The sequence below is a fragment of the Allobosea sp. BK604 genome, assembly GCF_004341515.1.
Classification (GTDB): domain Bacteria; phylum Pseudomonadota; class Alphaproteobacteria; order Rhizobiales; family Beijerinckiaceae; genus Allobosea.
Map to the genome: position 1 here is coordinate 1 of NZ_SLZF01000014.1, position 55,297 is coordinate 55,297.

Below are 55,297 nucleotides of genomic sequence, written 5' to 3' on the forward strand. Positions count from 1 at the left end.
TGCGATGCTGGCCTCCGCCCAGCCAGCATCTTGAATCACAATCCAAAACCCAGGGGAATCCCTCTCGATTCAATCAAACCGGGAAACGCTCTAGACCGCCGCGGCAAGCGCGACGAAGCACCAATTGCTCCTGACAAGCCAATCCCGGCAGGTCCTGACGATGGTCTTGCCCTGATAGCGGCACCAGAACACGGCCGACACGAGGGCGAAAGCCCAGGCGCTGCGGGGCGTGCCGATCACTAGATCCTCGACCTCGCGCCGTTCGGCCCAGAACTCGCTCATGACGCCCCTGTCGCGGCGATTGCACGAGTCGACCCGCTTGACCGACCGGCAATCCAGCAGATGCCGCGTATAGGCGTCGAGCAGCAGGAGCCCGGGTGCGTAACGGCGCAGCGATTCATCATAAGCCGTCTTCCACGAATAGGCCTCGCCTCCAGAGCTGATCAGCACATCGATGACGATGGGCCTGCCGTTCAGGGACAGGCAATGAAGTGTCACGAGCCCTTCCTTGGCGAGCCCCGAGATCATCCGTCGCGCGAAAGCCGCGCATGAGTTGCGCAGCAGAAGGGCGTGCCCGCGCGCAATCCAGTTTGCCTTCCATCCGGCGGCTTCAAGCGCCAGAAAGGTTTCGAATCCCGCGCGAATTGCCGCCGGTTCGCTCAGGATGCTGTGGCTGAGTTCGCCCAGGGCTTCGAGTTGACGCCTTGCCCTGCCCAGCCGCTTGCGCCGTGCGCGCGAGAGGGTCCTGGACAGGTAAGTGCCGCCGTCCATCTCGGATTCGAGCTTTGGCCTCCGACGCCGCTCCATCATGCGCCACCGGCTCCCTTCCGCGGAGAGCACTTCGAGCAGGAGATCGCGAACGAGGCCGACCTCGAAATCGCTGGCGTGCAACAGCCCCGGCAATGAGCGATCGGTGCGCAAGGCCTCGATCATCGCGCCGAGCGCAGCCTTGGCCACGAGCCTGTCGAGAACCGGCGTGCCGAGATGCGTGTGACGATTCAGCGGCGATCGCAGGATCGCGATCGGCAGCCAGGACGCCGCGCGGCAGACAGACAAGGCCCAGGCGCCAACCAGGATCCGGCTTTGTTTCGCCCCGTAATGTTGCCAGACGAGGAGCGTCCTCGTGACCGTCCCGGCACTTTCGGCGGCCGCCACGACGGCCGGCTCCATGAAGGCGTTCGGCACCAGGGCACGGTTCACGAGATCACGCCACTCGTTCTCGATGCTCAGGAACTGCGCCGCGCTGGCGACTTCGACGTCGAGGCGCGGGAGGGGGCCCGCGCCGCAAACGCCGTCCTCGACCTGGTCCAGTCTCAGCATGCGCCCCTCGCTCGTGCACATGAAGAGACTACCCGATGCGGCGTGCTCCTGGCGTACGATTTGGGGTTAGCGCCGTGTGCATTATGGGAAGCGAAGCATTCGCACCTGGTTCTGCGAGACGGCGATGCGCGGCAGCCGGCGAAGAACTCGGCTCATCCAGAAGAAGAGCTCGTCAGGTCGAGCAGTCACGCAACCGTGCAGCTAGCAAAGCAGCAACTTCGGCAGGAGATATACTCGTAGGGCGTCATGACATCCGGCTGGAACGTTGCTCTCCGCCAGCCGCTACCGCTGCGGCTGCGCCAGGGCGACGGAGTCGCGCAGCACGAGCTCGAAGGGCAGGATCTCGTGAACGGGCTCGGGAGCATTCTGCTCGATGAGATCGATCAGGATCAGGGCGAGCTGCTCGCCGGCGCTTCGGATCGAGGTTGCGGTCGCCGTCAGCGGCGGCACGAAATCGGCCGCGCTGCAGCCGCGCACGCCGTCATCGTGGCAGACAACCGACATATCGACACCGACTTTGAGCCCGCGCTCGCCCAGCGCGCGATAAACGCCGCGGGCCTGGAAGACCGAGCCGCAGATGAAGGCGGTCGGGCGCTGCGGATCGTCGAGGCGGCGCAGGGCGGTCTCGTAGCCGGTGGCCTCGGTCATCGAGACGAATTCGATCGCGTCGGGCAGCGGGGTCAGCCCGCGCGCGGCGAAGGCGCGTCGGAAGCTTGCGGCGCGAGCCGCAACGTAGCGGAATTGCGCGAGCCCGTTGATGGCGACGATATGGCGATGCCCATAGTCGAGGAGCAGGCCCGTCAGGCGCTCGAACGCGTTGTCGTTGTCGGTGTCGACGAAGGAATAGGCCTCCTTCACCTCGCTGCGCCCATGCACCACGAAGGGCAGGCGAAGCTGGTTCAGCAAGCCGATGCGCGGATCCTCGACGAGAGGCCGGGTGATGATGACGCCGTCGACGGATTTCGACGAGGCGAGCTTGCGCAAGACCGCGGCCTCGTCCCCCTGGAACGGCGATAGCAGCAGGCTGTAGTTGCGCCGGGTCACGGCGGTCGAGATGCCGGCGAGCACGTCCACGAAATTGGTCTCGGGCAGTTGCAGCCGCTCGAGCGGGAAGGAGAGGGCGATCGTCTCGGCCCTGCCGATCGCGAGGCTGCGCGCCCGCGCGTTCGGCCGATAGCCCGCCGCCTCGGCCGCTGCGACGACGCGCTGGCGCGTCGTCGCGGGAATGCCGGGATGAGCCCGCAGCGCACGGCTCACCGTCGACTGCGACAGGCCGAGCTCGAGGGCGAGCGTCTTCAGGTCCGCGGCGTTCTTGTGCAAGCGCTTGCTTTCTTCGCGCGCCGGAACCTCGATCACCCGCGGCGCATCCTCGGCTTAGCGCATATTTGGCCCGGTTGACAAACCGTAACGCCACCGTACCATGCAAGCGCTTGCATAATACACTGGCAAACAGTGATGTCCCGGGAGGATGCCCTGATGAGTTTCGCGAGAATCGCCCGCCGGTCGTTCCTGGCCACCGCCATGGCCATTGGCGCCTTCGCCGCTGGCGCAGGCCGCGCGCAGGCGGTCGAGATCCAGTACTGGCAATATGTCTTCGACACGCGCGTCCAGGCGATGACCGAGCTGATCAAGCAGTTCGAGGCCGCGAATCCCGGCATCACCGTCAAGCAGGTCACCTTCCCCTATGCCGACTACCAGACGCGGCTGATCGCGGCCAAGGCGGCCGGGCGCGGCCCGGAGGTGATGCAGCTCTTCTATGGCTGGCTCGACACGTTCATTGCGGGAAAGCTGGTTCAGCCGCTGCCGAAGGCGACGTTCAAGGATGCCGAGATCGAGAAGGACTTCTTCCCCATCGTCTCGGCGATGAAGCGTGACGGGCAATATTACGGCCTGCCGACCGCCGTGCGCGCCATGGCGCTGTTCTACAACAAGGATCTGTTCCAGAAGGCCGGGCTCGATCCGGAGAAGCCGCCGCAGACCCTGGACGAGCTCGTGGCGGCCGCCAAGGCGATCGTCAGGCGCGACGGCGCCGGCAACTTCCAGCAGGTCGGGATGGCGCTCGACATCGCCAGGCAGGACCATAACTGGTGGCGCGAGATCCTCGTGCGCAATTATGGCGGCGAATCCTATTCTCCCGATGGCCGCAACGTCGCCTACAACACCGAGGCCGGAGCCAAGGCGCTCGAATTCTATACGGGCCTGCAGAAGGTCCATCGCGTCGGCCAGGAAGGTTTCATGGACGAGGGCCAGGCGGCCTTCCGCGCCGGCCTCGCCGGCATGGTCGTCGACGGCACCTTCCGCGTCGCCTCCTACAAGACGATCCAGAGTTTCAAATGGGGCGTCGCCGAGCTGCCGACCTTTGACGGCAAGAAGGCCAATTTCGGCAGCTATTTTGCCAATGCCATCGGCGCCTCCGCGACGGGCGAGAAGCTGGCCGCGGCCGAGAAGTTCCTGGCCTTCATCTCCTCGGAGAAGGCGATGAATGTCTGGCTGGAGAAGGTCGGCGAGTTGCCGGCCCGTCGCGCCGTGGCGCTGACCGAGGCCAATATCAAGGATCCGATCTACGGGCCCTTCATCCGCGCGCTCGACTATTCCTCGACGCCCCCGATGGTCGACGAATCCGCCCAGCGCCAGGTCTCGATCGACATGATCAACGGCGTGCTGCTGAAGGACCTGCCGATCAAGGATGCGCTGAGCACCGCGGCCACGCGCGAGCAGGCGATCCTCGACAAGTTCAAGCCGAAGTAAGAGGCCGGCATGACCGCGACGACGCTATCGCCGCGGAGCGCAGGCTCCGGCGGCGTCTGGGGACGGCTGTCGATCTCGACGAAGCAGATCGTCTGGGCCTGGGCGTTCCTCGCCCTGCCGGTGCTCTTCTTCGCGATCGTGCGCTTCTATCCGACGCTGGAGGCCTTCTACCTGTCGGTGACCGACTGGGACCTGCTCAATGAGGCGCGCTTCATCGGCCTCGACAATTACCGCAAGCTCTTCGCCGACCCGGTGTTCTGGCAGGTCTTCCGCAACACCTTCGCCTATCTGGTCTTCGGCACGCCGATCGCGATCATGCTGTCCTTCGCGATCGCCTATTATCTCGACCGCGTGACCTTCCTGCACGGCTTGATCCGCGCGCTCTACTTCCTGCCCTATCTCACCACCGCCGCCGCGATGGCCTGGGTCTGGCGCTGGTTCTACCAGCCGCCGCCGATCGGCGTGATCAACAGCATCCTCGGCTTCGCCGGCGTGCCGGCGCAGCCCTTCCTGCGCTCGATCGACCAGGCGCTGCCGGCGATCATGCTGACCGCGATCTGGGCGCATCTCGGCTTCCAGATCATTATCTTCATGGCGGGCCTGCGGGCCATCCCCACGAGCTATTACGAGGCGGCGCGGATCGACGGGCTCGGCGAAGGCGCGATCCTGACCCGCATCACCATTCCGCTGCTGAAGCCGACCACGGTCTTCCTCGTCGTGTTCTCGTCGATCGGCTTCCTCAGGATCTTCGACCAGGTCTACAACATGACCAGCAACGATCCCGGCGGTCCGCTGAATTCGACCAAGCCGCTGGTCCTGATGATCTACCAGACGGCCTTCTCCTCCTACCAGATGGGCTATGCCGCGGCTCAGACCGTCGTGCTCTTCACCATCCTGTTCTCGATCTCGATGGCCCAGCTCTGGATCCTGAGGAGCCGCTGAGATGAGCGACGCAGCCAAGCTCCCGCCAGCCTATGGCGCCGTCCGGCCCGGCCGGATCATCGCCTGGACGATCCTCTTCCTCGGCGGCATCGTCATGATGACGCCGCTGCTCTTCATGTTCTCGACCTCGCTGAAATCGGCAGGCCATGTCTACGATCTGCGCCTGATCCCCGAGCAGCCGACGCTTGCCAACTACGTCAAGGTCCTGTCCGACGGGCGCTTCGCCCGCTGGTTCCTCAATTCGACGCTGATCGCGACGATCGTCACCCTGTCCTGCCTGTTCTTCGACAGCCTCGTCGCCTACACGCTCGCGAAGTTCAACTTCCCCGGCCGTCGCCTGGTCTTCCTGGCGATCCTGTCGACGCTGATGATCCCAACCGAGATGCTGGTCATCCCCTGGTACCTGATGGCGAGCAAGCTCGGCTGGATCGATACCTACTGGGGCATCATGTTCCCCGGCATGATCACCGCCTTCGGCGTCTTCCTGATGAAGCAGTTCTTCGAGACCGTGCCGAACGACTTCCTCGAGGCGGCCCGGGTCGATGGCCTCAACGAATTCGCGATCTGGTGGAAGGTGGCGCTGCCGCTGGTCACGCCGGCGCTTTCGGCGCTCGCGATCTTCACCTTTCTCGGCAACTGGACGGCCTTCTTCTGGCCGCTGATCGTCACCACCGACCAGTCGCTCTACACGCTGCCCGTCGGCCTCTCCAGCTTCGCGGTCGAGCAATCGATCCAGTGGGAGCTGATCATGACGGGGGCGGCGCTCGCCACCATCCCGACGCTGGCGATCTTCCTGTTCTTCCAGCGCTACATCGTACGCGGCGTCATGCTCGCGGGAGTCAAAGGCTAGATCATGGGTTTTCTGCAGGCCAACGACCGATCGCATTTCCCCGATCCGGTCTATCGCGAAACCGTCCTGCGGCCGCTCTTCGACGGCGCCCGCCATCACCATGCCGATGCGCTGCGCCGGATCGACCGCGCCCATCTCGTCATGCTGGTCGAGACCGGCATCCTCGACGCGGCCCAGGGAGCGGCCATCGCCGGCGCGCTCCTGGCGATGGAGCGCGAGATCGATCCCGCCGGGCTCGCCTATGGCGGGGATGTCGAGGATTATTTCTTCCACATGGAGGGCGAGCTCAAGGCCCGCACCGGCGCCGATACCGGCGGGCGGCTCCACACTGCCCGCTCGCGCAACGACATCGACCATACCTTCCTCAAGCTCGGCCTGATGCCGCGCATCGACGGCCTGCTGGCCGCCTGCCGGCAGCTGCTGGCGGCGCTGATCGAGGTCGCCACGCGTGACCGCGACGTGCTGATCGTCGCCTATACCCATGGCCAGCCGGCCCAACCGACGACCCATGGGCACTATCTCGCGGCGATGATCGAGGTCTTGATCCGCGATATGGAACGGATCGAGGCCGCGCGCGGGATCGTCGACCTCTGCCCGATGGGCGCGGCGGCGATCACCACCTCGGGCTTCCCGATCAGCCGGGAACGCGTCGCCGAGCTCCTCGGCTTCGCGGCGCCGCTGCAGAATTCCTATTCCTGCATTGCGGCGACGGATTATCTGAGCTCGGTCTACAGCGCGCTCTCGCTGCTCTTCCTGCATCTCGGCCGGCCGGTTCAGGATTTCCAGTTCTGGTCGAGCTTCGAGGTCGGCCAGCTCTACCTGCCGAACGGCTTCGTGCAGATCTCCTCGATCATGCCGCAGAAGCGCAATCCGGTGCCGTTCGAGCATCTGCGCCATCTGTCGGGCCAGGTCGTAGGACGCTCCCGCGCCGTGGTCGACGTGATGCACAACACGCCCTTCACCGACATGACCGACAGCGAGGCCGAGACCCACGAGATGGGCTATCAGGCCTTCGACGTCGCCCATCGTGTCCTCGACCTGCTGACCGCCACGATCCGCGCCGGCCGCATCGATCCGGAGAAGGTCGCGGTCAATCTCAGCCGCTCCTGCGCCACCATCACCGAGCTTGCCGATTGGCTGGTGCGCAGCGAGCAGCTCTCGTTCCGGCTGGGCCACGAGATCGCCGCCGATGTCGCCCGCGCGGTCGTCGCCATGGCGGGCGACCTGCCGACGGATGGCTACGCGGCCTTCACCGCGGCCTTCGAGCGCCATGTCGGGCGCGCGCCAAAGGCCGGCGCCGCCGAATTCGCCCGGATGGTCTCGCCGGAGCATTTCGTCGCGATCCGCGACCGCCTCGGCGGCCCGGCGCCGGCCGCGCTCGACGCTGCGCTCGCCAGCTATCGCACGGCCTTGGCCGGATTCGAGGCGCGCGCCGCCGGGATCGCCGACCGGCAGGCCGTGGCGGCTGACGAACTGGAGCGCCGCATCCAGGACATCGCGAAGGGTGGATGATGGCCAGGATCGAGCTCGAACAGATCGTCAAGCGCTACGGCAACATCACCACCGTCCATGGCATCGACCTGACGATCGGGGATGGCGAGTTCGTCGTCCTCGTCGGTCCCTCCGGCTGCGGGAAATCGACGACGCTACGCATGATCGCGGGGCTGGAGGCGATTTCGGGCGGGACGCTGCGCATCGGCGGGCAGGTGGTCAACGACCACGAGCCCAAGCATCGCAATATCGCGATGGTCTTCCAGAACTACGCGATCTACCCGCATCTCACTGTGGCGCAGAATATCGGCTTCGGGCTCTACACCTCCAAGCTGTCCAAGGCGGAGAAGCAGGCGCGCATTCTCGAGACCGCGCGCACCTTGAGCCTGGAGCCCTATCTCGAGCGCCGCCCGGCCGCGCTCTCGGGCGGCCAGAGGCAACGGGTAGCGATCGGCCGGGCCATGGTGCGCGACCCCGTCGCCTTCCTGTTCGACGAGCCCCTCTCCAATCTCGATGCGCAGTTGCGGGGGCAGATGCGGCTCGAGATCAAGCAGCTGCATCAGCGGCTCGGCAGCACGATCGTCTTCGTCACGCATGATCAGGTCGAGGCGATGTCGCTCGCCGACCGGATCGTGGTCATGCGCGAAGGCCGCATCCTCCAGGTCGGCGCGCCGATGGATCTCTACAACCGGCCCGCGGACATCTTCACGGCGCGCTTCATCGGCACGCCAGAGATGAACATGCTGGACGCGACGAGCGAAAGCGGGCGGCTGAACATGGGAGCCAATGCCGGCGCGGTCGACCTGTCCGGCATCGCCGGCCTGCCGCAGGGGATCGGCGCAGGCCGGCCGATCGTGCTGGGGCTGAGGCCGCAGGAACTGACCTTGCTTGCGGATGGGCGCAACGATTTCCCGATCCGGATCGAAGGCAAGGTCCGGGTCGCCGAGCCGCATGGATCGGAGACATTCGTGATGCTGGACCTGCCTCTCGGCCACATCGTCGCCCGTGCCCCCTCGACCGCCGCCTTCAAGCCCGGCGACGCCGTTGCGTTCGGAGCAGAGACCGGCAGCTTGCGCGTATTCGATAGGCAGACCGAGAAATTGATCGAGTGAGCTTCGTCGGGTTCAGGACCGGCCGCCGCCTCAGAAGTCGCGCAGGCATTCCCTGAGGGTCGCATACGGAGCGACGTCGTCGCGCCCGTTCGGAGGAGTGAGCTGCTGCCCGGTGACCCAGGCCGCGCGCACATCGCGCGGCGTCATGCCGAACTCATGCTTGAAGGCGCGGCTGAAGCTGGACGCATCCGGGAAGCACAGCGCGTCGGCGATCTCGGTGATGGAGCGAGAATTCGCCGGGTTGGAGAGATCCGCATAGGCCTGGAGCAGCCGCCGGCGCTGGATATAGCGCGCGACGCCGCCGTCGTCGTTCAATAGACGATAGAGCTGGGTGCGCGACATGCCGACCTCGCGGCAGAGCGTGTCCGGGCCGAGCGACGTCGCATGGAGGTGCCGCTCCACGGCCCGCCGCACCTTCTCGCGACGGCTCAGGTCGATCAGGCTGGCGGCGCGTGCGGCATGGTCCGCCGATGGCGCGACGCAGGCGAACACCATCGAGCGCATCGCATTGGTCAGGCGCGGCAAATCTTCCGGCGCGAGCTCGGTCAGATTGCGCTGGAGCAGGGCGATATACTCGCCGAGCAATTTGCCGAGCGCGGTATCGAGCGCCTGCCCCTGCATCGCGTCGAGCGCCGGTGCGAGTTCGCTGAACGTGTCACGCGGCAGATAGAGCTGCAGCCTGGTATCGCGGGCCCGGTCGCTGATCATCTCGCGGCCCAGCGACACGACGAAAGGCACGCGGGCCGGAATATCGAGGGTGACGTCGCCGCCTTGCCCGGTCGTCCGGTGCTGGCCCAGCGTGATTACCCAATGGTCGACCGGGTTGCGGCGCACCAGCGTCTTGCTGCGCAGGGCCCGCAGGGACGGAGCATCGACGATGCTGAGGCCGAAACCGTCCAGGGACCAGGTCGTGCTTTCCGCTTCGAAACCGCCGGCGGGTTCGTCGATTGCGACGTCGAATACGCTGTCGAACCAACCGATCCAGGCATCGAATTGATGGCGAGGCGCATGGTCACGCGTGGAAAAGCGGACTGGTGTCATTGGCAACAATATCCAGCGTGGCCAGTCGTGATCGCATACGACGGTTCGGCAGCGCGGGTCAACCAAAGTACGGTATCGGGAAGCAGCGCCTCGGAAAAAGAGGCGTTCCGGAACGTTCTTTGAAAGATTTCGGGCTTTGTCTAGAACTTATCCGTATTCTGAATACAACTCTCAGCTGGCGAGTGCCTAGCGCGCGCCGCGTGTCATCATGATGACACCCCCACGGCGCTGCAGGCATCGAGGCGCAGCCGCCGCGAGAAAAGGTGGGCGCAGTGCCTTTCGCGGCCGCTATTGCGGCAGCGCCTGTCGGTAGACGATGAAGCCGGACTTTTCCGCCACCTTGTCGTAGAGTTCCTGGGCCTGCAGGTTGGTCTCGTGCGTCTGCCAGTAGACGCGATAATAGCCTTTCTCCTGCGCCATTTGCCGGACGGCCTCGATCAGCTTGCGGCCGGCCCCGCCGCCGCGGATATCGGGCGAGACGAAGAGATCCTGCAAATAGCAGATATCCTTGGCGCTCCAGCAGGTGCGATGCGCGACCCAATGGACGATGCCGACCGCCTTTCCGTCCTGCTCGGCGATGAAGCCGCCCATCGGCTCCGTCCCGCCGGTCAGGCGCGCGAAGGTGAGGTCGTAGATCTCTTGCGGCAGGGTCGATTTGTAGAAGGTCAGGTAGCCCTGCCAGAGCGGCGCCCAGGCGGCACGGTCGCTCGCGACGAGCGGACGGATGGTGATCTCGGACATGGCAGCCTCCCCAAAGCGTTGCGAGGCTAGCCGGCTCCGGGCGGGCTGTCTCATGACAAGGGACGATCGGATCGATCAGGAAAGTTGTGCAGGGGAGTGTCGATGCAGCGGGAGGCTCGGCCGCGGCGAGATGGGGGGCGTGCAGCGGGCTTGACGCGAGGAGGCCCGTGCCTGGCCGGGCGCCACGCATCGCACAGCGGGTCGACTGCGGTCCGGTCTCACCAGCATCCACGGGGTGCCAAAGACCAGCATCCCGATGAGTGCGGCGTGATCGCCACTGGCGCATGGCAAGTGCCGCGCAGCGAAGGTCAGAGCTTGCCAGCCGGGCCGCGTGACGGCAATCTAAGCTCAGGAAGACGCTCAGCGCGAGAATGCCGGAGTATTCTCTCGTTGGGCAGTAGGACACAGGAAGTCTAGAACCATGATCATGAACGGTGGCATTGCCGGTGCTGGCGCGGCGGACGAGGTCGCTTCGCCTGGATTTCGGTCGGGGCGTTTCAATCGCCGGTCGTTTCTGGTCGGCTCGGCCGCCAGTCTCGGCGTGCTCGGACTGGGCGGATGCGTGACGCCCGACGGCATGAGCCTTGCCGAGGCGGAGAAAGTCTACGGGCCGGTGCCCGAGGAGAAATTCCCGATTCCGGGGGTCGATGTCACCAAGGTCGATCCGAAATATTTCCGTCGTACGGTGCGCTACGAGACCAAGGAAGCGCCGGGCACGATCATCGTCGATCCCGGCAATTACTACGTCTATCGCATCGAGGAAGACGGAAACGCCACCCGCTACGGCGCCAATGTCGGCCGCGACGGCTTCCGCTGGAACGGTGACGCCTATGTCGGGCGCAAGTCCGAATGGGCGACCTGGACACCGCCCAAGGAGATGATCAAGCGCCAGCCCGAGGCGGCCAAATACGCTCGCGGCATGCCGGGCGGCCTCGACAACCCGCTCGGCGCGCGCACGCTCCATCTCTACCAGAATGGCGCCTACACGCTCTATACGATCTATGCGTCGAGCGACCCTGAGTCGATCGGCTCCGGCATCACCAGCGGCTGCGTCGGCCTGCTCAGCCAGGACATGATCCACCTGTATAACCGCACGCCGGTCAAGACGAAGGTGGTCGTGCTGCCGGCTTGAGGCAGCGGGAAACTCCTGACCGCTTTCGACTTCCAGACTTGCGGTTGTCCATAAAAAAGAGCCCGCCGGCCCCTGGGGCCGGCGGGCTTTCCAATTTCGGTGCAGCCTGCTCAGAGCTGCTTCAGCATCGCCTCGGCGCCGGAGACGTCGGCCTTGCCCGGAGCGTCCTCGACATTGAGTGCGCTGACGGTGCCGTCCTCGACGAGCATCGAATAGCGCTGCGAGCGCGTGCCGAGGCCGAAGCCCGAACCGTCGAGCGAAAGCCCGATCTCCTTGGCGAAATCGGCATTGCCGTCCGAGAGGAACTCGATCACGCCGGCCCCGCCCGTCGCCTTCGACCAGGCGTCCATGACGAAGACGTCGTTGACGCCTGTGACCATGATCGCATCGACGCCCTTGGCCTTGATCTCGGCCGCATTGTTCAGATAGCCGGGCAAATGGTTCTTGTGGCAGGTCGGCGTGAACGCGCCGGGCACTGCGAACAGCACGACCTTCTTGCCCGCGAACAGGTCTTCGGTCGTCCTCGCGGCCGGCCCGTCGGGGGTCATCACCCGGAAGGTCGCCTGGGGAAGCTTGTCACCCACCTTGATCGTCATTGCCTGTTCTCCGTGAGGCTTGCGGCGTTCCGGCCGCCCGCCCCATCGATTACGGCTTGCTGACGGGGATGTCGAGTTCCAGCCGCGTCTCGACGGCAGCCGGCTTGCCGCGCACGGTCACGATGAAGGGAGTGGGGCCGGAGGCACCTTTCGGCCGGTCGTTGATCTTGACGAAGGCCGAGATGCTGCCATCGGGCTGCGGGGTCATGCCGGGCTTGCCGAAGGACCACATGCCCGGCCCCTCGACGAAGACGTCCTCGATCGTGCCTTCCGGCGGGGTCCGAAGCAGAATGCGCAAGCCCGCCTCGCCCTTCTCCTCCTCCGGCTTCACCTCGAGGATGGCGAGTTTGTCGCGTTTCTGGCCCAGCTTCACCGAGGCCGGCACGCGCGCCTCGTAGCTCTCGAGCAGCGGCGAGGAGACGGAGGTGACGCCGGGTTCGAGCCAAAGCCTGGCCTCGCCCTTGGCGGGGATGCAGATCTTCTCGCAGACGGCATATTCGAGCGCGAGGACGAGAGTCACAGGCTTCTGCGGATCGACCGGCTGCACCGAGACCGGCACGACGACCTCGCCGACATAGCCGATCGAATAGCCGTTGCCGTCCTCGAAGCGTTCCGGCGCCGGCCAGCGCACGTCGAGCCCGCCGACATTCTCAGAGCCGCTCCAGTCGAAGACGGGCGGCACGCCGGCATCGCCGGGGCTGCGCCAATAGGTCTTGTAGCCCGGCGACATCGTGATCTGGACGCCGACGCGCTGCTTGCCGGACGGCGCCGTCGCCCCGGCGATCAGCCGCAGCGAGGAATGCGAGCTCTTCGACCAGGGCGAGACCGCCGCATCCTGCGCCAAGACAGGAGCGCTCAGCGCCGGAGCGGCGAGGGCGAGCAGGAGCAAGAGCGGTTTCACAGGATAGTTCTACGCGGTCGGCGTTCCAAAGGCGAAGCACACTCTCACAAATCGGCGAACGATTATGTGAAGCATGGCGGTGGAAAGCCGATATGCCGCATGAATGGGGCGCAATCGCGATCTCGGCTCATCACCCATTTTCCCTGGTTTCCAGCCGGGGCGTTTATGAATTAGCATGCGTGCATGAGGATCGGTTCGAGCCAACGTGTCAGCGGTCGCAGCTATCTCGACGGGCAATGCCTGATCGCGATGCCGGGCATGGCTGACTCGCGCTTCAACCGCAGCGTCGTCTATGTCTGCGCCCATTCCGAGGATGGCGCGATGGGCATCATCGTCAACAAGCCGGCGCCCGACACCAAGTTCCCGGACCTGCTCGTCCAGCTCGACGTGATCCCATCCGAAGGGCTGATTCGCCTGCCGAGCCAGGCCGAGAAGATGCGGGTGCTGCGCGGCGGGCCGGTCGAGACCAAGCGCGGCTTCGTGCTGCACTCCGCCGATTTCTTCCTGGAATCGGCGACGCTGCCGATCGACAACGGTATTTGCCTGACCGCGACGCTCGACATTCTCCGCGCCATCGCGATCGGCTCCGGGCCGGAGAATGCAGTGCTGGCGCTCGGCTATGCCGGCTGGGCGGCAGGACAGCTCGAATCCGAAATCCAGTCAAATGGCTGGCTGCATTGCGCGGCCGATCACGACCTGCTCTTCGACGACGGCATCGACACGAAATACAGCCGCGCCCTGCACAAGATCGGCATCGATCCGGCGTTCCTGTCGAGCGAGGCGGGGCACGCCTGAGCGCTTCTCCCCGAGGGGAGAAGGAGCTACGCCGCTTCCGACGATGAGCTGCTCGCGCCGACGAGCCGACGCGCTTCCGCTGCTGTCATCGGCTGGCCGAAAATGTAGCCCTGCGCGTATTGGCAGCCGAGCTGGTAGAGCTCGATCGCATCCGACTCGCTCTCTGCGCCCTCGGCGACGACATCCATGCGCAGGTCCGCCGCGAGCTGGACGATCGAGCGCAGGATCACCGGCGGCTTGCCGTTGCCCATCTGCCTGACGAAGCTCTGGTCGACCTTGATCGTGTCGAACGGGAAGCGCTGCAGGTAGGACAGCGAGGAATAGCCCGTGCCGAAATCGTCGAGCGAGAGCCCGGCGCCGAGCTCGCGGATGCGGCTGAGCATCTGCGCCGCATATTCCGGGTTCTCCATCACCAGGCTTTCGGTGATCTCGAGCTTGAGCGTGCCGGGCAGGACGCGCCGGCGCGCCAGCACAGTCTTCACGTCGTGCAGCAGGTCGTGCCGCAGGAGCTGGCGGCTGGAGACGTTGACGCTGGCGAAAATCGGCGGGTCGACCTCGAGCGCGGCCTGCCAGGCGGCGAGCTCGCGTGCCGTGCGGTCCATCACGTAGACGCCGAGATCGACGATCAGCCCGGTTTCCTCGGCAATGGCGAGGAAATCCTGCGGCAGCAGCCGGCCCTCGCGCGGGTGGTCCCAGCGCACCAGCGCCTCGAACCCGGCGATGGTGCGGTCCTCCAGCCGGACGATCGGCTGGTACATCACCTGGATCTCGCCGCGCTCGATCGCCCGGCGCAGGTCGCTTTCCAGCGCGAGCCGGTCATTGCGGTCGGTCCGCATCGCCGGCACGAAGACCTCGATCTTGTTGCCACCCTGGCGCTTGGCATGGGCCATGGCGAGCTCGGCATTCTTCAGCGCGTCGTCCTTGCGCGCCGCCGGCGTGGCGTCGAACAGGGCAAGGCCGATCGAGGGCGTGAGGAAAATCTCGCGCTCGGCAAAGGTCACCGGCGTCGAGACGGCGCGGCGCACAAGCTCGGCCAGCGCCAGGATGCGCTCGGGGTCACGCTCGGAGACCAGGATCATCGCAAACGTGTCGCCGCCGATGCGGGCGAGCGTGTCCTGCGCCCGCAGCAGCCGGCCGAGCCGGCGCGCCAGCGTCAGCAGGATCGAATCGCCGGCCGAGAAGCCGACGGATTCGTTGACCTGCTTGAAGCGGTCGATATCGATCACGATCACGGTCGGGCGGATGCTGTCATCGGCGCGCACGAAGCCGAAGACGGCGCCGAGACGATCCTGGAACAGCTTGCGGTTGGGCAGGCCGGTCAGGTTGTCATGCACCGCATCGTGCAGCAGCCGCTCCTGCGCCGTGCGCTGCTCGGTGACGTCGGCGAGCGTGCCGATCACGCGGATGACCTCGCCGTTTGAGCCGATCACCGGCCGGGCCTTGAGGTTGAACCAGTGATAGGTGCCGTTCGAGGCGCGCAGGCGGAAATCGAGCTGCAGCTTGCCGCGGCGCTGCTCCAGCACGGCGTCGAGCGTGACCTTGTAGCGGTCGCGATCGCCGACATGCATGTATTCGAGCCAGCGTGCGGCCGAGCCTTCGAGCGCACCGCGCGGCAGGCCGAGCAGCACTTCGGTCTGCGGCGAGACGAAGATCTTGTCGGCCGAGACATCCCAGTCGAAGACGAGATCGCCGGAACCGGAAAGGGCCAGCGCCCGCCGCTCGGTGTCGGAGACCAGTCCCTGCGCCAGGGCGCCGCCGGCAAAGGCGTGCTGGATCACGGTGAAGCCGATCAGCAGCACGATCAGCACGAGCCCGCCGACCAGCGCCGGCGCGACGAGGTCCCGCGAGAACTGGCCGGTCACGGTGAAGCCGGCCGCGGTCACCCAGATCGCCAGCAGGAACCAGGTCGGGATCAGCATCACCGCCCGCTCATAGCCATGGGTGGCGAGATGCAGGATCAGCACGAAGCCGACGGCGGCGACCGCCGCGATCGAGATGCGCGCGATGCCGGACGCCATCGGCGCGTCGAACACGGCAAGGCCGACAAGCCCGATCAGCCCGAGGATCCAGACGATGGTGACGTGGCTGTAGCGCACATGCCAGCGCGACAGGTTGAGATAGGCGAAGAGGAAGACGAGCAGCGTCGCCGCCAGCACCACCTCGGCGCCGGCGCGATAGATGCGCTCGATGGCCGGCGTCAGCGGGAAGATGCGCTGGAAGAAGCCGAAATCGAGCCCGGCATAGGCGAGCACGGCCCAGGCCAGGGCGGCCGCGGCCGGGAAGATCACCGCGCCCTTGACCACGAAGATGATAGTCAGGAACAGCGCCAGCAGGCCGGCAATGCCGATGATGATGCCCTTGTAGAGCGTCAGCCCGTTGGTCTTCTGGCGATAGGCCTCCTGCTCGAACAGGTAGAGCTGCGGCAGGTTCGGCGATTTCAGCTCGGCGACGAAGGTGACGGTCGTGCCGGGATCGAGCGTGATCAGGAAGACATCGGCATCGGGGGATTCCTCGCGCTCGGGCCTGAGGCCCTGGCTGGCCGTGATCGCCTCGATGCGGGTGTCGCCGAGATCCGGCCAGACCACGCCGGAGCCGATCAGCCTGTGAAAGGGCGCAACCAGCAGCCGGTCGATCTGCTCGTCCGAATCATTGGTCAGCGCGAACACGATCCAGTCCGGCCGTGCACCCGATTCGCGTGCCCTGACCGCGATGCGGCGCACGATTCCGTCCGCGCCGGGCGCGGTCGAGATCTGGATGACGTCGCCATCCGATTTGTTGCGCTCGACCACATGGGTCAGGTCGATGACCGGCGCATCGACCGGCACGCGCACGGCCTCGACCGCGCCCGCCGGGGAGGCGAAGCTCAGCGGGAGCAGAAGCGCAAGGCAGATGACGGCGAGGCCAGCCCGGAGAAGTCGGTCGAAGAGGGACAAGCGCAGCTCGAAGATAGGATGGAACGCAACAATACAGCTGTGAACCATCAGTCGTACCGACCGCTCATGGCGAGGGCAAGGCAGGGGTGGGGCGCTGTGGATCATCGCGCGCCAGCATCGCCTTCACTGGACAGCCGGTCGCTCGAGAGGATGCCGTAGAGCAGGTGGTCGGCCCAATGGCCGTTGATGCGCAAATAGGCCCGCGCCTCGCCCTCGCGCCGGAAGCCGACCCGTTCGAGCAATCGCCGCGACGGATCGTTGTTCGGCAGGCAGGCGGCCTCGACCCGGTGAAGGGCGAGATCGGAAAAGGCGAAGCGCAGGGCGCCGCGCACGGCTTCCGTCATATGGCCCTTGCCGGCATGGCGCTGGCCCATCCAATAACCGAGCGTGCAGGCCTGGGCGACGCCGCGCCTGACCAGCCCGAGCGTCAGCCCGCCGAGCAGCGCGTCCGACTGCGCATCGAGAATGAAGAGCGAATAGGCTTCGTCGGTGGCGATCTCGCGGGCGGCGCGCTTGACCCTGAGGCGGAACGAGGCGCGCGTCAGGTCGTCCTCGTTCCAGACCGGCTCCCACGGGGTGAGGAACTCGCGGCTCTCCATCCGCAGCACGGCCCAGGCAGCATAGTCGGTTGCCTGCGGCGCACGCAGGATCAGGTTCGGCGTGCGGATCAGCGGGCGTGTTGGAGGATCGGTCGAGAAGCGGAACAGCGCCATTCCGGTCAAGCCTCCAGCCGCACCGTCTGCCGCAGCCATTCGGCCGGCGGCAGGCCGTCGAGCGGCCCGACCGCGGCGATGGTCGGTTCCTGGCCGAGCAGCGAGCGCCCGGCGGCGCGGACGTCTTCGAGCGTCACCGCATCGAGCCGTTGCGCCAGTTCCTCGCGTGGGATGGCACGGCCGAAGACCAGCACCTGCCGCGCCATTTGCTCCAGCTTGCCGCCGGGGCTTTCGAGCGAGGCCAGGAGCCCGACCTTCATCTGGGCGCGCGCACGGGCCACTTCCGCCTCGGTCACGTCGGCGGCGGCCTGGCGCAGGCAATCGAGCGCGACCTCGACCAGTTCGCCGACATCCTCCGGCGCGGTGCCGGCGCTGATGCCGAAGACGCCGCAATCGGAGAAAGGCCAGTGGAAGGCGTCGATCGAATAGGCGAGGCCACGTTGCTCGCGCACCTCCTGGAACAGCCGCGACGACAGGCCGCCGCCGAGCACCGAGGAGAAGATCTGCAGCGGGTAATGCGCGCCGTCGCGGAAGGGCAGGCCGGGGAAGCCGAGCACGAGATGCACCTGCTCCTCGTCGCCCTCGATCCGTGCCTCGCCGCCGCGATAATGCCCGCTCTCGCGCTCGGGCACCGATTGCGGGATGGCGGGCAGGCTGGCGAGCCGCTCCTGCGCCAGAGCGACGAGCTGGTCGTGATCGACCGCGCCCGAGGCCGCCAGCACCATGTTCCCCGCATGGTAGTTGCGGGCGAGATAGGCGCGGATCGCCGCCGGCGTGAAGCTCTTCACCGTCTTCGCCGTGCCCAGGATCGGCCGGCCGAGCGGCTGGTCGGGGAAGGCGGCCTGCAGGAAGCGGTCATAGACCAGGTCGTCCGGCGTATCCTGCACGGCGCCGATCTCCTGCAGGATCACGCCCTTCTCGCGGGCGAGTTCCTCGTCGGTCAGCGACGGAGCGGTGAGGATATCGGAGAGAATGTCGACCGCCAGCGGCAGGTCCTGGCCGAGCACACGCGCGGTGTAGCAGGTATATTCGACGCTGGTCGCGGCATTGAGATCGCCACCGGCGCTCTCGATCTCCTCGGCGATCTGGCGGGCGCTGCGCCGCGCCGTGCCCTTGAAGGCCATATGCTCGAGCAGATGGGCGAGCCCGTGCTCATGCGGCAGCTCGTCGCGCGCGCCGGCGCCGATCCAGATGCCGAGCGAGACCGTCGCCGCATGGTCCATGTGCTGCGAGACGATGCGCAGGCCGGATGGCAGCACCGTCAGGCCGACATCGGGATCATGCGCGCCCAAGGGCCGCGAGGCCTGGGCAGCGACATCCGCCGCCTCGGCTGGCCCCTTGGCGGTCATGCCGCTGCCCCCCGGACGGCGCGGGCATTCTGGCGGATGAAGGCTTCGATCTGGCCCTGGTCGTTCGGCAGCACGGTCACGCGCTCCTCGCGCTCCATCAGGTCGGCCAAATGGGCCGGCAGTGTCGGCACGACGCCGCTCGCCGCCTCGACGGCCGCCGGGAACTTGGCGGGATGCGCGGTGCCGAGCACCACGACCGGCGTCGCCGGATCGAGCTTCAATCCCCGCCGCGCCGCGACGACGCCGATCGCGCTGTGCGGATCGAGCAGATAGCCGGCCTCGCGCCAGCTCTGGCCGATCTCGGCGGCGGTCTCGGCCTCGGATACCGCGGTCGCGTCGAATTCGGCGCGGATGCGCGCCAGCGGCTCGGGCGCGATCTCGAAATGCCCGGATTGCTGCAGCGATTGCATCAGCCGGCGGACGGCGGCGCCGTCGCGCTCATGCACCTCGAACAGCAGCCGTTCGAAATTCGAGGAGATCTGGATATCCATCGAGGGGGAGGTGGTCGCCTCGACGCCGCGCATCTCATAGGCGCCGCTCTGCAGCGTGCGGGTCAGGATATCGTTGCTGTTGGTGCCGATCATCAGCCGCTCGATCGGCAGCCCCATCCGCTTGGCGACCCAGCCGGCGAGCACATCGCCGAAATTGCCGGTCGGCACCGCGAAGGAGATCTTGCGCGCCGGCGCGCCGAGCGAGACCGCAGCGGTGAAGTAGTAGACCACCTGCGCCGCGATGCGGGCCCAGTTGATCGAGTTCACGCCTGAGAGGCCGAGCTCGTCGCGGAAGGCATGATGGTTGAACATCGCCTTCACCAGGTTCTGGCAATCGTCGAACGTGCCCTCGATCGCGATCGCGTGGACATTCGGCGCATCGACCGTCGTCATCTGCCGGCGCTGCACGTCGGAGACGCGGCCTTGCGGGTAGAGGATGAACATGTCGACGCGCTCGAGCCCCTTGAAGGCGTCGATCGCGGCGCCGCCGGTATCACCGGAGGTCGCGCCGACAATCGTGGCGCGCTCGCCGCGCAGCGCCAGCACATGGTCCATCAGCCGCCCGAGCAGCTGCATCGCCACGTCCTTGAAGGCGAGCGTCGGGCCGTGGAAGAGCTCGAGCACGAAGAGATTGTCACCGATCTGCGTCAGCGGGCACACGGCCGGGTGCCGGAAACCGGCATAGGCCTCGCGGATCATCTCTCCGAGCGCCTTGCCTTCGACATCGTCATCGGCCAGCGCGCCGATGATGCGCTCGGCGACCTCGGCATAGCTGCGCCCGGCGAAGCCCGCGATCTCCTGCTCGTCGATCCGCGGCCAGGCTTTCGGCACATAGAGCCCGCCATCGCGGGCAAGCCCGGCCAGAAGCGCATCGGAGAAGGCGAGGGGAGACGCTTCTCCCCGGGTGGACACATGCAGCACGGCGTCGCTCTCGGTGATGATGTCTGTTGCTATAGGCCCGGCGGCGGCTTTCGGCAAAATTTTACGGCGCGTCAGCCGCCGTCACCTTGCGCCGCCCCTGCCAGGCGAAGGCGGTGAACACGCCGATCAGGGTCAGCGCCAGCCCGAACCAGGTCAATGCATATTGCAGGTGATTATCCGGAATACGCTCGATCAGCTCCTTCACGTCGACGCCGGCCGGCGGCGTCATGCCGTCGCCCTGGCGCTCGGCCTCCAGGTAGAAGGGCGCCGGCGGCAGGTTGAGCGCGGCGGCTATTGCGGCGGGATCGCGCGTGTAGAACTCGCGATTTGCCGGAATGTCGTCCGGCGTGAAGCTGCCGCGCGATTCGGGCGCGCGCAGGAAGCCGGTGATCCTGGCCGGGCCGGATGCGGGCTTGATCTCGCCGAGCCGGGCCTCGGGCACGAAGCCACGATTGACCAGGATCGTGCCGCCATCTTCCAATTTGAAGCCCTGGAAGATCCAGCGGCCGAAGCCGGAAAGCTGGCGCGAGCCGGGCGGGCCGGCCGCGATCGTCGTGCGCACTCCGGCGAAGGGGCCGTCCACGAAGCTGCCATTGGCGCTGACGCGGGTGAGGTCGAGCCTGGCGGGGTCCAGCGTGGCCCAGCTCGACGAGGCCGGCATCGGCGCCGGCTCGCCCGTCGCCTGCGAGGTCAGCCGCCCGATGAAGGCGTGTTTCTCGCCCATGCGCTCGAGCTGCCAGATGCCGAGCGTGCACAGCACCAATGTTCCCGCAATGGTCAGGATGGCCGGCAGCAGCAGGTGCGGCCGCGCCGGGCTCGTTGTCGTCGCGCTCACTTCTTCAGCCTGCCTTCTTCGGCCTTGTTGGCATATTGCAGCGCAACCGCGAGCCCTTTCATGGGGCGCAGCAGCGCGAGGCAGACGATCACCGCCAGCGGCAGCCACATCACCAGATGCAGCCAGATCGGGGGCTCGTAGGCGATCTCGACATAGAGCGCGAGGCCAAGGACGACGAAGCCTGCGATCAGCATGATGAACACTGCCGGCCCATCGGCCGAATCGGCGAATTTGAAGTCGAGCCCGCAGGCCGAGCAGCGCGGGCGGACTTTCAGGAAGCCGTCGAAGAGCTGGCCCTCGCCGCAGCGCGGGCAGCGGCCGGCGAGCCCGGTCGAATAGGGGGAGGGCGAAATCCCGTGCCAATCGGACATGCTGGGTCTCCTCAAACGTGAAAGGCGGCCTTTCGGCCGCCTTTCGAAGGCAATGCTGCGGCGGCCGGCTTAGTGACCGGCGGCGACGCCGCTGCCGGCGCCCCAGACGTAGATCGCAGCGAACAGGAACAGCCAGACCACGTCGACGAAGTGCCAGTACCAGGCGGCGAACTCGAAGCCGAGATGCTGGTCCGGCTTGAAGTGGCCGAGATAGACCCGGTACAGGCAGACCGCCAGGAAGATCGTGCCGATGATGACATGCGCGCCGTGGAAGCCGGTCGCCATGAAGAAGGTCGCGCCATAGATATGGCCGCTGAAGGCGAAGGCCGCGTGCGAGTACTCGTAGGCCTGGCACAGTGTGAACAGGATGCCGAGGATCACGGTCAGCCACAGCGCCTGCTTGAGGCCGGCGCGGTCGCCCTGGATCAGCGCGTAATGCGCCCAGGTCACTGTCGTGCCGGAGGTCAGCAGGATCAGCGTGTTGAGCAGCGGCAGGTGCCAGGGATCGAAGGTCTGGATGCCCTTCGGCGGCCAGACACCGCCGGTGAAGTCATGGCGCAGGAAGTTGATCGGCTCGTAGCTGAACAGGCTGGCGTCGAAATAAGCCCAGAACCAGGCGACGAAGAACATCACCTCGGAGGCGATGAACATCAGCATGCCGTAGCGGTGATGCAGCTGGACGACGCGGGTATGGTGGCCCTCGCTCTGGGCTTCGCGCACCACGTCCATCCACCAGGACAGCATGGTGTAGAGCACGCCGAGCAGGCCGGCGAAGAACACCAGGGGGCCGAGCTTCATGCCGCCGATCAGCAGCGCCTTCATCCACATCACCGCGCCGATCGCCATGATCGTCGCGCTGGTCGCGCCGATGATCGGCCACGGGCTCGGATCGACGAGGTGGTAGTCGTGGTGCTTCGTATGGGCCCCGGCCATCTTGCTCTGTCTCCGCGTCCGACTCTGCTGCTCAGCGCTTGGTGCTGGTGCAGCTCTTATAAGTTCGAATTGCCCGCGTCACCCTTGCTCTCCGCGACCGGCTGGCCGTTCTTGGAGGGAAAGTACGTGTAGGACAATGTCAGTGAATTGACGCCGTTGAGATCGCGGTTCTGGGCGATCTCGGGATCGACATAGAACACCACCGGCGCCTCCATGCTCTCGCCCGGCTGCAACGTGTGCTCGGTGAAGCAGAAGCACTGGATCTTGACGAAATAGGCCGCGGCCTGCGTCGGCGTGACGTTGAAGGTCGCGATGCCGGTCGAGGCCCGGTTGCTCGTGTTGGTGATCTTGTAGAAGACGGTCTGCGTCTGGCCGATGCGGAAGGTGATGTCCCGCGCCTCCGGCTCGAAGCGCCAGCCCAGGCTCGGCGCGACATTGGCGTCGAAGCTCACCGTCATCTTGCGGTCGAGGACCGTGCCGGTCGCGGCCGTGCCGACCAGCGGCGTGCCGCCGAAGCCGGTCGCCTTGCAGAACAGGTCGTAGAGTGGCACCGCGGCGAAGGCGAGCCCGGTCATGCCCATGGCGACGCCAGCGCAGATCAGCGCCGTGCGCTTGGCCCTGACGGCCTGGTCCTTGCTGGAAATCGCGCTCATCACAGCGGCCTGTTGAGGATGGCGGGGCCGGTCTTCACCAGCGTCACCACGAAGAAGAACACCACGAGCGCGCCGAGCACGAGCGCGAGCGCGACCGAGCGGCGGCGCCGCCGCGCCATGTCCTCCGGCGAGAAGGCCGGGGGTGTCGGGCGCTGGTCCTTGCCGCTCATCCGATCACCTTCGGCAGCGCCCACATCAGGCCGAACGCATTCTCCGCCAGCAGCACGGCAAAGAGCAGGAAGAGATAGAGGATCGAGAAGCCGAACAGGGCATAGCAGGCCTTGGTCGCGGCCTCGCCTTCGGTGACGCGCAGGACGCGCAGCGAAAGCCCGATCATCGCCAGCCCGGTCACTACCGAGACGACAAGATAGATCAGGCCGCCGAAGCCCATCAGCGCGGGCAGCACGGCGACCGGGGCCATGATCAGCGAATAGAGGACGATCTGGCGGCGCGTCGCGGCGGGGCCGGCGACATTCGGCATCATCGGAATGCCGGCGCGGGCATAGTCGGCCGACTTGACCAGGGCCAGCGCCCAGAAATGCGGCGGCGTCCACAGGAAGATGATGGCGCAGAGCACGAGCGAGCGCAGGCCGAACTCGCCGGTGACGACCGCCTCGCCGATGATCGGCGGGAAGGCGCCGGCCGCGCCGCCGATGACGATGTTCTGCGGGGTCCAGCGCTTCAGCCACATCGAGTAGACGACGGCATAGAAGAAGATGGTGAAGGCCAGCATCGCCGCTGCGGGCAGGTTGGCGACGAGGCCGAGTACGAGCACGGAGCCGATCGACAGCGTCAGGCCGAAGGCGAGCGCCTCGGAGGGCAGGATCCGCCCGGACGGGATCGGCCGCTTCGCGGTCCGCGTCATCACCGCGTCGATATCGGCGTCGTACCACATGTTGAGGCAGCCCGACGCACCGGCGCCGACCGCGATCGCCAGCAGCGAGGCGAGCCCGATCACCGGATGCACCGAGCCCGGCGCCGTCGCCATGCCGGTCAGCGCGGTGACGACGACGAGGAACATCACCCGCGGCTTGAGCAGCTCGAAGAAATCGCCCGCCTCGCCGGTGGAGGTCAGCGCGACGCCGTCTGAGCGGGGATCGAACCTGTCTAGGGCAGCGGACATTGGTCTCGTCGTTTCACTTCCGTCGGCGGCCCGATCCGGGCCGGTTGAACGATGCGGGCTGGCCGCCTGTCACCGGAAGGCCTCGTGCGAGGCCCTCGGGAGAGAGGCGGCGGCGGGCGAGGAGCCCGCCGCCGGGAGATCTGTCTCAGTGGTCCGAGCCGGTGATGCGCGGCAGGGTCTCGAACTGGTGGAAGGGCGGCGGCGAGGACAGGGTCCATTCCAGCGTCGTCGCGCCTTCGCCCCACGGATTGTCGCCGGCGAGCTCCTTCTTCGTGAAGGCGACGAAGACGCCGTAGAAGAAGATCAGCAGGCCGAAGGCGAAGATGTAGGAGCCGATCGACGAGACCATGTGCCAGTGATGGAAGGCATCCGGGTAGTCGACATAGTGCCGCGGCATGCCGGCCAGGCCGAGGAAGTGCTGCGGGAAGAACAGCAGGTTGGCGCCGATGAACGCGACCCAGAAATGCAGGCGGCCGATCCAGTCCGGGATCATGTAGCCCGACATTTTCGGGAACCAGTAGTAGAAGCCGGCGAAGATGCCGAACACGGCGCCGAGCGACAGCACGTAGTGGAAATGGGCCACGACGTAATAGGTCGCGTGCAGCGAGCGATCGACGCCCGCGTTGGCGAGGACGACGCCGGTGACGCCACCGACCGTGAACAGGAAGATAAAGCCGACGGCCCAGAGCATCGGCGCGGTGAAGCGGATCGAGCCGCCCCACATCGTCGCGATCCAGGAGAAGATCTTGATGCCGGTCGGCACCGCGATGACCATCGTCGCGAACACGAAATAGCGCTGCGTGTTGAGCGAGAGACCGGCGGTGTACATGTGGTGCGCCCACACGATGAAGCCGACGACGCCGATCGCGACCATGGCGTAGGCCATGCCGAGATAGCCGAAGATCGGCTTCTTCGAGAAGGTCGAGATGATGTGGCTGACGATGCCGAAGGCCGGCAGGATCATGATGTACACTTCGGGGTGGCCGAAGAACCAGAACAGGTGCTGGTACAGGATCGGGTCGCCGCCGCCGGCCGGATCATAGAAGGTCGTGCCGAAATTGCGGTCGGTCAGCAGCATGGTGATCGCGCCGGCGAGGACCGGCAGCGCCAGCAGCAGCAGGAAGGCGGTGACGAGCACGCCCCAGGCGAACAGCGGCATCTTGTGCATGGTCATGCCAGGCGCGCGCATGTTCAGGATCGTGGTGATGAAGTTGATCGCGCCCAGGATCGAGGCCGCGCCCGCGAGGTGAAGCGACAGGATACCGAAATCGACCGAGGGGCCCGGGTGGCCCGCTGACGAGAATGGCGGATAGATCGTCCAGCCCGTGCCGACGCCATGTGCGCCCGGTGCACCCTCGACGAACATCGAGATGACCAGCAGCACGAAGCCGGCCACCGTCAGCCAGAACGAGATGTTGTTCATGCGCGGGAAGGCCATGTCCGGCGCGCCGATCATCAGCGGCACGAACCAGTTGCCGAAGCCGCCGATGACGGCGGGCATGACCATGAAGAAGATCATGATCAGGCCGTGGCCGGTGACGAAGACGTTGTAGCTCTGGCCGTTGGCGAAGATCTGGAGGCCGGGCTGCTGCAGCTCGATGCGCATCATGATCGAGAGGAAGCCGCCGACCAGGCCGGCCATGATCGAGAACACCAGGTAGAGCGTCCCGATATCCTTGTGGTTGGTCGACAGCAGCCAGCGACGCCACCCGGTCGGATGGTCGTGGGCGTGGGCGTCGTCGTGCCCGTGAGCGTCAGCGTGAGCCGCGGTTGCCATAGCTTTCGTCTCCTCGTGCGAAATCAATCGCTAGAGTTCGTTCTGTCGGGTTCTGTTCACTGCGCCGAGGCGGCGACCTTGTTGGTCGCATCGCCCGCATTGGCGAATTTCTGCTTCGATTCGGCGAGCCAGGCGGCGTAGCGCTCGGCGCTCACGACACGGAACGCGATCGGCATGAAAGCGTGGTTCTGGCCGCAGATGAACGAGCACTGGCCATAGTAGATGCCCTCGCGCTCGGCCTTGAACCAGGTCTCGTTCAGGCGGCCCGGGATCGCGTCGATCTTGATGCCGAAGGACGGGACGGTGAACTTGTGGATCACGTCGGCGCCGGTGACCTGGATGCGCACGATCTTGCCGACCGGGACCACGGCCTCGTTGTCGACGGCGAGCAGGCGCGGCGCCTCGGCGGCGGCGATCTTGTTGCTCGAGATCGCCTCGGCGCGCTGCTTCTCGTCGAGCATCAGCGAATCGAAGCCGAAGGCGGCGCCGCCATCCTGCGGGTACTCGTAGGACCAGTACCACTGCTTGCCGGTCACCTTCACGGTGAGATCGGCCTGCGGGATCTCGAGCTGGAGCTTGAGCAGGCGGAAGGAGGGAATGGCGATGACGACGAGGATGAGGACCGGGATCACCGTCCAGGCCACTTCGAGCAGCGCGTGATGCGTGGTCTTCGAGGGGACCGGGTTGGCCTTCTCGTTGAACTTCCAGGCCACGTAGATCAGCAGGCCCAGCACGAAGAGCGAGATGATGAAGATGATGACGTTCAGCCAGTCATGGAACCAGTGGATGTACTCCATGACCGGGGTCGCGGCGCCCTGCAGGTTGATCTGCCAGTCGCTCGGCATGCCGGTTCCGGCAAACGCGCTTTCGGGAAGGAGCGATGCCGCGCCGACGGCAAGGGCCGCAGCGGCCACGGTTGCAAGGGTCCTGCTCAGAAATCGCATCGGTCCGACATAGCTCCTGTGACACCCGTCGTGACCGTCGTCCTTCTTCAACCGACGGCCACGCGCGACGAGGCGCGGCCTTTCGGCCTGCCTCGTTGTTCGGCATTGCGATAAATCAAAGATCACGCCAACGCCAGAGGGGCAATGCGAGCCTTCCGCGCATGCCGTGCGGCATAATCGCGCGAGGCCTTGCGCCCGCGCGAATGTATCCACAGGCGGCTATCGCCTTGACAGGACAAGGCCTGCATGGTCCCAACGCAGGCGTGCTTGGGGGCATGTGTCCGGCGCTGATTGCCGGTTTGGAGGATTCGCGGGGATGGGCAAGATCATCCGACCAGTCGTCGCGGCTGTGCTGGCGGTCGCGGGCGCCTGTCTGGCTTCCGGAGCCTTCGCGCAAGGCGCGGTGAAGGCGACCCATGGCGACTGGCAGCTGCGCTGCGAGGTGCCGCCCGGTGCGAAGACCGAGCAATGCGCGCTGGTGCAGAATGTCGCGGCCGAGGACCGGCCGAACCTCACCTTGCTGGTCATCGTGCTGAAGACGGCCGATCAGAAGAGCAGGCTCCTGCGCGTGGTCGCGCCGCTCGGGGTGCTGCTGCCCTCGGGCCTCGGCCTCAAGATCGACGACAAGGATATCGGCCGCGCCGGCTTCGTGCGCTGCCTGACGACCGGCTGCGTCGCCGAGGTGGTGATGGACGACACCCTGATGAACCAGCTCAAGGGCGGCAAAAACGCCACATTCATCGTATTCCAAACCCCGGAAGAGGGCGTAGGCATTCCCGTCTCGCTGTCCGGCTTCGGTCCCGGCGTGGAGAGCTTGCCGTGAATGACGTGACGACCCGCCGGCCCTACCTGCTGGCCGCTTCCTTGCTCTGCCTCGCCCTTGCCGGTTGTGGTTCCTCGAGCTCCTCCTCCGGAGAGCCGAGCGGATTGCAGAGGACGATGAACGTCCTGATGTTCCAGTCGACCTCGGCTCCGGCGCCCGACCAATTGCCGAAGGATGACGATCAGGATCAGGATTTCGTCTGCCCACAGGTGATCGTCGCCGATGGCGGCGCCGCGATCCGCGCCCAGTCCGGTACCGATAGCGCGAGCCTGCGTCACCAGATCTCGATCCTCAATGTCGCGCGCGAATGCACGCCGACCGGCCCCGGCGGCGGCTTCCGTCTCAAGGTCGGCGTCGAGGGCCGCGTCCTGCTCGGCCCGGCCGGCGGCGCCGGCGCCTATTCGGCGACGCTCAACACCCAGGTCCTGCGCGGCGACACCGTCGTCGCCCGGCGCTCGGGCCGCGTCGGCGGCACGCTCGCGGCCGGCCAGGGCGGTACTGACTTCACCCATGTCGAGGACGACATCGTCGTGCCACCGGGGCGTGGCGATGTCGAGATCATCGTCGGCCTCGGGCAGGGCGGCGCCGCGACGCCCGCGCGCTCGCGCCGGCGCTGATGGTTCGGCGCTGGCGCGTCAGCGCTGGCGCAAAACGAGCGGCGATTGCCGTGAACTAAGGCGGCAGCCCGGTTGACTGGGCTCCCGTCTCTTGTATCTGTGCTCACAGCCGCATCATCCCCGCGGGAGAGACCGGGGCCGGACTTGTCCGGGCCCGGCGCCGAAGGCGCAACCGCCCCGGAAACGCTCAGGCAAAAGGACCGCGTGGGAATTGGCGCTCTGGAAAGCGGCGGGCTCATAAGGCTCGCCCACCGACGGGTGTAACCCGCCTGGCTTCGGCCGGGTGGGGAAATCTCTCAGGTCCCGAGACAGAGGGGGCGCGCTCCGGACGATCGTCGTCCGGGGTCTGCGCTCGATTCTGGAAGGGGATACCATGGCAGCCGAGGCAGCCGAAGCTGATGCCGCAAGCGCGGAAGCGCTGCTGAAGACCCCGCTACATTCCCGTCACGTCGCGCTCGGCGCCCGCATGGTGCCCTTCGCCGGCTACGACATGCCGGTGCAATATCCGAGCGGCATCCTGACCGAGCATAACTGGACGCGCGAGAAGGCCGGGCTCTTTGACGTCTCGCATATGGGCCAGGCCTTCCTGATCGGCTCCGATCACGAGACCACGGCGCGTGCGCTCGAGGCATTGATTCCCGCCGACATCGTCAACCTCGCGCCAGGCAAGCAGCGCTATTCGCAGCTTCTCGACGAGGAGGGCGGTATCCTCGACGACCTGATGGTGACGCGCTCGCTCGATCCCGAGGAAGACGGCGCGCTCCTGCTCGTCGTCAACGCCGCCTGCAAGATTGCCGACTACGCCCATATCGAGGCGCGGCTGCCGGCCAATGTGAAGCTGATCAAGGCCGAGCATCGCGGCCTCATCGCCCTTCAGGGCCCGGCCGCGGCCGAGGCGCTCGCCGTTCTCGCGCCCGAAGCCGCCGAGATGGGTTTCATGACCGCGCGCACCATGAAGGTCGGTGGCGTGAAGGCCAATCTCAGCCGCTCCGGCTATACCGGCGAGGACGGCTACGAGATTTCGGCCGCCGCGTCCAGGATCGGCGAGATCTGGGACGCGCTGCTGCTCGATTCCCGGGTCAAGCCGATCGGCCTCGGCGCCCGCGATTCGCTGCGGCTGGAGGCGGGCTTGTGCCTCTACGGCCACGATATCGACACCACGACCTCGCCGGTCGAGGCGGCGCTGACCTGGTCGATCCAGAAGCGCCGGCGGGAGGAGGGCGGTTTCCCCGGAGCCGCCCGCATCCAGCGCGAGCTCACCGACGGCGTCTCCCGCGTCCGTGTCGGCCTGCTGCCGGAGGGCCGCGCTCCGGCCCGCGAGGGCGCCGAGATCGCGACGCCCGAAGGCGAGATTGTCGGCAAGGTCACCTCCGGCGGCTTCGGCCCCACGCTGAATGCCCCTTGCGCCATGGGCTATGTCGCCAAGGCCCATTCCACGCCGGGCACGAAGCTTGACCTGATCGTGCGCGGCAAGCCGCTGCCGGCGACCGTCGCGCCGATGCCGTTCGTGCCCAATCGCTACAAGCGCTGATCCCTTATCCTTCCCTTCCGGAGAGAGACCATGTCCGAGACCCGTTACACCAAGGACCACGAGTACATCCGCATCGAAGGCGATACCGGCACGGTCGGCATCTCCGACTACGCCCAGGGCCAGCTCGGCGACGTCGTCTTCGTCGAGCTGCCGTCGATCGGCAAGGCTCTGAGCAAGGGCGGCGAGGCCGCGGTGGTCGAGAGCGTCAAGGCGGCCTCCGAGGTCTATGCCCCGGTCTCGGGCGAGGTCGTCGCCGTCAATAACGAGCTCGAGGCGGCGCCCGGCACCGTCAACGAGGATCCGGCCGGCAAGGGCTGGTTCCTCAAGATCAAGCTCACGGATGCCGCCGAGCTCGACGGCCTGATGAGCGAGGCCGAGTACCAGGATTACGTGAAGTCGCTCTGAGACGACGAAGACGCTGGTTCACGCGATGCTCGGGCCAGGCCCCGGGCATGACGCCATTCAAGGAAATCCGATGCGCTATTTGCCCCTGACCGACACCGACCGCGAGGATATGCTCGCGCGCATCGGCGTCTCCGGCGTCGACGAGCTGTTCAGCGACGTCCCCGCCGGCAAGCTGCTGACCGAGCCGCTCGACCTGCCGCGCGCCAAGGGCGAGCTCGAGGTCGAGCGCATCATGGGCCGCATGGCGGCGAAGAACGTCGCGGCCACCTCGGTGCCGTTCTTCGTCGGCGCCGGCGCCTATAAGCACCATGTCCCGGCGACGGTCGATCACCTGATCCAGCGCTCGGAATTCCTGACCAGCTACACGCCCTACCAGCCCGAGATCGCGCAGGGCACGCTGCAATATCTCTTCGAGTTCCAGACCCAGGTGTCGGCGCTGACCGGCATGGAGGTCGCCAACGCCTCGATGTATGACGGCTCGACCGGCACGGCCGAGGCGGTGCTGATGGCGCATCGCGTCACCCGGCGCCGTAAGGCCGTGCTCTCCGGCGGCCTGCACCCGCATTACACCCAGGTCGTCGAGACCCTCTCGGAAATGGCCAATGACGAGGTCGTGGCCTTGCCCGCCGACGTCAAGGCCAGCGAGGACATCCTTGCGCAGATCGACGACAGCGTGTCCTGCGTCGTCGTCCAGTCGCCCGACGTCTTCGGCAACCTGCGCGATCTCGCGCCGATCGCCGAGAAGGCCCATGCCCATGGCGCGCTTCTGATCGCGGTCTTCACCGAGGTCGTCTCGCTCGGCGCGGTGACGCCGCCCGGAGCGCAGGGCGCCGATATCGTCGTCGGCGAGGGCCAGTCGATCGGCAACGCGCTGAATTTCGGCGGCCCCTATGTCGGGCTCTTCGCCGCCAAGTCGAAATATGTCCGCCAGATGCCGGGCCGGCTCTGCGGCGAGACGGTCGATGCCGACGGCCAGCGCGGCTTCGTGCTGACGCTCTCGACCCGCGAGCAGCATATCCGCCGCGACAAGGCGACGTCGAACATCTGCACCAATTCCGGCCTCTGCGTGCTGGCCTTCACCATCCACATGACGCTGCTCGGCCAGGCGGGGCTCTCCCGCCTCGCCGAGGTCAACCACGCCAACGCGGTCCAACTCGCCGATGCGCTCGCCGGCGTGAAGGGCGTCGAAATCCTCAACGAGAGCTTCTTCAACGAGTTCACCATCAAGCTGCCGAAACCGGCTGCTGCGGTGGTCGAGGCGCTCGCCGAGAAGGGCGTCCTCGCCGGCGTGCCGGCCTCGCGCCTGATGCCAGGCGCCGGGCTCGACGATCTCCTGATCGTCGCCAATACCGAGATCAACACGGATGATGACCGGGCGGCCTTCGTCAAGGCGCTCGCGGAGGTGCTGTGATGCTGAACCGTCAGGGACGTCCCACCCAGGCCGGCGACGCCGCCGCCGAGCGCCACGAGACCTTCACCGGCAACCGCGCGCTCCAGCAGATCGAGCCGCTGATCTTCGAGATCGGTCATCATGAGACGACCGGCGTCGATATCGACAAGCCGGCCCCGTTCAAGAGTCGCCTCGGCAAGCATGCGCGCAAGGGCGAGATCGGCCTGCCCGGCCTCTCCGAGCCGGAGGCGATGCGCCATTACGTGCGCCTGAGCCAGAAGAATTACGGCATCGATACCGGGCTCTTCCCGCTCGGCTCCTGCACGATGAAGCACAATGCTCGCCTCAACGAGAAGATGGCGCGCCTGCCGGGCTTCTCCGACGTGCATCCGCTCCAGCCGCTCTCGACCGTGCCCGGCGCGCTCGATGTCATGCTCGAGCTCGCCCGCTACCTGATGACGCTAACCGGCATGCCGGCCGTGGCGCTCAGCCCCAAGGCCGGCGCCCATGGCGAGGCCTGCGGCATGATGGCGATCAAGGCCGCCATCGAAGCCAAGGGCGAGGCCGCGACCCGCAATGTCGTGCTCGTGCCTGAATCGGCCCATGGCACCAACCCGGCGACGGCGGCGCTGATCGGCTTCAGCGTGAAGGCGGTCCCGGCCCGGCCCGACGGCACGGTCGCGGTCGAGGACGTCAAGGCGCTGCTCGGCCCCGAGGTCGCGGCGATCATGCTGACCAACCCGAATACCTGCGGCATCTTCGAGCCGCAGATCGTCGAGATCGCCGCGGCGATGCACGAGGCCGGCGCCTATTTCTACTGCGACGGCGCCAATTTCAACGCGATCGTCGGCAAGGCCCGCCCGGGCGATCTCGGCGTCGACGCCATGCATATCAACCTGCACAAGACCTTCTCGACTCCGCATGGCGGTGGCGGCCCCGGCGCCGGCCCGGTCGTGCTCTCCGAGCGGCTGGCGCCCTTCGCGCCCGTGCCCTTCATCCATGTCGAGAACGGCAAGTCCCGTCTCGTCGAGCACAAGGCCGAGGCGCCGGAGGGCAACGACCCGTTCGGCCGCATGACCGCCTTCCACGGCCAGATGGGCATGTATGTCCGTGCGCTCGCCTATATGCTGAGCCACGGCTCCGACGGCATGAAGCAGGCCTCGGAAGACGCCGTGCTCAATGCCAACTACATCCGCGCCGGCCTCGCCGACCTGATGTCGCTGCCCTTCCCGGACCATCCCTCGATGCACGAGGCCTTGTTCGACGACGAGTGGCTCAAGGGCACGGGGGTCTCGACGCTCGACTTCGCCAAGGCGATGATCGACGAGGGCTACCATCCGATGACGGTCTATTTCCCGCTCGTCGTCCACGGCGCCATGCTGATCGAGCCGACCGAGTCGGAATCGAAGGCTTCGCTCGATCTCTTCATCGCCACGCTGCGCGATCTCGCGATCGCGGCGAAGGGCAATGACAAGACGCGCTTCACGGCCGCCCCGCACCACGCTCCGATCCGCCGCCTCGACGAGACGCGCGCGGCCCGCCAGCCGGTGCTGAAATGGGAAAAACCGCAGCCGGTGGCCAAGGCCGCGGAATAGGCTTTCAAGGCGACGGGGAAGCGTTAGCACTTTTCCGCGTCGCCTTAAGCCTTCCTTGACTCTGTGCGCGGAATGTTCTCGTGGCGCTATCTCGCGCCTCGGGATCAGTTGCATGTCGCGTACCCGTTTTCCGCGCTCTGCCACAGCCGCCATCATGTTCGTGCTGATGGCGGGCGGCGCGTGGGCGCAGGAGCCGAGCTACGGCCCCAATACCTATGACCGCACGCTCGAGGCGCTGATCGCGCACGAGGATATCGCCAGCCGCGGCGGCTGGCCGAAAGTGCCGGGCAGCGTCACCGCGCTGAAGCCCGATTCGCAGGGACCCGACGTCGCCATCCTCAAGCAGCGGCTGATGCAGAGCGGCGACCTGTCGCCGGCGTCGCTGCCGGGCGAGGTCTATGACGAAGCGCTGGTCGCGGCCGTGAAGCGCTTCCAGGCGCGCCACGGGCTGTCCGAGCTCGGCACCGTCGGCCGCCTGACGCTGAAGGCCATGAACGTTCCGGTCGAGGTCCGGCTCAACCAGCTCACCGCGACGCTGGAGCGGCTGAAGGGCAATGGCTTCAATTTCGCCGAGCGCTATGTCGTCGTGAATATTCCCGGCGCCAGCGTCGAGGCCGTCGAGAACGGCGTCGTCCAGCGCAAGCATCTTGCCGTGGTCGGCCGGCCGGACCGGCCCTCGCCGGTGCTCCAGGCCAATATCACCTCGGTCAACCTCAACCCGTACTGGACGGTGCCGATGTCGATCGTGAAGGCCGACATCATCCCGCATATGCGCAAGGAGCCGGACTTCATCGCCAAGTCGAACATGAAGCTGCTCGGCGCCGAGAACAAGGAGATCGATCCCGCCACGGTGAAATGGGCGAGCCTGACCAACCCCTATTTCTATGTGCGGCAGGAGCCCGGCGCGACGAACTCGCTCGGCCAGCTCAAGATCGACATGCCCAATACCGAGGCGGTCTATATGCACGACACGCCGAAGAAGACGCTGTTCCGCAACGATGTCCGCTTCAACTCCTCCGGCTGCGCCCGTATCGAGGGCGTGCGCGATCTCGCCGCCTGGCTGCTCGAGGGCACGGAGTGGACGCTGCCGGCGCTCGAGGCCGAGATCGCCAAGAACGAGCGCAAGGACATCAAGCTGAAGAAGACGGTGCCGGTCGCCTGGGTCTATCTCACGGGCTGGCAGGGCGCCGATGGGCTCGTCCAGTTCCGTGAGGATATTTACGGGCTCGACACGCCGCAGGGCATCGTCACCTCCACCATCCAGCCGCGCAAGCCGAAGCCGAAGGCTGCGGCTGCCGAGCCGGTGGTGATGCCGGCCGCGAAGGTCGAGCCGAGGCCCGTGCCGCGCCCGGCCGTGACCGCGACGGCGGCGAACTAGAGCATTTTCGAGCGAAGTGGCTACCGGTTCGCGTGAAGAAAATGCGATAAAACAAAAGCCTAGAGTATTTTCGCGATTCGAAGAAACGCGGAAATGCTCTAGGCATTCACGCCGGCAACCAGCTCCGCGATCACGTCAGCCGTGCCGGTCTGCCCCTTGATGGCCTTGCCATCCGGGAAGTCGATCCAGCCCTCGTTGAAGCCGTCGAGCATCCGGATGCGGGGCTGCGGGTTCTTCATGCCCTGCGAGCGGAACAGCGCCTCCCAGCTTTCGCGCGGCACCGGGACGGCGCGCACCGCCCGCCCCAGCGCGCTGCTGAAGGCCGCCGCGAGATCGTCAGGCGAGACGCGGGCAGGGCCCTCCAGCTCGACGACACGAATGCCGCTCCAGTCTTCCTGGATGAGTTTCGCCGCGGCCTGTCCGACATCGCACGCCGCGACCATCGGGAAGCCCTTGTCCAGCGGCAGCAGGAAGCTCTGGATCAGGCCTGTCTCGCGCGCCGAGGCCACGTCCCAGGCGGCGTTGTCGATGAACCAGGCCGGCCGGAGGAGCGTCAGCGGCATTGATAGCTCGCGAAGCGCGGCTTCCATCAGCGCGCGCTGGGACAGCAGGTTGTCCTGGACGGCATCGGCTCCGATGGTCGACAGGCAGAGCACCTTGGCCGGCCTGGCCGCCTTGAGCGCCGTAACCACGCTGTCGATCGCTGCGCGCGCCTCGGGATAGCCGGGTTCCGGGTCGAATTCCGGCGGCGGCAGGATGAACACGGCGGTCGCGCCGGCCAAAGCGGCCGTCAGAGCCGCTGCATCCTCCATCTCGGCAAGGGCGACCTCGCAGCCCAGCGCCGCCCAGTCCCCGCCCTTGGCAGCGTCGCGCACGATGGCGCGGACCGACTTTCCGGCGGCGAGCAGGCTGCGGGCGAGCTCGCCGCCCACTTTGCCGGTGATGCCCGTGATGGCGTACATGATCGCTCTCCTTTCGGCCGCATCGGGCATGGATCAGCCAGCCCGGAGCGCGTTGCTCCACGGCTGACCTGCCAGCAGCGGGTTGTTTCGATGGTCGGCTGGCCGCTTTCGGCGGCGAGGCGTGCCGCCTGTATAGCGGGCGGCCATTATTGCCGTGAGTGCGATTAGATCATAGGATTGGTGATCCAGAGTCACCGGAGCGGGCGATGGCCTTCGATGGACGGGTAGTCTCCAATGTCGGCGTCCTGGCTGCGGTCGTCGAAGGCGGCAGCTTTGCCCGCGCGGCCGATGCGCTCGGACTGTCCCGCTCGGGCGTGAGCCGGGCGGTTTCGCGCCTCGAGGCGCGGGTCGGCGTGCGGCTGCTGGACAGGACGACGCGGGCGGTGGCGCTGACCGACGAGGGGCGCCGGCTCTATTCCGAGGTCGCGCCCTTGCTGAGCGGGATCGAGGACGCGGTGACGATCACCTCCGGCTCCTCGGTCGCGGTGCGCGGCCGGCTGCGGGTCAATGTCGACGCGTTCTTTTCGCGGCTGCTGTTCACGCCGCATGTCGCCGAGTTCCTGGCGCTCTATCCCGATCTGTCGCTGGAACTGGTCGCGCGCGATCAGCTCGGGGATCTGGTGGGGGAGGGCTTCGATATCGCCATGCGTTTCGGCACGCCGCCGGTCTCGTCCCTGGTCGGCCGCAAGCTCCTGGAGACGCGTACGGTCACGGTTGCCTCGCCCGCCTATATCGAGGCGCACGGGGCCCCGACGACCCCGGCCGAGCTCGCCGGGCATTCCTGCATCCTCGTTCGCGATTCCCTGACAGGCCAGCCGATCGAGGACTGGCAGTTCCGCCGGGGCAACGAGACGGTCCAGGTCCGGACGAAGGGGCGGCTGATGGTGGCCGAGTTCGGCACGATGCTCGGCGCCTGCCTACAGGGTGTCGGCATCGCCCGGGTGAAGGCAATCGGCGTGCAGCCCCTCATCGAGCAGGGTGCGCTGGTCGAGCTGCTGGGCGATTGGCTCGGTGACAGCTTCCCGCTTTATGCGCTCTATCCATCCGGCCACCTGCCTGCGGCCAAGATCCGCGCCTTCATCGATTTCGTGCAGGCGCGCCTGGTGCGGAGCGATCGCGCAAATGAAAACGCCGCGATCCTGGGGACCGCGGCGTCATTCTGATCAAGCCTGGTTGAGGCTCAGTTCAGCTTGTTCTTGACCTCGTTGAGGCCCTCGGCGAACAGCGTCTCGCCGGCCTTGCCCGACATCTGGCCGCGCAGGATCGTCTCGGCAGCGCGGGTCGCGGCCTCGGCGGCCGCGGCGCGGACCTCGGCTTCGGCCTGAACCTCGGCCTGGGCGATCTTGTCTTCCGCCGACTTGGTGCGGCGGGCGACGAAATCGGCCAGCTTGGCCTCGGAATCGCGCGCAGTGCGCTCGGCTTCCTCGCGGGCGGCGTTGACGATCGTCTCGGCCTCGGCCTCGGCAGCCTTCCGCTTGGCCTCATAGGCGGCCAGGATGGCGGCAGCCTCCTCGCGCAGGCGACGGGCCTCGGCGAGTTCCGCCGCGATCAGCTCGCCGCGCTTGTCGAGGGCGCCGGTGACTGCCTTGGCGGCGCCCATATAGATCGCGATGCCGACGAAGATCGCCGTAGCGATCATCACCCAGAATTCGGGGTTGGTCACACTGAACATGCTCAGCCCTCGATGCTGGTCTTGACCGCGTCCTCGACGGCGGCCGGAGACGGCGCGGCGCCGGTGAGCTTGGCCACGATCGACGCGGCAGCGTCGGCGGCGATGGCCGAGACATTGCCCATGGCGCTGGTCTTCATCGCCACGATCTTGCGCTCGGCATCGACGAGCTTGGCCGAGAGATCGGCCTCGACCGCCTTGCGGCGGGCGTCGCTCTTGGCGTTGACGGCGTCACGCGCTTCCTGCGCGATCGCCTGGGACTTCGCCCGGGCCTCGGCAAGGGACTTCTCATAGGCCGCGACGGCCTCCTCGGCCTTCGCCTTCATGGCGGCGGCCTCGTTCAGATCACCGCCGATGCGCGAGGCGCGGTCGGCCAGGATCGCGCCAAGCCGCGGCACGATGATCTTGGCGGCGAGGTAGTAGAGGACGCCGAAGGTGATCGCCAGCCAGATCAGCTGGGACGCGAAGGTCTCGCTCTGGAACGGCGGGAAGGCGCCGCCATGAGCTTCACCGCCATGGGCGACGGTGCCGGTCGTGGTCGTGGCTGGCGTCGAAGCCATCGCTGAACCTCATCCGGCGCTGCGAGCCCGTCAGAATGGGCCGCAGCGCAGTTTCGGGAATGGACTCTTTATAACCGTATCAGACGGCGAAGAGCAGCAGCAGCGCGATCAGCAGCGAGAAGATGCCGAGCGCTTCCGTCAGGGCGAAGCCGAGCAGCAGCGTGCCGCGCTGGCCTTCGGCCGCCGACGGGTTGCGCAGGGCGCCCGAGAGGAACTGGCCGAACAGGTTGCCGAGGCCGATGCCCGCGCCGGCCATGCCAAGGCAGGCGAGACCAGCGCCGATGTACTTGGCAGCGATCGGATCCATGGGAAAACTCCTTGAGAGGTTTGGCTTGGTTGGAAGGGTGAAGGGGATACTACCTGGCCGCTGGTCTCAGTGGCCGGGATGCAGGGCGTCGTGCAGATAGATGCAGGTCAACACGGCGAAGACATAGGCCTGCAGCACGGCGACGAGGAATTCGAGCGCGGTCAGCGCGATCGTCAGAGCCAGGGGCAGCGGCGAAAGGATGGCCCAGCCGCCGGCGAAGAGCAGCGTGGCGATGAAGCCGGCGAAAATCTTCAGCGCGATATGGCCGGCGAGCATGTTGGCGAAGAGACGGACCGACAGGCTGATCGGGCGCGACACGAAGGAGATGATCTCGATCGGCACCAGGATGATCAGCATCAGCGGATGCACACCCGACGGCACGAACAGGCCGAAGAAATGGGCGCCGTGCTTGTAGATGCCGTAGATGATGACGGTGAAGATCACCAGCGCGGCGAGCGCGGCGGTGACGATCAGGTGGCTCGTCACGGTGAACGCGCCCGGCACCATGCCGAGCAGGTTGCAGAACAGCACGAACATGAACAGCGAGAAGACCAGCGGCAGGAATTTCATCCCGTCATGGCCGGCTGAATCTCTCACCGTATTCGCGACAAATTCGTAGCCCATCTCTGCCAGCGACTGGATTCGCCCGGGGATGAGGGAGCGGCTGCGCGTGCCATAGACGAAGAGCAGGATGATCAGCCCGACCGCGATCATCATGAACAGCGCGGAATTGGTGAAGGCGATCTCGCTCTTGCCGATCGTGCCGAGCTTGATGAGCGGCTTGATCTCGAATTGTTCGATCGGACTGGCCATCTTCCGCCTTCAGCTCCGCTGTTTCACCCGGCCTCGGCGAGGCGCGGGTCGCTACTTGGCGCCCGACTTATCGTCAGTGCGGGATTTCATCAACCCCGCCGCACGCGCGACATTGAAAAAACCCGCGCATGTGCCCAAAAGCAGCAGCACGATCATGCCCCAGGGCCGCGTTCCGGCCCAGCGATCCAGCGCCCAGCCGGCTCCGCCGCCCACGATGATGCCGGCTATGAATTCCGTGGATAGCCGGAAGGCCTGGCCGATCCCGGACATTTGGGGCTTTTGCTTATCCGCATTGTGGACGGTGCCCTTGCGGGCCTCGACATCGCGAAGCTTGCTGTCGAGCGAGCCCAGCCGGCGCAACAAATCCGCGTCGCCCGCCGCGTTCGGCTTGCGCTCGCCAGGACCATTGCTGCTGTCGTCTTGCGCCATGTGCCGGATACGACCTCGCGGATTCGGGAGAGCCTGACCGGGACGATATGCGCAGTATAAGCTTGTCCCCGCCCCGGAAAAAGCGCGCGGACCATAGGAACCGCACCGGCTTCTGTCAAGCAAGGTGGTCGCGCTTAATATCCTGATCGGATTAGCTTTTTCGCGTTCTAATCGGGTGTGTCGGCACGGTCGCGACGCGCGTGGTTCAGACGGCCTCGCGAATGCGCTCCGCCGTCGCGAGGTCGACCGATACCATCTGGCTGACGCCGCGCTCGGCCATGGTCACGCCGAAGAGCCGGTCCATCCGCGCCATCGTGATCGGGTTGTGGGTGATGATGATGAAACGCGTCTGCGTGTTGCGCGACATCTCGACCAGGAGGTCGCAATAGCGCTCGACATTGGCATCGTCGAGCGGCGCGTCGACCTCGTCGAGCACGCAGATCGGCGAGGGGTTGGTCAGGAACACCGCGAAGATCAGCGCGGTTGCGGTCAGCGCCTGCTCGCCACCGGAGAGCAGCGACATCACCTGCGGCTTTTTGCCCGGGGGGCGCGCGAAGATTTCCAAGCCGGCTTCGAGCGGGTCATCCGAATCGACCAGCTTCAATTCGGCGATGCCGCCGCCGAACAGGATGCCGAACAGGCGCTGGAAATGCCCGTCGACCACCTCGAAGGCGGCGAGCAGCCGCTCGCGCCCCTCGCGGTTGAGCGCGCCGATCGCCTGGCGTAGCCGGCGGATCGCCTCGGTCAGGTCGTCGCGCTCGCCGCTCAGCCCCTCGCGCTTGGACTTCACATCGGTCAGCTCGTCTTCGGCGCGCAGGTTGACCGCGCCGAGCCGTTCGCGCTCGGCCTTGAGCCCGGCGAGGCGGCGCTCGACTTCGGCAGGATCGGGCAGGGCATCGCCGGGTTTCAGGCTGGTCAGTTCCTGCAAGCCGGCGAGGCTGGTCTCAAGCCCGTCCTCGATCTGCCGCGCCACGTCGCTGACGCGCTGGCGTGCCGCCTCCAGCCTTACCTCGGCCGAGGCGCGGATTTCGCGCGCGCCGGAGAGAGCCTCCAGCGCGGCGCGAGCCTGCCGATCGGACTCGGCCAAAGCCGTCTCGCCGGCGGCGAGCCTGTCCGCCGCCTGCTTGCGGGCGGCTTCGGCCATCTCGATCTCGGCCACCAGCCGGCGGCGCTCGACGAGAAACGTGTCGGGCGCTTCCGCGAGCGACGTCTGCTCGGTTTCGGCCGTCTCGATGCGGCGCCTGGTCTCCTCGGCGGTTTGCCGGCTCGTTTCGGCGCGCTCGCGCCAGGCCTTGATATCGGCGGCGATGGCCTGGCGGCGGCGGCTCCGCAGCTCCGCCTCGCGCGCCAGCGTCTGGACGCGGGCGCGGGCGTCGGAGGCGACGGCACGCTGCTCGCCGAGCGTGACGCGGGCCTGCAGGAGGGCGCTTTCCAGCTCGGTCGCGGGGGCGAGCGCGCCAAGCCCTTCCTCGGCGCTCGCGACTTGTGCGCCGGCTTCCACGATCGACTGGCCGAGCCGCGTGATCGCTTCGCTCAAGGTTGCGCGGCGGGCCGCGATCTCACCGGCCTTGCGTTCGGCCGCCGCGAGACGCTCACGCGTCTGGTCGAGTTCGCGCCGGGCGAGGCGGGCGGCATCGAGCGCCATGGTTTCTGCCTGCGCACCGCTCCTGGCGGCCTGCGTCGCGGCGTCGAGCTCGTCCCGCGCCGCTTCTGCGGCCTCGCGCGCGGCCTGCGCCTCGCGTTCGAGATCGCCGAGCCGGTTCTTTTCGGCGAGGCGGCGCGCAGCCGGGGAGGGCGCTTCGGCCGCGCTGGTGAAGCCGTCCCAGCGCCAGATATCGCCCTCGCGCGAGACGAGCCGCTGGCCGGGCTTCAGCAAGCCGCGCAGCCTCTGCCCATCCTCGCGCGCGACCACGCCGATCTGCGCCAGCCTGCGCTTCAGCGCTGCCGGCGCGCGCGCATGGCGCGCCAGGGCCTCGGCGCCCTCGGGGAGGGCGGGATCGTCGCCGCCCTCGCCGGTATCGAGCCAATGGCTCGGCGCGGCCGGATCCGAGGCGGCATCGAGGTCGTCGCCGAGCGCTGCGCCGAGGGCCGTCTCAAAGCCCTTGGCGACGGCGATCGCTTCGAGCACCGCTGGCCAGCGATCCCCGGCTGCCGGTGCCAGCAGCTTCTGCAAGGTGCGGATCTCGGTTTCGAGCCGCTGCGCCTTGCGGTCGGCCTCGGCGAGCGGAGTGCGAAGGCGCGCCTCGGTCTCGCGAGCCGCGGCCAAGCCCGCCCGCGCCGCGCTCGCCGATGCATCGGCGTCGCGCATCGTGGTCTCGGCCTGGGTGAGCCCGGTCCGCAGCGCCTCCAGCGGCGCGACGGCATTATTGGCGTCGAGCGCAGCCTGGTCGCGCAGCAGCCGCTCGCGTTCGGCGACATGGCGCGCCTCGCGCTCCCTCGCCTCGCGGAGAGCCCGCTCCAGTGCTCCGCGCCGGGCGCCGAGCTCGGATAGCTGCGCCTGGACAGTGGCATGCGCAGCCTCCGCCGCAGCCAGTGCCTCCTCGGCCTGTGCCAGGGCCGTCGTCGCATCGCCGTCGGAACTGGCGGCCATCCCGGCTTCGCGGGCCAGCCCCTCATCCTCTTGCGACAGTTTTGCCAGGCTCTCGCCCGCATCGCCGACGACGCTGTTCTGGCGGGCGAGATCGCTCTGCAATTCCGCCAGCCGCCGGGCAAGCTCCTCGCTGCGCTGCTTGGCCCGGCGGTTCTCGGCCTCCAGCTCGTCGAGCCCGCGCTTCAACCGCACCAGGGCGGCGGCGGCCGCGGCCTCGCCCTCGCGCAGCGGCGGCAGCTCATGGGCCGCGATGGCCTGTTTCCGCGCCGCTTCCGCCTGGATGCCGGTCTGGTCGGCGACGCTGCGCACGGCCGCCTCCAGAGCCCGCTCCGCCTGCGCCTCCTGCTCGCGAGCCTCGCGATGCGCGATCAGCGCCAGCGTCGCTTCGGCCCGGCGGATATCGGCGGCGAGGCTGCGATAGCGCCCGGCCTGCCGCGCCTGCCGCTGCAGGGCGTCGATCTGCCCGTCGATCTCGCCGAGCACGTCCTCGAGCCGGGTGAGATTGTCCTCCGCGCCCCGCAGCCGGAGTTCGGCCTCGTGGCGGCGGCTATGCAGGCCGGCAATGCCGGCAGCGTCCTCGAGAATGCGCCGGCGCGATTGTGGCTTGGCGGCGATGAGCTCGCTGATCTGCCCCTGCCGCACCAGGGCCGGAGAGCGCGCGCCGGTCGCGGCATCGGCGAAGAGCAGCTGCACGTCGCGGGCGCGCACCTCCTTGCCGTTGACGCGATAGGTCGAGCCTTCCTCGCGCTCGATCCGCCGGGTGACCTCGAGGATGTCGGTGTCGTTGAAGGCGGCGGGTGCCTTGCGGTCGGCATTGTCGAGGGTGAGCGCGACCTCCGCCATGTTGCGGCCGGGCCGCTCGGCCGAACCGGAAAAGATGACGTCGTCCATGCCGGAGGCGCGCATGTTCTTGAACGAGCTTTCGCCCATCACCCAGCGCAGCGCTTCGACGAGATTGGACTTGCCGCAGCCATTCGGCCCGACGACGCCGGTCAACCCCGGTTCGATCAGGAATTCCGACGGCTCGACGAAGGTCTTGAAACCGGTGAGCTTGAGGCGCGTCAGATGCATCGACGCACCTTCTCTTCTCCCCTCGGGGGAGAAGCTGCCCTCGAAGGTGACGGATGAGGGACGGCTCCCGTGCCCTCAGCCATCCTTCCCTCGATCGTCAGCGCCGTGCGCTGGGAGAGGGGAACAAGTCGTGCTTGATCAGCCCGCGACGAGCGGCTCGAGGATCTTGTCGAATTCCGCGATCGACAGCGCACCTGAACGCTTCTGCCCGTTGATGAAGAAAGTCGGCGTCGAGTCGACGCCAGCCTTGGCCCCACGATCCTTCACTGCTGTGACGGCGTCATAGATATCCTGCCGTTTCAAGCAGGCTTCAAATGATTCCTGTGTGAAACCGGCCTGTTTCACCATGGCCGACAGCGCATCGACCGGTTTCTCGGTGAAAGCCCAGTTGCGCTGCTGTGCGAACAGCAGATCGGTCATCGCGTAATATTTGTCGTTGCCGTTGCAGCGCGCCAGCATGAAGCCAGCCGTCGCCAGCGGATCGAGCGGGAATTCACGCAGCGTGAAGCGGATCTTGCCGGTGTCGATATACTTCGCTTTCAGCGCCGGCCAAGTGTCCTTGTGGAAGGCGGCGCAATGGCTGCAGGTCATCGAGGCGTACTCGATCACGGTGACCTTGGCGTTCTCGCTGCCGAGCCAGACATCGCCGAGCGGACCGGCGACGGTGAGTTCCGAGGACTGCGCCTGGGCGGCCCGCGAGCCCAGCATCGCGGCGGCTGCGATCCCGGCCGCGCCGGTCAGAAGCTGTCGCCTGTTCGTCATCGTGCAAGTTCCTCAAACGGGTCGATATTTGGTGGCCGGACCATAGAGGCCAACAGGATTGTGGCAAGATCGCATCGCGACAAAACCATGGCTTCTCACGAAGCCGTGTCATCCCGACCGTATCATCTTAGCCGTGTCATCCCGGCCGCGTCATCCCGGCGCCGGCTTGCGGGCGACGGCCTGGCCGAGCCGCTCCAGCGCCGCCCTGAGCTCGGGATCCTCGACATGCGCGACCTGTCGCGCGACGCGGGCGATGACGGCTGGATCCGGCGGCGCGGCGACAGGCTTTGGCGCGGGCGCCTCGACCGGCCCCTGCTTCAGCACGAGCTTGCCGACGGCACGCCAGCCGAGATGCGTGTTGACCCGCTCCAGCACGAGCGGCGCGAGCTGCTGCATCTCCAGCGCGAAGGCGCCCTCGACCCGCACCACCATCACCGCCGGCTCGGACATCTCGCCCGGGGCCGGGCGCCGTCGTGGCCAGTCGATCTTCAGGGGCCGGGAACGCGACGCCAGCCGCTCGCCGACGATCTCGGGCCAGAGCGCAACGATGGCGCGGCCGGCAAAGCCCTGCGCGGCGAGCGCGGGGGCGAGGCAGTCATCGATCAGGTCGGCGAGGGGTTTGGCGGACATGCGCCATTTTGCGCTGCGAGGCCGGGCCGGGCAAGCTCGGCCGGATCACCGGGTTCCCCTTTGGGCGCGCCATTCCGCCGCGGTGATCTCCCACATCTCCGCCGGGTGCTCTCCCGAGACGAAACTGTGGATATGGGTTCCGATCATCCGCATGCCGCTACGCTCGGAGATGCGGCGCGAGGCGATGTTCTCCACCGCCTTCGGCGCGCGCAGCACGTCCCGGCCCAGCACGTCGAACCAGAAATCGGTGACGGCGGCGGCGGCCTCGCTCATCAGCCCCTGGCCCTGCCAGTCCGGCGCGATCCAGAAGCCGCGGTTATTATTCTCTCGCGCCATCAGGCTGATCACGCCAATCAACCTCTCCGGCTCGCTTTTCGGGCGCAGGCTCCAATGCCATTCCTCGCCGCGCGCCATGCCGGGGAGCGCGACATCGCGCAGGAAGCTTTCGGCGCCATCATGCGGATAGGGCCAGGGCACATGGCCGGCGAGAAAGCGCACGATCTCCCATTGCGGGAAGGTCGCCTGGATTGCCGGCGCGTCGTCGAGCGTCAGCGGCCGCAGCATCAGCCTCCTGGTTTCGAGTGTTGTGATGGTGCTCGCAATCATGCCCGCGCCTCCCGCAACGCACGCGCCATGCGCGAGGAATCGCCCCAGGTCGACAGCCAGATCAGGATTTCGGTCACGATCGCAATGGCGCGCTGCATCGCTGACTGGAGGGGGCGCTTCGGCTTGCCGTCAAGCTCGGCTTCGGCGTGACGGAGATGCGCGAGTTCCTCCTCGCGAATGCCGGCGATGACGGCATGGAGACCGGCGTCCCTGCCTTTCAGGAAATGGAGCTGCTCGTCGAGATGGCGGTGGACGGTCTCCTCCACCGCTGCCGTGCAGATCCAGATGACCTGCCTCCCCATCAGTGCCGTCGTCACGCCGAGCAGCGAGCCGCCGAGGCTCCAGAGCTGCATGATCCGACAGGGGCGCGAGTCACGTGCCGGCATGGCGGCGTGAAACTTGCCGCAATGGTCGATCTCGTCCTGCAGCATCTGCCGGAGAGCGGGCACCATGTCCGGCCAGAGCCGGCGGGCGATTGCGATCTGGGCCGAGTAGATGCGGATCGCGCCATATTCGCCGGCGTGGTTCACCCGCACGATCCGCTTGATCGTCAGCGCGTCGCGTGGACTGGGCCGTTCCGGCGCGGTACCGGCAATCCACTCCTGCGCCGCCATCTCCAGTCCCGCCATGCCCGGGCCGTCACGCAGGGTGCTTGCGGCCGGGCACGGGCACGCTAAACCGGGCGGATGAGCCTCGCAACGCAACCGCAGCCGGCCAGGGCGGCCGATCTCCTGGCCTGGTACGACCGCCATCGCCGCGTCCTGCCCTGGCGCGCGCTGCCGGGCGAGCAGCCCGACCCCTATCGCGTCTGGGTCTCGGAGATCATGCTGCAGCAGACCACGATCGCGGCGGTAAAGCCGTTCTTCGAGCGCTTCATGCAGCGCTTTCCGACCGTCGAGGCGCTCGCCGCCGCGCCGTCCGACGATGTCATGCAGGCTTGGGCCGGTCTCGGCTACTATTCGCGGGCGCGCAATCTCCATGCCTGCGCCAAGGCGGTGGCGGAGCACCATCGCGGCCGCTTCCCCGATACCGAAGACGGCCTGCGCGAGCTGCCCGGCATCGGCGCCTACACGGCCGGGGCCGTCGCCGCGATCGCCTTCGACCGGCCCGCCGTCGCTGTCGACGGCAATGTCGAGCGGGTGATGACACGTCTCTTTGCCATCGACGAGCCGCTGCCCGGATCCAAGCCGCTGATTCGCGAAAGGGTGCTGGCGCTGCTGCCGCCGGCCCGGCCGGGCGATTTCGCCCAGGCGCTGATGGATCTGGGCGCGACGATCTGCACGCCGCGCTCTCCCGCCTGCGGCCTTTGCCCCTGGCGCGACCCTTGCGAGGCCAGGGCTGCGGGCACGCAGGAGACCTATCCGCACAAGACGCCGAAGAAAGCGGGCAAGACCCGCTATGGCGCGGCCTTCGTGCTGATGCGCGAGGATGGTGCGGTTCTCGTGCGAACCCGGCCGGCCAGGGGCCTGCTCGGCGGCATGGTCGAGGTACCTACCAGTGAGTGGAGCGCCGGCTACAAGGCCGAGGATGCCCTGCGCGACGCGCCGGTCACCGCGCAATGGCGCCGGCTGCTGGTGCCGTTGCGCCATGTCTTCACGCATTTCCCACTGGAGCTCGCGGTCCTCGTGGCGCGGACGCCGCTGGATACGCTTGCCCCGGACGGCATGCGCTTCACGCCCTTCGCGCGGCTGCGCGAGGAGGCTTTTCCGAATGTCTTCCTGAAGGCGCTCGAGGCGGGGCTGGAGGCGCTCAGGTCGTCGCCATCTGCGCCCTGATCTCGCCGCGCAGGGTGTCGAGCAGGGTGAGGCCGCCCTTGCGCTCGACGTGCCAGAAGGTCCAGCCATTGCAGGCCGGCAGGCCCTGCGCCAGCGCGCCGACCTTGTGGATCGAGCCCACCGCGGGGCCGAGCGCCAGAGTGCCGTCGGCCCGGATCGTCGCCTTGTGGCGGCGCCTGTCGTCGACCACGATCTCGCCCGCCTTGACCAGCCCGGCCTCGACCAGGCTCAGGAAGGGCACGCGCGGCTCGCTGCGCTTCGACGGCGCGGCTGCAAAGGCTTCCGGCGGCAGCGGCTTGATCGCGGCGATGCGCTTTCGTGCCGCCTCGGCATAGGGCGTCTCGCGCTCGATGCCGATGAAATGGCGGCCGAGCGCCTTGGCGACGGCGCCGGTCGTGCCCGTGCCGAAGAACGGGTCGAGGATCACGTCGCCGGGATTGCTGGCCGAGAGCATGACGCGGGCGAGCAGGGCCTCGGGCTTCTGGGTCGGATGGACCTTGGCTCCGTCCGAATCCTTCAGCCGCTCCTCGCCGGTGCAAAGCGGCAGGTACCAGTCCGAGCGCATCTGCAGGTCGTCATTGCCGCCCTTCAGCGCCTCGTAATGAAAGGTGTATTTCGAGCTTTCGCCGCGCGCCGCCCAGATCAGCGTCTCATGCGCATTGGTGAAGCGCCGCCCGCGGAAATTCGGCATGGGATTGGCCTTGCGCCAGACGATGTCGTTCAGCACCCAGAAGCCCAGGTCCTGCAAGGTCGCGCCGACCCGGAAGATGTTGTGATAGGAGCCGATCACCCAGAGCGTGCCGTCGGGCTTCAGCACGCGCCGGCAGGCGAGCAGCCAGGCGCGGGTGAAGGCGTCATATTCGGCGAAGGAGGCGAACTGGTCCCAATGATCGTCGACCGCGTCGACGAGGCTGTCGTCGGGCCGCCGCAGATCGCCGCCGAGTTGGAGGTTATAGGGCGGGTCGGCGAAGACGACGTCGACGCTCGCGGCCGGGAGCCGCTCGATGGCGGCGACACAGTCGCCGACGAGGACCTGGTCCAGCGGAAGTTCGGAGGGAAGGTTTGGAACCTTCATCCGGGATTCCAGCGCTGGCCGTCCGGTACGCGAGACTTGGATCCGGACGGCGGCGCTGGCGGTCCCGGTACGCGAGATACCCATGACGCCAAGACCGTTACGCAACTTCAACGGTCGTGATCTTGGCTGGGTCAGGGTAAAAGCCGGGTTTCCCCGTTGAAAAAAATGCGTCCCGTTTTGGGGCTGCAATTTTTGCCTAGCCCTTTGACAGAACTTACGAATTCGTAACGGAGGTTAACGGGCGTACACCTCTGGGGCAGCCCTGTCGGCCGCTCAGGCCGAGCGCGTCCAGTAGCCCTTGACGGGCGCAAAGGAATAGCGGTGCTCGGGGCAGGGCCCATGGATCTGCAGGGCGGTGCGATGCCGCTCGGTCGCGTAGCCGACATGGGCCTCGAAACCATAGGCAGGGTATCGTGTCGCAAGCCGCAGCATCATCCGGTCGCGCGTCACCTTGGCGACGATCGAGGCGGCGGCGATCGAGGCGATGGCGCCGTCGCCCTGGATGATCGCGTCGCAGGCGCAATGAAGCTGCGGCGGGTCGTTGCCGTCGACCAGCACATGCGCCGGCACGATCGGCAGCGCCGCGACGGCGCGCTTCATCGCCAGCAAGGTCGCCTGCCTGATATTGATTCTGTCGATCTCCTGCGCCGTGGCGCTGGCGATCCCGATCGCGAGCGCGCTCGCCGAAATCCGCTCGAACAGGTCTTCGCGCTGCGCGAGGCTGAGCAGCTTCGAATCGGTCAGCCCATCAGGCACCGCGTCGGGGTCGAGGATCACGGCCGCCGCCACGACCGGCCCGGCGAGCGGCCCGCGGCCGACCTCGTCTACTCCGGCGAGCGGCCAGAGCCCATTGGCGATCGCATGTGTCTCGCGGCTGAAATCGGCGAACATGCGAAGCGATATGCCAGATCAGGGCGGCCCGGTCGCGAAGAAAGCGCTGGACTGTCCACAGGCTTCGCCAGCACCGCATTCGGCCTTTCCGTCATTGCGAGAAGGCGCAGCCGACGAAGCAATTCAGGGGGACGTGGAGCACTGCCGCTCCTGGACTGCTTCGCTCCGCTCGCAATGACGGGATAGCCCCGGAATGAGGCTGCCGCGATGAATTCCCTCAGAACAGGCTGAGCTGTGCCTTTTCCTTCTCCGGCTTCACGAACAGGTCGTTACGCAGTCTCAGCCGCGTGCCGTTGAAGCCGAGCCGCTCGGCTGCCATTTCGAAGCGCCGGCCGATCATCCAGGCATAGGGACCCGAACCGACCTGCCGCTGTCCCCAGCTCGAATCATAGTCCTTGCCGCCGCGGGTCGAGCGGATCAGCGAGACGACATGGCGCAGCTTGTCGGGATGGTGGTTCAGCAGCCAGTCCTGCACCAGGTCCTTCACCTCGAGCGGCAGGCGCAGCAGCACATAGCCGGCCTCGCGCGCTCCGGCATCCTTGGCGGCGTCGAGAATGCGCTCGATCTCCTGCTCGTTGATCGCCGGGATGATCGGCGCGACCAGCACGGTGACCGGGATGCCGGCCTCCGAGAGCTTGCGGATCGTCTCCAGCCTCTTGCCCGGCGCCGCGGCGCGCGGCTCCATGCCGCGCGCCAGCTTGGGGTCGAGCGTCGTCAGCGAGATCGCGACCTTGGCCAGTCCCTGCGCCGCCATCGGGGCGAGGATGTCGATATCGCGCTGGACCAGCGCCGATTTGGTGACGATGCCGACCGGGTGCTTGAACTTCGCCAGCACCTCCAGGATCGAGCGCATGATCCTGAGCTTGCGCTCGATCGGCTGATAGGCGTCGGTATTGGTGCCGATCGCGATGGTGCGCGGCGTGTACGAGGCCGCCGACAATTCCTTCTCCAGCAGCAGCGCCGCGTCGGGCTTGGCCGTCAGCTTGCTCTCGAAGTCGAGCCCCGGCGAAAGGCCGAGATAGGCATGGCTCGGCCGGGCGAAACAGTAGACACAGCCATGCTCGCAGCCGCGATAGGGATTGATCGAGCGGTCGAACGAGATATCGGGCGAGTCGTTCCGCGTAATGATGGTGCGCGGCTTCTCGATCGCGATCTCGGTCTTGAAGGCCGGCAGCTCGCCGAGCGAGCCCCAGCCATCATCCTCTTCGATACGCTGCTCCGCTTCAAAGCGCCCGCCGGGATTGATCGTCGCGCCGCGGCCGCGCCGCCGTTCCGGGTCGATCTGGCTGCCGATATGGGCATGCGGCTCCAGCGGCGTGACCCGCGCGGAAACCGAGAGCGGCTCGCTCTCGCGCCGCTTCAGCGGCTGGGCGGCGATCGGCCGCGATGAGGGTCTGGCTTGCAGCATGGCGCTGAACCGGTCCTGACAACTGGAATCGATGAATTTCCTGCCTCTGAATGTGAACATAGCAGGAACAAAAGGCAAGTGACAGGATTGCGACATGTTGCGCTGCGCCATAAGCATTTGCACATGCTCACAGCCGTGATCAGGGCCGATGGCCCAGCCAGCGCGCTCGCCGCGACCTTTGCGGTGCTCATTCCAGCCGTCGCCGACGGATTCCTGGGCCATGCCGTCGTGGTCGATCCCGGCGGGGACGCGGAGATCGAGCACCTCGCCGACGCCACCGGCGCCAGCTATTTGCGGGCGGGCGCGGCAGAAGGCTGGCATCTCGGCGCGGCCCAGGCGCGCGGCGACTGGCTGCTCCTGCTCTCGGCCGGCGACATCCCGCAGCTCAACTGGATCCAGGCGGTCGAGCGCCACCTCATGCTGGCTTCGGATGTCGCCGCGCTGATGCCGCTGCGCGGCGTCGCCGCCTCGCTGCGCGAGCGCGCGGCTTTGTCCTTCGGCCCGCGCCGGCTGCGGGCGGGACTGGTCGCGCCCAAGGCCCTGATCCTGGCCGGGCGACTCAACACGGCGCCGCGGCGCCTGCCCGTGCGCCGGGAGCGCGCCGAGCTTTAGCCCTTAGAGCTGGTTGGTCTGGAACGTATTGCAGCTCTGCAGCGAGCCGGAGCGGAAGCCGGTCATGAACCAGCGCGTGCGCTGGGCCGAGGAGCCATGCGTGAAGGAATCCGGCACGACCACGCCCTGCGAGGCCTGCTGCAGCCGGTCGTCGCCGATGGCCGAGGCGGTGCGCATCGCCTCGTCGATATCGCCCTGCTCGATCCGGCCCATCGCCTGGATGTTATGGGCCCAGACCCCGGCGAAACAGTCGGCCTGTAGCTCGACGCGCACCGAGAGCGCATTCGATTCGCTCTCCGAGATGCGTTGGCGCATCTGGTTCACCTTGGGCAGGATGCCGAGCAGGTTCTGGATGTGGTGGCCGACCTCGTGGGCGATGACATAGGCATAGGCGAAATCGCCGCCGCCGCCGAGCTTGCGCTGCATCTCCTGGAAGAAGGAGAGGTCGAGATAGACCTTGCGATCCTCGGGGCAATAGAACGGACCCATCGCCGCCTGCGCCGTGCCGCAGCCCGAGCGGTCGATACGGGTGAACAGCACGAGCCGCGGCGCCTCGTAGCGCTTGTTGGCCTGCTGCGGCAGCACCTTGGTCCAGACGTCCTCGTTCTGCGCCAGCACGGCCGAGACGAAGCGGCCCATCTGGTCCTGCGGCGGGCCCGATGCCGGGCGGCTCTCTTGCGTCGGGGGGCTGCTGCGGCCGACGCCGAGCATCTCGGCGCCGCCGATCAGGATGCGTGGATCGATGCCGAGCGCCCAGCCGACGAGGCCGAGCACGACCATGGTGCCGATGCCGAGGCCGCCGCGCCCGCCCGGCAATCCGGCGAAGCCGCCGCCGCCATTGCGCCGGTCCTCGAGGTTTTCGGACTGGCGATAATCTTCCCATTGCATGGCGTAGCCCCCGGCCTGGTTCCGGCAATTTCGCGGAGAGCGATCCGGAACTCAAGCCGTTCCTCAACCGTCGTGGCGCCGGCCGGTTCCAGCACGCTCAATGATAGCCGCTATCGGCCCGGACCTTGCCGCGGAAGGTCCAGTACACGAAGGCGGTGTAGAACAGGATCATCGGCAACAGGAACGAAACCCCGATCAGCACGAAGACATGCGACGAGGGCGCTGCCGCAACGTCCCAGATCGTCAGGTCCGGCGGCACCAGATAGGGAAAGTTCGAGATCGCGAGCCCCAGGAAGCAGAGCAGGAAGATGCCGATCGTGAAGGCGAAGGGCGTGAACTCGTGCTGGCCGTGGAGCCGCTTCCAGGCCATGTAGCCGAAGCAGGCGGTCAGCACCGGCAGCGGCCAGAGCAGCAGGAGGTTCGAGGGCGTGAACCAGCGCTCCGCAATGCGCGGATGCGCATAGGGCGTCCATAGCGAGACCACGGCCGCAAAGGCCATCAGGCCGATGAGCAGCGTCTTGGCCTGGCGCCGGGCGCGCTCGGCGACCGGCCCCTCGGTCTTGAAGACGAGCCAGGTCGCGCCGAGCAGCGCATAGCCGCAGACGACGCCGACGCCGCACATCAGCGTGAAGGGCGTCAGCCAGTCCAGCGGGCCACCGGCGAACTGGCCGTTCTCGACCTTGATGCCCTGGATCATGCCGCCGAGCACCAGTCCTTGCGCGAAGGCGGCGATGGTCGAGCCGAGCCAGAAGGCGAGATCCCATTTGGCGTGATGCGGCTTGGCCACCCAGCGGAACTCGAAGGCGACGCCGCGGAAGATCAGCGCCAGCAGCATCAGGATGATCGGGATGTAGAAGGCCGGCATGATGATGGCATAGGCCTGCGGGAAGGCGACCCAGAGCCCGCCGCCGCCGAGCACCAGCCAGGTCTCGTTGCCGTCCCAGAAGGGCGCGACCGAGTTCATCATCTGGTCGCGCTCGCCCTCGTCCCTGGTGGTGGGGAAGAGGATGGCGATGCCGAGGTCGAAGCCGTCGAGCACGACATAGAGCATCACGGCGGTGCCGATCAGCACGGCCCAGATCACGGGGAGATACCATTCCATCTCGCTCTCCCTCAGATCGCCGGCTGGATCTTGTCGTCGCCAGGATGGCCGTCGCCGAACAGGACGGAGGCCTCGTCCTGCGTCGCCTTGAGCGTCCGCTTCGACGGCTGCTCGGGCGGATCCTTGGCCTCGCCTTCGGGCGGCCCCTTGTCGATCAGGCGGTTGATCAGCAGGATTCCGGCGGTGAAGACCACCGAGTAGACGCAGACGAACAGCGCCAGCGAGATCGCCACCTGCATCACCGTCACCGGCGAGACGGCGTCGGCCGAGCGGATCACGCCGGTCGCGAGCCAGGGCTGCCGCCCGACCTCCGTGACGAACCAGCCGGCGAGGAGCGCGACGAAGCCCGCAGGCCAGGTATATTGCGCGATCCGCAGCCAGTAGCGCGTCTCGAAGACCCTGCCGCGATACCAGAGCCAGGCCCCGAGCCAGCCGAAGACGATCATCAGCGTGCCGATGCCGACCATCAGCCGGAAGGCGAAGAAGGGGATCGCGACGGGCGGCCGGTCCTGCGGCGCGAAATCCTTCAGGCTCTTGAACAGCGCATCCATGCTGCCATGCGTCAGCAGGCTGGCGAGACCGGGGATGGAGACCTCGAAGCGGTTGAGCTCGGCCTTCTCGTCCGGCCAGGCGAAGAGCACGAGCGCGCCCGGCTTGGAGGAATCCCAATGCGCCTCGATCGCGGCCAATTTAGCCGGCTGATAGATCGCGGTCTGCTTGCCGTGGAAATCGCCGATCAGCGCCTGGAGCGGCGCGGTCAGTGCGATCATCAGGATCGCCATCCGCACCATCGTCTTGGCCGTCTCGGGATTCTTGCCGGCCAGCAGATGGCGCGCGCCGGTCGCCAGCACGACGAAGGCCGTGGTGAGATAGGCTGCCGTCATCATATGCGCGAAGCGCAGCGGGAAGGTCGGGTTGAAGACGATCTGCACCCAGTCGACCGGGTAGGCGATGCCGTCGCGGACCTCGTGACCGGCCGGGAACTGCATCCAGCTATTGGCGGAGAGGATCCAGAAGCCCGACAGCGCCGTGCCGCCGGCGACGATGAAAGCCGAGAGACAGTGCAGCCAGGGCGGCACCCGCTTCCAGCCGAACAGCATGACGCCGAGGAACGAGGCCTCGAGGAAGAAGGCGGTCAGCACCTCGTAGCCGATCAGCGGCCCGATGACATTGCCGACCGCGGTCGAGAACCGGCTCCAGTTCGTGCCGAACTGGTAGGAGAGCACGATCCCGGAGACCACGCCCATGGCGAAGGAAACTGCGAAGATCTTGGTCCAGAAGCGCGCGAGCTGGTGGAATTTCGGGTTGCCGGTCTTGAGCCAGAGCGCGAGCAGGACCGCGACATAGGCCGAAAGCCCGATCGTGAATGCCGGAAAAACGATATGAAAGGAGACCGTGAAGGCGAACTGGATACGTGAGAGCAGAAACGCGTCTATCGTCATGCCAACCCCCCGTTCTTCGTCGAAGGTCTGATGCTGCCTTGACCGTAGAACTACCTCATCACGCCTATGTGAATCGTCGGGTCGACGCTGCGGACACGGCGCCGCGGCGTCACGGTGTCGCGCTGCCCTCCAGTGCCGCTTTCAGCGCGCGCAAGTCGCGCCAGGCCAAGCGTTTTTGCAGCGGCTGGCGCAGCAGATAGGCCGGGTGCAGCGTCGCCACTGCGCGGATGCGCCGCGTGCCCGTCTCGTAGTCCATCCATTTGCCGCGCGAGGCCAGGATGCCGGAGAGTCCGAGCAGCCCCTGTGCCGAGGGGCCGCCGATGCAGACCAGGATGTCGGGATCGGCCAGCTCGATCTGGCGCTGGATGAAGGGCAGGCAGATCGCGACCTCCTGCGGCGTCGGCGTGCGGTTCCCGGGCGGCCGCCAGGGCAGGAGGTTGGCGATATAGACATGCTCCTTCCGGTTCAGGCCGATCGCGGCCAGCATCCGGTCGAGCAATTGCCCGGAGCGGCCGACGAAGGGCAGGCCGATCCGGTCCTCGTCGGCGCCGGGCGCCTCGCCGACCATCATGACGCGGCCTTCCGGATTGCCATCGCAGAAGACGAGGTTCTTCGCCGTCGCCTTCAGGGCGCAGCCCTCGAAACGGGAGAGGGCTTCCTTCAGCTCATCGAGCGTGCGCGCTTCGCGCGCCAGGGCGCGCGCGCTCAGCGTCGCCTCGTCGGGCGCCGTGCCGGCAGCGGCATTCGGCCTGGCGGCGGCCGGGCTCGGGACCGCCTTGAGGGAGGCCGGCCGTTGCGCCGCGCGGGACTGGGCCGGCTGCGGTTCGGTGAAATGATTATGCGGCGTCTCGTCGAGCGCCTCGGTCACGCCCATTTCGGCGTACCAGGCGATCAGCTCGGCGAGGTCGGGCGCTGCATCCAGGGTCATGGATCGACCCTACCACGCCTGCCGCCGCCTTCGCGAGCGCTTCGCATGCGGCCGAGCGTTCCAGCCGCTGTTCCAACCCTGGAAACTTTGCGGCTACAGTCCTTGCCATGGCTGGCACGCTGAAAGACTGGGCACGCGGGATCAAGCGCGACGTGCACGCGCTCTATCTCGCATCGCGCGATCCCCGCACCCCATGGCACGCAAAGGCCCTCGCGCTCTGTGTCGCCGGATACGCCCTGTCGCCGATCGACCTGATTCCCGACTTTATCCCGGTGCTGGGCTATCTCGACGACGTGATCCTGGTTCCGCTCGGCATTATCGCTGTC

General features: G+C 67.0%; 54 protein-coding genes and 2 riboswitches (1 of these 56 cut by a window edge). Of the genes, 18 read left to right on the top strand and 36 right to left on the bottom strand.

Annotated features, from left to right (window positions below; all coding sequences use genetic code 11):
* Positions 1 to 90: 90 nt before the first annotated feature.
* Both EV560_RS32035 and EV560_RS32040 read right to left on the bottom strand, forming a co-directional pair.
* Positions 91 to 1,320: a GNAT family N-acetyltransferase gene (locus tag EV560_RS32035; protein ID WP_165923742.1), complete on the bottom strand. Its 1,230-nt coding sequence runs from the start codon at positions 1,318 to 1,320 to the stop codon at positions 91 to 93.
* 282 nt (positions 1,321 to 1,602) lie between these two features.
* Complete coding sequence (locus tag EV560_RS32040; RefSeq protein WP_131859927.1) at positions 1,603 to 2,676, bottom strand: substrate-binding domain-containing protein; 1,074 nt, start codon at positions 2,674 to 2,676, stop codon at positions 1,603 to 1,605.
* 120 nt (positions 2,677 to 2,796) lie between these two features.
* Here EV560_RS32040 and EV560_RS32045 point away from each other — a divergent pair, with 120 nt between their 5' ends.
* From EV560_RS32045 to EV560_RS32065, 5 genes are read left to right on the top strand one after another with little or no spacing between them, the layout of a single operon-like run.
* Positions 2,797 to 4,068: an extracellular solute-binding protein gene (locus EV560_RS32045; RefSeq protein ID WP_465247061.1), complete on the top strand. Its 1,272-nt coding sequence runs from the start codon at positions 2,797 to 2,799 to the stop codon at positions 4,066 to 4,068.
* A 9-nt stretch (positions 4,069 to 4,077) separates the two neighbouring features.
* Positions 4,078 to 5,010, top strand: a complete 933-nt coding sequence (locus EV560_RS32050) for a carbohydrate ABC transporter permease (protein WP_131859928.1) — start codon at positions 4,078 to 4,080, stop codon at positions 5,008 to 5,010.
* A gap of 1 nt (position 5,011) precedes the next feature.
* Complete coding sequence (locus tag EV560_RS32055; RefSeq protein WP_131859929.1) at positions 5,012 to 5,860, top strand: carbohydrate ABC transporter permease; 849 nt, start codon at positions 5,012 to 5,014, stop codon at positions 5,858 to 5,860.
* A gap of 3 nt (positions 5,861 to 5,863) precedes the next feature.
* Complete coding sequence (locus tag EV560_RS32060) at positions 5,864 to 7,372, top strand: argininosuccinate lyase (RefSeq protein ID WP_131859930.1); 1,509 nt, start codon at positions 5,864 to 5,866, stop codon at positions 7,370 to 7,372.
* Positions 7,372 to 8,463, top strand: a complete 1,092-nt coding sequence (locus tag EV560_RS32065) for an ABC transporter ATP-binding protein (RefSeq protein WP_131859931.1) — start codon at positions 7,372 to 7,374, stop codon at positions 8,461 to 8,463. Before EV560_RS32060 ends, EV560_RS32065 begins: the two co-directional genes overlap by 1 nt.
* A gap of 30 nt (positions 8,464 to 8,493) precedes the next feature.
* Here the strand turns inward: EV560_RS32065 and EV560_RS32070 are convergent, their stop codons facing one another.
* A complete protein-coding gene (locus EV560_RS32070; RefSeq protein WP_131859932.1) occupies positions 8,494 to 9,504 on the bottom strand; it encodes a helix-turn-helix domain-containing protein in 1,011 nt (336 codons plus the stop codon).
* A gap of 288 nt (positions 9,505 to 9,792) precedes the next feature.
* The gene (locus tag EV560_RS32075; RefSeq protein WP_131859933.1) at positions 9,793 to 10,245 is read right to left on the bottom strand and encodes a GNAT family N-acetyltransferase; all 453 of its coding nucleotides are present in this window, start codon (positions 10,243 to 10,245) and stop codon (positions 9,793 to 9,795) included.
* Positions 10,246 to 10,666: 421 nt separating this feature from the next.
* Here EV560_RS32075 and EV560_RS32080 point away from each other — a divergent pair, with 421 nt between their 5' ends.
* A complete protein-coding gene (locus tag EV560_RS32080; protein ID WP_131859934.1) occupies positions 10,667 to 11,377 on the top strand; it encodes a L,D-transpeptidase in 711 nt (236 codons plus the stop codon).
* A gap of 110 nt (positions 11,378 to 11,487) precedes the next feature.
* Here the strand turns inward: EV560_RS32080 and EV560_RS32085 are convergent, their stop codons facing one another.
* Complete coding sequence (locus tag EV560_RS32085) at positions 11,488 to 11,973, bottom strand: peroxiredoxin (RefSeq protein WP_131859935.1); 486 nt, start codon at positions 11,971 to 11,973, stop codon at positions 11,488 to 11,490.
* 49 nt (positions 11,974 to 12,022) lie between these two features.
* On the bottom strand, positions 12,023 to 12,874 hold the full coding sequence (locus tag EV560_RS32090; protein WP_131859936.1) for a protein-disulfide reductase DsbD domain-containing protein: 852 nt from the start codon (positions 12,872 to 12,874) through the stop codon (positions 12,023 to 12,025).
* Positions 12,875 to 13,057: 183 nt separating this feature from the next.
* Between EV560_RS32090 and EV560_RS32095 the strand changes: the two genes are divergently transcribed.
* Complete coding sequence (locus tag EV560_RS32095) at positions 13,058 to 13,669, top strand: YqgE/AlgH family protein (RefSeq protein ID WP_131859937.1); 612 nt, start codon at positions 13,058 to 13,060, stop codon at positions 13,667 to 13,669.
* Positions 13,670 to 13,695: 26 nt separating this feature from the next.
* On the opposite strand, the gene EV560_RS32100 is transcribed toward EV560_RS32095, so the two are convergent.
* The 12 genes from EV560_RS32100 to coxB form a co-directional block, all read right to left on the bottom strand.
* Entirely contained in the window at positions 13,696 to 16,650 is a 2,955-nt protein-coding gene (locus EV560_RS32100) for an EAL domain-containing protein (RefSeq protein WP_131859938.1), read from the bottom strand.
* Between the two features lie 53 nt (positions 16,651 to 16,703).
* Positions 16,704 to 17,315, bottom strand: a complete 612-nt coding sequence (locus tag EV560_RS32105; RefSeq protein ID WP_131859939.1) for a GNAT family N-acetyltransferase — start codon at positions 17,313 to 17,315, stop codon at positions 16,704 to 16,706.
* A 5-nt stretch (positions 17,316 to 17,320) separates the two neighbouring features.
* Complete coding sequence (locus EV560_RS32110) at positions 17,321 to 18,538, bottom strand: M16 family metallopeptidase (protein WP_248312328.1); 1,218 nt, start codon at positions 18,536 to 18,538, stop codon at positions 17,321 to 17,323.
* A gap of 122 nt (positions 18,539 to 18,660) precedes the next feature.
* On the bottom strand, positions 18,661 to 20,076 hold the full coding sequence (thrC, locus tag EV560_RS32115; protein WP_131859941.1) for a threonine synthase: 1,416 nt from the start codon (positions 20,074 to 20,076) through the stop codon (positions 18,661 to 18,663).
* A 61-nt stretch (positions 20,077 to 20,137) separates the two neighbouring features.
* Positions 20,138 to 20,911 carry an SURF1 family protein gene (locus EV560_RS32120; protein WP_131859942.1) on the bottom strand — a complete coding sequence of 258 codons (774 nt, stop codon included), beginning with the start codon at positions 20,909 to 20,911 and terminating at the stop codon, positions 20,138 to 20,140.
* Positions 20,908 to 21,282, bottom strand: coding sequence for a DUF983 domain-containing protein (locus EV560_RS32125; RefSeq protein ID WP_131859943.1), 375 nt, complete (start codon positions 21,280 to 21,282; stop codon positions 20,908 to 20,910). The genes EV560_RS32120 and EV560_RS32125 overlap by 4 nt, the downstream gene beginning before the upstream one ends.
* A gap of 69 nt (positions 21,283 to 21,351) precedes the next feature.
* Positions 21,352 to 22,215, bottom strand: a complete 864-nt coding sequence (locus tag EV560_RS32130; protein ID WP_131859944.1) for a cytochrome c oxidase subunit 3 — start codon at positions 22,213 to 22,215, stop codon at positions 21,352 to 21,354.
* 56 nt (positions 22,216 to 22,271) lie between these two features.
* On the bottom strand, positions 22,272 to 22,868 hold the full coding sequence (locus EV560_RS32135) for a cytochrome c oxidase assembly protein (RefSeq protein ID WP_131859945.1): 597 nt from the start codon (positions 22,866 to 22,868) through the stop codon (positions 22,272 to 22,274).
* Positions 22,868 to 23,038 carry a hypothetical protein gene (locus tag EV560_RS35945; RefSeq protein ID WP_165923743.1) on the bottom strand — a complete coding sequence of 57 codons (171 nt, stop codon included), beginning with the start codon at positions 23,036 to 23,038 and terminating at the stop codon, positions 22,868 to 22,870. Before EV560_RS35945 ends, EV560_RS32135 begins: the two co-directional genes overlap by 1 nt.
* The gene (locus EV560_RS32140) at positions 23,035 to 23,991 is read right to left on the bottom strand and encodes a heme o synthase (RefSeq protein WP_131859946.1); all 957 of its coding nucleotides are present in this window, start codon (positions 23,989 to 23,991) and stop codon (positions 23,035 to 23,037) included. The genes EV560_RS35945 and EV560_RS32140 overlap by 4 nt, the downstream gene beginning before the upstream one ends.
* 145 nt (positions 23,992 to 24,136) lie before the next feature.
* The gene (gene ctaD, locus EV560_RS32145; protein WP_131859947.1) at positions 24,137 to 25,768 is read right to left on the bottom strand and encodes a cytochrome c oxidase subunit I; all 1,632 of its coding nucleotides are present in this window, start codon (positions 25,766 to 25,768) and stop codon (positions 24,137 to 24,139) included.
* Positions 25,769 to 25,824: 56 nt separating this feature from the next.
* Entirely contained in the window at positions 25,825 to 26,712 is an 888-nt protein-coding gene (gene coxB, locus EV560_RS32150) for a cytochrome c oxidase subunit II (protein WP_131859948.1), read from the bottom strand.
* A 316-nt stretch (positions 26,713 to 27,028) separates the two neighbouring features.
* Here coxB and EV560_RS32155 point away from each other — a divergent pair, with 316 nt between their 5' ends.
* From EV560_RS32155 to EV560_RS32185, 7 genes are all read left to right on the top strand, one after another.
* Positions 27,029 to 27,535: an invasion associated locus B family protein gene (locus tag EV560_RS32155; protein WP_131859949.1), complete on the top strand. Its 507-nt coding sequence runs from the start codon at positions 27,029 to 27,031 to the stop codon at positions 27,533 to 27,535.
* On the top strand, positions 27,532 to 28,152 hold the full coding sequence (locus EV560_RS32160) for a hypothetical protein (protein ID WP_131859950.1): 621 nt from the start codon (positions 27,532 to 27,534) through the stop codon (positions 28,150 to 28,152). Before EV560_RS32155 ends, EV560_RS32160 begins: the two co-directional genes overlap by 4 nt.
* A 113-nt stretch (positions 28,153 to 28,265) precedes the next feature.
* Positions 28,266 to 28,365: riboswitch (glycine riboswitch) on the top strand.
* Between the two features lie 4 nt (positions 28,366 to 28,369).
* A riboswitch (glycine riboswitch) is annotated at positions 28,370 to 28,466 on the top strand.
* A gap of 59 nt (positions 28,467 to 28,525) precedes the next feature.
* Complete coding sequence (gene gcvT, locus EV560_RS32165) at positions 28,526 to 29,683, top strand: glycine cleavage system aminomethyltransferase GcvT (protein ID WP_131859951.1); 1,158 nt, start codon at positions 28,526 to 28,528, stop codon at positions 29,681 to 29,683.
* A 30-nt stretch (positions 29,684 to 29,713) separates the two neighbouring features.
* On the top strand, positions 29,714 to 30,088 hold the full coding sequence (gene gcvH, locus EV560_RS32170) for a glycine cleavage system protein GcvH (RefSeq protein WP_131859952.1): 375 nt from the start codon (positions 29,714 to 29,716) through the stop codon (positions 30,086 to 30,088).
* Positions 30,089 to 30,158: 70 nt separating this feature from the next.
* On the top strand, positions 30,159 to 31,499 hold the full coding sequence (gene gcvPA, locus EV560_RS32175; RefSeq protein WP_131859953.1) for an aminomethyl-transferring glycine dehydrogenase subunit GcvPA: 1,341 nt from the start codon (positions 30,159 to 30,161) through the stop codon (positions 31,497 to 31,499).
* Positions 31,499 to 33,073, top strand: coding sequence for an aminomethyl-transferring glycine dehydrogenase subunit GcvPB (gene gcvPB / locus EV560_RS32180; RefSeq protein ID WP_131859954.1), 1,575 nt, complete (start codon positions 31,499 to 31,501; stop codon positions 33,071 to 33,073). Before gcvPA ends, gcvPB begins: the two co-directional genes overlap by 1 nt.
* A 112-nt stretch (positions 33,074 to 33,185) precedes the next feature.
* Entirely contained in the window at positions 33,186 to 34,451 is a 1,266-nt protein-coding gene (locus EV560_RS32185; RefSeq protein ID WP_131859955.1) for a L,D-transpeptidase family protein, read from the top strand.
* Positions 34,452 to 34,549: 98 nt separating this feature from the next.
* Here EV560_RS32185 and EV560_RS32190 read toward each other — a convergent pair whose 3' ends face one another.
* Complete coding sequence (locus EV560_RS32190; protein WP_131859956.1) at positions 34,550 to 35,413, bottom strand: NAD(P)H-binding protein; 864 nt, start codon at positions 35,411 to 35,413, stop codon at positions 34,550 to 34,552.
* 206 nt (positions 35,414 to 35,619) lie between these two features.
* Here EV560_RS32190 and EV560_RS32195 point away from each other — a divergent pair, with 206 nt between their 5' ends.
* Positions 35,620 to 36,576, top strand: coding sequence for a LysR family transcriptional regulator (locus EV560_RS32195; protein ID WP_131859957.1), 957 nt, complete (start codon positions 35,620 to 35,622; stop codon positions 36,574 to 36,576).
* A 17-nt stretch (positions 36,577 to 36,593) separates the two neighbouring features.
* Here the strand turns inward: EV560_RS32195 and EV560_RS32200 are convergent, their stop codons facing one another.
* The 10 genes from EV560_RS32200 to EV560_RS32245 form a co-directional block, all read right to left on the bottom strand.
* Positions 36,594 to 37,076, bottom strand: coding sequence for a F0F1 ATP synthase subunit B family protein (locus EV560_RS32200; RefSeq protein ID WP_207908174.1), 483 nt, complete (start codon positions 37,074 to 37,076; stop codon positions 36,594 to 36,596).
* 11 nt (positions 37,077 to 37,087) lie between these two features.
* On the bottom strand, positions 37,088 to 37,642 hold the full coding sequence (locus tag EV560_RS32205) for a F0F1 ATP synthase subunit B (RefSeq protein WP_131859959.1): 555 nt from the start codon (positions 37,640 to 37,642) through the stop codon (positions 37,088 to 37,090).
* Between the two features lie 79 nt (positions 37,643 to 37,721).
* Positions 37,722 to 37,949, bottom strand: a complete 228-nt coding sequence (locus tag EV560_RS32210; RefSeq protein ID WP_114830240.1) for a F0F1 ATP synthase subunit C — start codon at positions 37,947 to 37,949, stop codon at positions 37,722 to 37,724.
* Positions 37,950 to 38,015: 66 nt separating this feature from the next.
* Complete coding sequence (locus EV560_RS32215) at positions 38,016 to 38,762, bottom strand: F0F1 ATP synthase subunit A (RefSeq protein ID WP_131859960.1); 747 nt, start codon at positions 38,760 to 38,762, stop codon at positions 38,016 to 38,018.
* Positions 38,763 to 38,813: 51 nt separating this feature from the next.
* Complete coding sequence (locus EV560_RS32220) at positions 38,814 to 39,191, bottom strand: AtpZ/AtpI family protein (RefSeq protein ID WP_131859961.1); 378 nt, start codon at positions 39,189 to 39,191, stop codon at positions 38,814 to 38,816.
* Between the two features lie 205 nt (positions 39,192 to 39,396).
* The gene (locus EV560_RS32225; protein ID WP_131859962.1) at positions 39,397 to 42,852 is read right to left on the bottom strand and encodes an AAA family ATPase; all 3,456 of its coding nucleotides are present in this window, start codon (positions 42,850 to 42,852) and stop codon (positions 39,397 to 39,399) included.
* Between the two features lie 138 nt (positions 42,853 to 42,990).
* Positions 42,991 to 43,614 carry a DsbA family protein gene (locus EV560_RS32230; RefSeq protein WP_131859963.1) on the bottom strand — a complete coding sequence of 208 codons (624 nt, stop codon included), beginning with the start codon at positions 43,612 to 43,614 and terminating at the stop codon, positions 42,991 to 42,993.
* 150 nt (positions 43,615 to 43,764) lie between these two features.
* Positions 43,765 to 44,244, bottom strand: coding sequence for a DUF721 domain-containing protein (locus EV560_RS32235; protein ID WP_131859964.1), 480 nt, complete (start codon positions 44,242 to 44,244; stop codon positions 43,765 to 43,767).
* A 45-nt stretch (positions 44,245 to 44,289) separates the two neighbouring features.
* On the bottom strand, positions 44,290 to 44,850 hold the full coding sequence (locus tag EV560_RS32240; RefSeq protein WP_131859965.1) for a GNAT family N-acetyltransferase: 561 nt from the start codon (positions 44,848 to 44,850) through the stop codon (positions 44,290 to 44,292).
* Positions 44,847 to 45,464, bottom strand: coding sequence for a demethoxyubiquinone hydroxylase family protein (locus tag EV560_RS32245; RefSeq protein ID WP_131860100.1), 618 nt, complete (start codon positions 45,462 to 45,464; stop codon positions 44,847 to 44,849). The genes EV560_RS32240 and EV560_RS32245 overlap by 4 nt, the downstream gene beginning before the upstream one ends.
* Positions 45,465 to 45,536: 72 nt before the next feature.
* Here EV560_RS32245 and mutY point away from each other — a divergent pair, with 72 nt between their 5' ends.
* Positions 45,537 to 46,625 carry an A/G-specific adenine glycosylase gene (mutY, locus tag EV560_RS32250; protein ID WP_131859966.1) on the top strand — a complete coding sequence of 363 codons (1,089 nt, stop codon included), beginning with the start codon at positions 45,537 to 45,539 and terminating at the stop codon, positions 46,623 to 46,625.
* On the opposite strand, the gene EV560_RS32255 is transcribed toward mutY, so the two are convergent.
* From EV560_RS32255 to EV560_RS32265, 3 genes are all read right to left on the bottom strand, one after another.
* On the bottom strand, positions 46,600 to 47,784 hold the full coding sequence (locus EV560_RS32255) for a site-specific DNA-methyltransferase (RefSeq protein ID WP_131860101.1): 1,185 nt from the start codon (positions 47,782 to 47,784) through the stop codon (positions 46,600 to 46,602). The genes mutY and EV560_RS32255 overlap by 26 nt on opposite strands.
* Before the next feature lie 189 nt (positions 47,785 to 47,973).
* Positions 47,974 to 48,591: a ribonuclease HII gene (locus tag EV560_RS32260; protein ID WP_131859967.1), complete on the bottom strand. Its 618-nt coding sequence runs from the start codon at positions 48,589 to 48,591 to the stop codon at positions 47,974 to 47,976.
* Between the two features lie 217 nt (positions 48,592 to 48,808).
* On the bottom strand, positions 48,809 to 49,999 hold the full coding sequence (locus tag EV560_RS32265) for a PA0069 family radical SAM protein (RefSeq protein WP_131859968.1): 1,191 nt from the start codon (positions 49,997 to 49,999) through the stop codon (positions 48,809 to 48,811).
* Between the two features lie 123 nt (positions 50,000 to 50,122).
* Between EV560_RS32265 and EV560_RS32270 the strand changes: the two genes are divergently transcribed.
* Positions 50,123 to 50,611, top strand: a complete 489-nt coding sequence (locus EV560_RS32270) for a glycosyltransferase family A protein (RefSeq protein WP_131859969.1) — start codon at positions 50,123 to 50,125, stop codon at positions 50,609 to 50,611.
* Positions 50,612 to 50,614: 3 nt separating this feature from the next.
* Here the strand turns inward: EV560_RS32270 and ypfJ are convergent, their stop codons facing one another.
* The 4 genes from ypfJ to EV560_RS32290 form a co-directional block, all read right to left on the bottom strand.
* Positions 50,615 to 51,499, bottom strand: coding sequence for a KPN_02809 family neutral zinc metallopeptidase (ypfJ, locus tag EV560_RS32275; protein ID WP_131859970.1), 885 nt, complete (start codon positions 51,497 to 51,499; stop codon positions 50,615 to 50,617).
* Positions 51,500 to 51,596: 97 nt separating this feature from the next.
* Complete coding sequence (gene cydB / locus EV560_RS32280; RefSeq protein ID WP_131859971.1) at positions 51,597 to 52,601, bottom strand: cytochrome d ubiquinol oxidase subunit II; 1,005 nt, start codon at positions 52,599 to 52,601, stop codon at positions 51,597 to 51,599.
* Positions 52,602 to 52,612: 11 nt separating this feature from the next.
* Positions 52,613 to 54,043: a cytochrome ubiquinol oxidase subunit I gene (locus EV560_RS32285; RefSeq protein ID WP_131859972.1), complete on the bottom strand. Its 1,431-nt coding sequence runs from the start codon at positions 54,041 to 54,043 to the stop codon at positions 52,613 to 52,615.
* Between the two features lie 109 nt (positions 54,044 to 54,152).
* Positions 54,153 to 54,971, bottom strand: coding sequence for a uracil-DNA glycosylase (locus tag EV560_RS32290; protein WP_131859973.1), 819 nt, complete (start codon positions 54,969 to 54,971; stop codon positions 54,153 to 54,155).
* A gap of 107 nt (positions 54,972 to 55,078) precedes the next feature.
* Between EV560_RS32290 and EV560_RS32295 the strand changes: the two genes are divergently transcribed.
* Positions 55,079 to 55,297 carry the 5' portion of a YkvA family protein gene (locus tag EV560_RS32295; RefSeq protein ID WP_131859974.1) on the top strand. Its footprint extends 162 nt past the window's final position, so 219 of the gene's 381 nt are visible here — the first part of the coding sequence; the start codon lies at positions 55,079 to 55,081; its stop codon lies off the right edge, out of view.

Excerpts from the sequence above, each read along its gene's own strand:
- EV560_RS32035 (WP_165923742.1), bottom strand. The coding sequence starts at position 1,320 with ATGCTGAGACTGGACCAGGTCGAGGACGGCGTTTGCGGCGCGGGCCCC.
- EV560_RS32045 (WP_465247061.1), top strand. The coding sequence starts at position 2,797 with ATGAGTTTCGCGAGAATCGCCCGCCGGTCGTTCCTGGCCACCGCCATG.
- EV560_RS32050 (WP_131859928.1), top strand. The coding sequence starts at position 4,078 with ATGACCGCGACGACGCTATCGCCGCGGAGCGCAGGCTCCGGCGGCGTC.
- EV560_RS32055 (WP_131859929.1), top strand. The coding sequence starts at position 5,012 with ATGAGCGACGCAGCCAAGCTCCCGCCAGCCTATGGCGCCGTCCGGCCC.
- EV560_RS32060 (WP_131859930.1), top strand. The coding sequence starts at position 5,864 with ATGGGTTTTCTGCAGGCCAACGACCGATCGCATTTCCCCGATCCGGTC.
- EV560_RS32065 (WP_131859931.1), top strand. The coding sequence starts at position 7,372 with ATGGCCAGGATCGAGCTCGAACAGATCGTCAAGCGCTACGGCAACATC.
- EV560_RS32070 (WP_131859932.1), bottom strand. The coding sequence starts at position 9,504 with ATGACACCAGTCCGCTTTTCCACGCGTGACCATGCGCCTCGCCATCAA.
- EV560_RS32075 (WP_131859933.1), bottom strand. The coding sequence starts at position 10,245 with ATGTCCGAGATCACCATCCGTCCGCTCGTCGCGAGCGACCGTGCCGCC.
- EV560_RS32080 (WP_131859934.1), top strand. The coding sequence starts at position 10,667 with ATGATCATGAACGGTGGCATTGCCGGTGCTGGCGCGGCGGACGAGGTC.
- EV560_RS32085 (WP_131859935.1), bottom strand. The coding sequence starts at position 11,973 with ATGACGATCAAGGTGGGTGACAAGCTTCCCCAGGCGACCTTCCGGGTG.
- EV560_RS32095 (WP_131859937.1), top strand. The coding sequence starts at position 13,058 with ATGAGGATCGGTTCGAGCCAACGTGTCAGCGGTCGCAGCTATCTCGAC.
- EV560_RS32100 (WP_131859938.1), bottom strand. The coding sequence starts at position 16,650 with ATGGTTCACAGCTGTATTGTTGCGTTCCATCCTATCTTCGAGCTGCGC.
- EV560_RS32105 (WP_131859939.1), bottom strand. The coding sequence starts at position 17,315 with ATGGCGCTGTTCCGCTTCTCGACCGATCCTCCAACACGCCCGCTGATC.
- EV560_RS32110 (WP_248312328.1), bottom strand. The coding sequence starts at position 18,538 with ATGGACCATGCGGCGACGGTCTCGCTCGGCATCTGGATCGGCGCCGGC.
- EV560_RS32125 (WP_131859943.1), bottom strand. The coding sequence starts at position 21,282 with ATGTCCGATTGGCACGGGATTTCGCCCTCCCCCTATTCGACCGGGCTC.
- EV560_RS32130 (WP_131859944.1), bottom strand. The coding sequence starts at position 22,215 with ATGGCCGGGGCCCATACGAAGCACCACGACTACCACCTCGTCGATCCG.
- EV560_RS32135 (WP_131859945.1), bottom strand. The coding sequence starts at position 22,868 with ATGAGCGCGATTTCCAGCAAGGACCAGGCCGTCAGGGCCAAGCGCACG.
- EV560_RS35945 (WP_165923743.1), bottom strand. The coding sequence starts at position 23,038 with ATGAGCGGCAAGGACCAGCGCCCGACACCCCCGGCCTTCTCGCCGGAG.
- EV560_RS32140 (WP_131859946.1), bottom strand. The coding sequence starts at position 23,991 with ATGTCCGCTGCCCTAGACAGGTTCGATCCCCGCTCAGACGGCGTCGCG.
- ctaD (WP_131859947.1), bottom strand. The coding sequence starts at position 25,768 with ATGGCAACCGCGGCTCACGCTGACGCTCACGGGCACGACGACGCCCAC.
- coxB (WP_131859948.1), bottom strand. The coding sequence starts at position 26,712 with ATGCGATTTCTGAGCAGGACCCTTGCAACCGTGGCCGCTGCGGCCCTT.
- EV560_RS32155 (WP_131859949.1), top strand. The coding sequence starts at position 27,029 with ATGGGCAAGATCATCCGACCAGTCGTCGCGGCTGTGCTGGCGGTCGCG.
- gcvT (WP_131859951.1), top strand. The coding sequence starts at position 28,526 with ATGGCAGCCGAGGCAGCCGAAGCTGATGCCGCAAGCGCGGAAGCGCTG.
- gcvH (WP_131859952.1), top strand. The coding sequence starts at position 29,714 with ATGTCCGAGACCCGTTACACCAAGGACCACGAGTACATCCGCATCGAA.
- gcvPA (WP_131859953.1), top strand. The coding sequence starts at position 30,159 with ATGCGCTATTTGCCCCTGACCGACACCGACCGCGAGGATATGCTCGCG.
- gcvPB (WP_131859954.1), top strand. The coding sequence starts at position 31,499 with ATGCTGAACCGTCAGGGACGTCCCACCCAGGCCGGCGACGCCGCCGCC.
- EV560_RS32185 (WP_131859955.1), top strand. The coding sequence starts at position 33,186 with ATGTCGCGTACCCGTTTTCCGCGCTCTGCCACAGCCGCCATCATGTTC.
- EV560_RS32190 (WP_131859956.1), bottom strand. The coding sequence starts at position 35,413 with ATGTACGCCATCACGGGCATCACCGGCAAAGTGGGCGGCGAGCTCGCC.
- EV560_RS32195 (WP_131859957.1), top strand. The coding sequence starts at position 35,620 with ATGGCCTTCGATGGACGGGTAGTCTCCAATGTCGGCGTCCTGGCTGCG.
- EV560_RS32205 (WP_131859959.1), bottom strand. The coding sequence starts at position 37,642 with ATGGCTTCGACGCCAGCCACGACCACGACCGGCACCGTCGCCCATGGC.
- EV560_RS32210 (WP_114830240.1), bottom strand. The coding sequence starts at position 37,949 with ATGGATCCGATCGCTGCCAAGTACATCGGCGCTGGTCTCGCCTGCCTT.
- EV560_RS32215 (WP_131859960.1), bottom strand. The coding sequence starts at position 38,762 with ATGGCCAGTCCGATCGAACAATTCGAGATCAAGCCGCTCATCAAGCTC.
- EV560_RS32220 (WP_131859961.1), bottom strand. The coding sequence starts at position 39,191 with ATGGCGCAAGACGACAGCAGCAATGGTCCTGGCGAGCGCAAGCCGAAC.
- EV560_RS32225 (WP_131859962.1), bottom strand. The coding sequence starts at position 42,852 with ATGCATCTGACGCGCCTCAAGCTCACCGGTTTCAAGACCTTCGTCGAG.
- EV560_RS32230 (WP_131859963.1), bottom strand. The coding sequence starts at position 43,614 with ATGACGAACAGGCGACAGCTTCTGACCGGCGCGGCCGGGATCGCAGCC.
- EV560_RS32235 (WP_131859964.1), bottom strand. The coding sequence starts at position 44,244 with ATGTCCGCCAAACCCCTCGCCGACCTGATCGATGACTGCCTCGCCCCC.
- EV560_RS32240 (WP_131859965.1), bottom strand. The coding sequence starts at position 44,850 with ATGATTGCGAGCACCATCACAACACTCGAAACCAGGAGGCTGATGCTG.
- EV560_RS32245 (WP_131860100.1), bottom strand. The coding sequence starts at position 45,464 with ATGGCGGCGCAGGAGTGGATTGCCGGTACCGCGCCGGAACGGCCCAGT.
- mutY (WP_131859966.1), top strand. The coding sequence starts at position 45,537 with ATGAGCCTCGCAACGCAACCGCAGCCGGCCAGGGCGGCCGATCTCCTG.
- EV560_RS32255 (WP_131860101.1), bottom strand. The coding sequence starts at position 47,784 with ATGGGTATCTCGCGTACCGGGACCGCCAGCGCCGCCGTCCGGATCCAA.
- EV560_RS32260 (WP_131859967.1), bottom strand. The coding sequence starts at position 48,591 with ATGTTCGCCGATTTCAGCCGCGAGACACATGCGATCGCCAATGGGCTC.
- EV560_RS32265 (WP_131859968.1), bottom strand. The coding sequence starts at position 49,999 with ATGCTGCAAGCCAGACCCTCATCGCGGCCGATCGCCGCCCAGCCGCTG.
- EV560_RS32270 (WP_131859969.1), top strand. The coding sequence starts at position 50,123 with ATGCTCACAGCCGTGATCAGGGCCGATGGCCCAGCCAGCGCGCTCGCC.
- ypfJ (WP_131859970.1), bottom strand. The coding sequence starts at position 51,499 with ATGCAATGGGAAGATTATCGCCAGTCCGAAAACCTCGAGGACCGGCGC.
- cydB (WP_131859971.1), bottom strand. The coding sequence starts at position 52,601 with ATGGAATGGTATCTCCCCGTGATCTGGGCCGTGCTGATCGGCACCGCC.
- EV560_RS32285 (WP_131859972.1), bottom strand. The coding sequence starts at position 54,043 with ATGACGATAGACGCGTTTCTGCTCTCACGTATCCAGTTCGCCTTCACG.
- EV560_RS32290 (WP_131859973.1), bottom strand. The coding sequence starts at position 54,971 with ATGACCCTGGATGCAGCGCCCGACCTCGCCGAGCTGATCGCCTGGTAC.